We start from the raw sequence: 43,822 nt of genomic DNA, 5'->3' as shown, positions 1-43,822 counted from the left end.
CACCACCACAAATACCACTCCCCCCCGCCGCGGCGCTGTGGGCTGGATGGGCGGGCCCCGCGAACCGGGCCGGGCCGGGCGCGGCCCCGCCCCCCCCCCCCCACTGCCGTTTTTCGAGCCGGGTTAGGCGGCCGCGACGCCGCCGGTGGCAGCGGCGGCGTTGGACGCCGCCAGGGCCGCGGCCCTGGCCTGGCCCTCGGCCTGGGTCCGCCTGGAGAAGCGGAGGGTCCAGAAGATCAGCGAGACCAGGAAGCCGTAGATCAGGACCGGGCTGACCACGACCATCGTGTCCACGGACAGCACGTAGACCAGCACCACGCGCAGCGCGGCCTCCACCAGGTACGCGACGCCCCAGACGGTGGTCATCCGCCGCATCGCCTTGCGGAAGTCGGGGTACTGCCAGAGCCCGTTGAAGTACGCCACGCCCTCCTTCGTCCCGTCGGTGCCGAACTTCCGGCCGAAGTAGAACATCAGCGGGCGGGGAGCGAAGAGGGTGGCGATGCAGAGCGCGCCGAACAGTCCCGTCACCCCCGAGTCCTTGATGAGCAGGGCGCGGGCCGAGTGCGTGCCGACCAGCGTGACGAGCGCGGTGATCACCAGGAAGACCAGGGTGACCACGGCGAACTCGTCGATCTTGCGGCGCCAGACGAGGTGGACGATGGAGTCGACCACCGGCCAGGCACCGCTGACCAGCAGCGCGGCGAAATCGCTCCAGCCCCGGTCGGTCAGCATGTTGTACGTGAGGATCGGCGCGACCACATTGAACCCGATGGTCAGGATCCAGCCGATGGCGGCGGCGGCTCCGGACCGGGCCGGTGGGCCCGACTGCGTTGCCGGTACTTCCTGAGCGGACAAAGTTCCCCCTGGAACAGACCTGATGATGTGCGGTAAGGGGAACGTAAGAACGCTGCGGGGGGTCGGCAAGGGCCCCACGCCCAAAATGATGATCAAGCTGTCCGGAGCGGCCGATTCCAGACCGAGGCCGTTAGGCGCGCAGGCCCCGGATGATCAGGGCGGTGACCGCCTCGAACTCCGTGATGATGGTCGGCGAAAGCCAGTCCGCCGCGTACTGCGGATCGTGGAAGCGGCCCGTGGCGTCGAACACCGCGCGCGCGGCGGCCGGTACGTCGGGAGCGCTGAGCGATCCCTCCGCGACCCCCTCGCCGATGATCCGGGACAGCTGCTCGATCAGCTCGGTCAGATGCCGGTCGACCACACCGCTGTTCTCGGCGAGCAGCACGATGTACGTCGCGAACAGCTCCGGGTCGTCGCCCGCCTTGTGGCGCTTGGCCTCGAACAGCGCCTCCAGCCAGGACTCCAGCTTCGAGGGGGCCGGCTCGGCCGGCGCCGAGGCGATCTCCTCCAGCATGACCACGCTCTTGGCGAGCCAGCGGTCCGTGACGGCCTCGCGCAGCGCCGCCTTCGACGGGAAGTGCCGGTACACGCTGCCGTGGCTGACGCCCAGGGCTCGCGCCACGTCGACCACGGTCGCCTTGGTGGGACCGAAGCGGCGCAGCACCTCCTCGGTGGTTTCGAGGATGCGCTCGGGGTTGAGGGGCTCGGCAGCTGCGGGGGGCATGAGTACGACCGTACAGCCGGATCAGTGCTCGCTGTCCAGGTGGGCCATCTGCGCCGCCGGATACCGCTCCCCGGCCGCGGAGCCGACCGGAACCGCATCCTCGATGGCGGCGAGGTCGGCGGGGGTCAGCTCTATCTCCAGGGCGCCCAGTGCCTCGCCGAGCCGCTCGCGGCTGCGGGCACCCACCAGTGGCACGATGTCCTCGCCGCGCGAGAGCACCCAGGCGATGGCGGTCTGCGCGACGCTGACTCCCTTCTCGTCGGCGACCTTGCGCAGGGCGTCGACCAGGTCGAGGTTCCGGTCGAGGTTGTCGCCCTGGAAGCGCGGGCTCATCCCGCGGAAGTCGCCGGGGGCCAGCGTCCGCTCGCGGCTGAAGTGCCCGCTGATCAGGCCGCGGGACAGCACCCCGTACGCCGTGATGCCTATGCCGAGCTCGCGGGCGGTCGGCAGGATCTCCGCCTCGATCCCGCGCGAGATCAGGGAGTACTCGATCTGGAGGTCGGCGATCGGAGCCACGGCGGCGGCGCGGCGCAGGGTGTCCGCGCCGACCTCGGAGAGCCCGATGTGCCGGACGTGCCCGGCCTCGACGGCCTCGGCAATGGCGCCGATGGTCTCCTCGATCGGGACGGACGGGTCCACGCGCGCGATCCGGTAGATGTCGATGTGGTCCCGGCCGAGCCGCTGGAGCGAATAGGCCAGGAAGTTCTTGACGGCCTCCGGCCGCCCGTCGTACCCGGCGAAACCGCCCTCGACGGTGCGCAACGCGCCGAACTTCACGCTGGTCAGCGCCTTCTCGCGGGCCGCGGCGGGCGCGGTGCGCAGGGCTTCGTTGATGAGGAGCTCGTTGTGCCCCATCCCGTAGAAGTCGCCGGTGTCGAGGAGCGTGACGCCGGCATCCAGGGCAGCGTGGATGGTGGCGAGGGATTCGGCCCGGTCGGCCTCCCCGTAGAGGGCGGACATCCCCATGCAGCCCAGCCCCAGCGGGAAGACGGAGGGGCCGGTGGCGCCGAGGGTGCGGTGTGCGGTCTGGGTGCTCTCGTGTGCGGTCATGGAATGAGAATGACATGACGGGTGACAGATTTCAATATCTGTCACCCGTCATGTTGATGAACCGGGCGCCCGGCCCCGGAAGCCGGTCAGGCCTCGGGGTGGTCGGGACGGTCGGGGTGGGCCAGGCGGCTGAGGAGGGTCACGGCGTCCTCGCGCGGGACGGGCCGGAAGAACTCGGCGTCGACCTGCTCGACGGCGGCGATCGCCCGCGGGGCCAGTGCGGCCCCGGCCTCGGTGACCCGCAGCCGCTTGGCGCGGGTGTCCGCGGGGTCGACCTCGCGTGCCACGAGCCCCTTCTGCTCCAGGGTCCGCACCACCTGGGAGGTCATCTTCACGTCGGTGCCGGCCTGCTTCGCCAGGGTCTGCTGGTTGGGGTGCTCGCCCTGGCCGTTGAGCCACCAGGTGCAGGCGAGCAGGACGAACTGCACGTGGGTCAGGCCCAGGGGGGCCAGGGCCGCGGTGATGCCGCGCTGCCAGCGCAGCGTGGCGTGCCAGAGCAGGAATCCGGGGCTCTCGCCGGGGGTCAGGGCCATCGGCCGGTCAGCCCTGGGCGGTGCGGACCAGCGCGGCCATGGTGTCCGGCCAGTCGCCCGTGATGGCCGGGCCGATCTGCGGGCCGGCCTCGTCGGCGCCCTCGCCGGTGATCTCCATCCGGTACACCACCCGGCTGCGGTCGGCGCCGAGCGGGTCGATCCGGTGGGTGGTCCGCAGGACCAGTCCGGCGAAGCGCGCCTCGTCGACGAACATCTCGCCTTCGACCGCCTCGGCGACGAGCAGTTCCACGGGGTCCTGGCCGGCCGGGGTCATGGTGATCTCCGCACCCGCAGCGAAGGCGCCGCGGAGCTCGATCTTCTCGATGTCGGCGTTCCAGGTGCCCCAGTTCTCGACGTCGGCCCACAGGGCCCAGATCGCCCCGGGCGCGGCGCTGGTCTCGATGCTGTGCTCGTACTTCCACATGGCGGCCTCCTCGGCATTTGTTCTGTACGCAGACTATCTCTGCGCAGAACATCTGTCCAGGAAGCCGCGCCCGTGTCGTCCGGAGGGGGTCAGGCGGCCAGTCGTAGGGCCAGGGCGGCCGCCGCGGCCAGGGTGAGGACCGCCGCCGGGGCGAGCTCGTAGTCCTTCACGCGCAGGTGGGCGATGACGGCCCCGACGAAGTAGAGCGTCACGCCGATGGCGGCCGCGATGCCCAGCGGGGTCAGCCACAGGCCCGCGACCAGGCCGATCGCGCCCGCCGCCTTGAGGCCGGCCAGGCGCGGCAGCCAGGAGTCCGGGACCTCGACCTTCTGCATGCTCGCGAGGATCGCGGGGTTGCGCCGGAGCATGAAGGTGGAGGACGCGGTGAGGGTGAGGGCGAGCAGGACGCCGACGACGGCGTAGGCGATGAACATGATGAACTCCAACGATCGGCAATGTCAGATCATTGAATAGCATCAACGATCGACGAGGCGCAACCATTTCCGGGTTGTTACGATGTGGCCATGACGGCGCCTCAGGAGTCTCCGCACCCTCCGCAGCGGCTCGGCCTGCTCCTGGCCTGGCACGGATCGGTCACCCAGACCCGGATGAAGAAGGCGCTCAGCGCCGCCGGGCTCACCCCGCGCCACGCGATGACCCTGATGCACCTGGCCGACGGTCCCGTCGGCCAGCGGGCCCTCGCCGAACGGCTGGACGTGGACCCGAGCGTGCTCGTGGGGATCCTCAACGACCTGGAGGGCGACGGCCTCGCCGAGCGCCGCCGCGACCCGGCCGACCGCCGCCGTCACAACGTCGCCATCACCGATGCCGGGGCCGTGGTGCTCGCCAGGACCAACGCCGCCCTCGACGCGGTCGAGCTCGGCCTCTTCGCGGGCCTCTCGGACCAGGACCAGGACGTCCTGCGCGGCCTGCTGGCCCGGATCGACTCGCGCGCCGAGGACTTCGACTGCGCGGAGTAGCGCGAGGAGCGGTCCGGCGTACGGCCCGGCGTACGGCGGCCAGGCGTACGGTCAGACGCGCGGCGGAGCGCCGGTCCGGGCCGGGTCGGCCCCCGGCTCCAGCGCGAGGGCCGTTCGCAGGGCCGTCCCGCGCGCCCACCGGCCGCTGGTCAGGAGGCCGACGACCAGTACGAGCAGTCCGCAGACCGTGATGATCCACCAGGCCGGCTGCGCCGCCGCCAGGAAATCGCCGGCGGATCCGGGGCCGGAGACGGACGCGGACCCGGCCCCAGCCCCGGACCCGGCCCCGGAGCCCGCCAGCCCGGCGGCCAGGACCGCGCCCACGACCGCCACGCCCAGCGTTCCGCCGGTCTGCCTGCTGGTGGAGGCCACCGCCGCGGCCACGCCCGCCTGCGCGCGGGGCATCCCGGAGACCGCCGTGTTGGTGATCGGGGCGTTCACCATCCCGAATCCGAGCCCGAAGAGCACGTACCCGAAGAACAGCAGCGGCGTCGAGCTCTCGGCGGAGAACGCGGCGAACAGCAGCCCGCTCGCGGCCATGGTCACCCCGGCGACCACCAGCGGCAGCCGCGGCCCCCGACTGCCGACCAGCCGCCCCGACACGGGAGCGCAGAGGAAGGCGAGCGCCGCCATCGGCAGCATGTACAGCCCGGCGTGCAGGGCGTCGAGGCCCCGTACGTCCTGGAGGTACAGGGTGTTCAGGAACAGGAACCCGGACAGCGCGGCGAAGGCGCTGATCGCGATCACCGTGGCCCCGCTGAAGGGGGCGCTGCGGAAGAACCGCGGGTCGATCAGCGGCTCCGCCCGCCGGGGCTCGTAGATCAGCAGCCCGGCCAGCGAGCCCACGGCCAAGGCCGCGCAGCCCAGGATCAGCGGGGAGCGCCAGCCGGCGGCCGGGGCTTCGATGATCCCGTAGGTGACCGAGCCGAGCAGCCCCATGACCAGCAGCTGTCCGACCGGATCCGGGCGGCGGGGGTGCTCGGCCCGCGACTCGGGGACGTAGCGCAGGGTCAGGGCGAGGGCGAGGAGTCCGACGGGGAGGTTGACCCAGAAGATGGACCGCCAGCCCACGGTGTCCACGAGCAGACCGCCGATCAGCGGGCCCGCGGCCATGGAGATGCCGACGACGGCGCCCCAGACGCCGATGGCGCGGGCCCGCTCGCGAGGGTCGGTGAACGTGTTGGTGATGATCGACATGGCGACGGGGTTGAGCATCGAGCCGCCGACCGCCTGGAGCATCCGGAAGACGATCAGCCAGCCCAGGCTCGGCGCGAGCGAGCAGAGCACCGATCCGGCGGTGAAGAGCACCAGCCCGACGGTGAACACCCTGCGGCGCCCGATCCGGTCCGCTGTGGAACCGGCCAGCATCAGCAGCGAGGCCAGGACCAGCGTGTACGCGTCGATCGTCCACTGCATCCCGGAGACGGAGGCGCCCAGATCGCGGCGCATCGCGGGCAGGGCCACGTTCAGCACGGTGGTGTCCAGGCTGACGATGAGCAGGCTCATGCAGCAGACGGCGAGGACGAGCAGGCGCCCCCTGGGGCTCAAGTCGCGCATGATGCCGATAGTACGCCTAACTAAAGAAATGCGAAGAGCGGCGCGGCTGCGCGACAATGGGGGGATGACCACGCTCCCCCCGCCTCTCGCGATCGGCCCGCACACCGTGCAGCCCCCGGTGGTGCTCGCGCCGATGGCAGGCATCACCAACGCCCCGTTCCGTACCCTGTGCCGCGAGTTCTCGGGCGGCAAGGGGCTGTTCGTGAGCGAGATGATCACGACCCGGGCCCTGGTCGAGCGCAACGAGAAGACCATGCAGTTGATCCACTTCGACGAGACCGAGAAGCCTCGCTCGATCCAGCTGTACGGGGTCGACCCCGTGACGGTCGGCAAGGCGGTCCGCATGATCGTCGAAGAGGACCGCGCCGACCACATCGACCTCAACTTCGGCTGCCCGGTCCCCAAGGTCACCCGCAAGGGTGGCGGCTCGGCCCTCCCGTACAAGCGCAACCTGCTGCGCGCGATCCTGCGCGAGGCCGTCGCCGGCGCCGGCGACCTCCCCGTCACGATGAAGATGCGCAAGGGCATCAACGACGAGCACCTCACCTATCTCGACGCCGGCCGGATCGCCGTCGAGGAGGGCGTCACCGCCATAGCCCTGCACGGCCGCACCACCGCCCAGCACTACGGCGGCACCGCCGACTGGGAGGCCATCGCGCGGCTCAAGGAGCACGTGCCGGAGATCCCGGTGCTCGGCAACGGCGACATCTGGTGCGCCGAGGACGCGCTGCGCATGGTCCGCGAGACCGGCTGCGACGGCGTGGTCGTGGGGCGCGGCTGCCTGGGGCGGCCGTGGCTCTTCAACGACCTGGTGGCGGCCTTCGAGGGGCGGCCCGAGGACTTCTACAAGCCCACGCTGCGGGAGGTCGGGCAGACCATGCTCCGCCACGCCGAGCTGCTGGGGGAGTGGATCGGCGACGAGGCGCGCGGGGTGATCGACTTCCGTAAGCACGTGGCCTGGTACACCAAGGGCTTCTCGGTGGGCTCGGAGATGCGGCAGAAGCTCGCCGTCACCTCCTCCCTGGCCGAACTGGACGCTCATCTGAGCGAGCTCGATCTGGACCAGCCGTGGCCCGAGAGCGCGGACGGTCCGCGCGGCCGGACGTCCGGAAACAACCGGGTTGTCCTGCCCGAGGGCTGGTTGAAGGATCCCTACGACTGTGCGGGCGTGAGCGAGGAAGCCGAACTGGACACGTCCGGAGGCTGAGAAATGGCTGGCAAAACGTGCCAGTAGCGGCGTGACATACGCCACGCATGGGTGAGGTTTCGCTCAGATGAGCGGAATGGTCACGGGTAAGACTTTCAAAGGGTGGCACTGGGTGCCACCCTTTGTTCGTTCAAGTGTTGAACGCAAATGTATCGATGATCGCTCATCCGAGCGTGAACAGGCCGCTGTGAGCCCCTCACCCTTCGGGAGGTGAAGACTCTTCGTATGTTCTGGCTACTCGCCAGTTACATTCGATCTGCTGGCGGGTGGGTGGTTACGGCCACATGACGACCAAGTGGACGTACCCATAAGCCTTCGATCTGGGTATGTTCCTGGCCGTCAGGGCAGCCACCGAGCCTCGAGGAGTCGAGACCCGTGTCGGAAAACAAAGATCAGAAGTTCGTCTACGACTTCACCGAGGGCAACCGCGACCTCAAGGACCTTCTCGGTGGCAAGGGTGCCAACCTCGCCGAGATGACCAACCTGGGTCTGCCGGTCCCTCCCGGCTTCACCATCACCACCGAGGCCTGCAAGGTCTACCTCGAGAGCGGCGAGGCCCCGGCCGAGCTGCGCGACGAGGTCGGCGTGCACCTCGCCGCCCTTGAGGCGAAGATGGGCAAGAAGCTCGGCCAGTCGGACGACCCGCTGCTGGTCTCCGTACGCTCCGGTGCCAAGTTCTCGATGCCCGGCATGATGGACACCGTCCTCAACATCGGCCTCTCCGACGCGTCCGTGACCGGCCTCGCCACCCAGGCCGGTGACGCGCGCTTCGCGTGGGACTCGTACCGCCGCCTCATCCAGATGTTCGGCAAGACCGTCCTCGGCGTGGAGGGCGAGCTCTTCGAGGACGCCCTCGACGAGGCCAAGGCCGCCAAGAAGGTCACCGTCGACACCGACCTCGACGCCGCCGACCTCAAGAAGCTGGTCACGCGCTTCAAGAAGATCGTCGCGAAGGAGGCCGGCCGCGAGTTCCCGCAGGACGCCCGCGAGCAGATGGACCTCGCCGTCGAGGCGGTCTTCAACTCCTGGAACACCGACCGCGCCAAGCTCTACCGCCGCCAGGAGCGCATCCCGAGCGACCTGGGCACCGCGGTCAACATCTGCTCCATGGTCTTCGGCAACCTCGGTCCCGACTCGGGCACCGGCGTCGCCTTCACCCGCGACCCGGCCAGCGGCCACGCGGGCGTCTACGGCGACTACCTCCAGAACGCCCAGGGCGAGGACGTGGTCGCGGGCATCCGCAACACCGTGCCGCTCGCGGACCTGGAGGCCATCGACAAGGCCTCGTACGACCAGCTCATGACGATCATGACGAAGCTGGAGACCCACTACAAGGATCTCTGCGACATCGAGTTCACCATCGAGCGCGGCCAGCTGTGGATGCTCCAGACCCGTGTCGGCAAGCGCACCGCCGGCGCCGCCTTCCGCATCGCGACCCAGCTGGTGGACCAGGGCCTGATCACCGAGGCCGAGGCGCTCCAGCGCGTCAACGGCGCGCAGCTGGCCCAGCTGATGTTCCCGCGCTTCGACGAGGACTCCAAGACCCAGCTGCTCGGCCGTGGCATCGCCGCCTCCCCGGGCGCGGCCGTCGGCAAGGCCGTCTTCGACTCGTACACGGCCGTCAAGTGGTCCCGTTCCGGCGAGAAGGTCATCCTGATCCGCCGCGAGACCAACCCCGACGACCTGGACGGCATGATCGCCGCCGAGGGCATCCTGACCTCGCGCGGCGGCAAGACCTCGCACGCCGCCGTCGTCGCCCGCGGCATGGGCAAGACCTGCGTCTGCGGCGCCGAGGACCTCGAAGTGGACACCAAGCGCCGCCGCATGACGGTCGGCGGGCAGGTCATCGAAGAGGGCGACGTCGTCTCCGTCGACGGCTCCACCGGCAAGGTGTACCTCGGTGAGGTACCCGTCGTACCGTCCCCGGTCGTCGAGTACTTCGAGGGCCGCATGCACGCCGGAGCCGACGACGCCGACGAGCTCGTCGGCGCCGTGCACCGGATCATGGCGTACGCGGACCGCGTCCGCCGGCTGCGCGTGCGCGCCAACGCCGACAACGCCGAGGACGCGCTGCGCGCCCGCCGCTTCGGGGCCCAGGGCATCGGCCTGTGCCGCACCGAGCACATGTTCCTGGGCGAGCGCCGCGAGATGGTCGAGCGCCTGATCCTCGCGGACACCGACAAGGAGCGCGAGGAGGCACTGAGTGCCCTCCTGCCGCTCCAGAAGAAGGACTTCGTCGAGCTGTTCGAGGCGATGGACGGGCTGCCCGTCACCGTCCGCCTCCTCGACCCGCCGCTGCACGAGTTCCTGCCCGACATCACCGAGCTGTCGGTCCGCGTCGCCCTCGCCGAGTCCCGCAAGGACCACAACGAGAACGACCTGCGCCTGCTCCAGGCCGTGCACAAGCTGCACGAGCAGAACCCGATGCTGGGTCTGCGCGGTGTCCGCCTCGGTCTGGTCATCCCCGGCCTGTTCGCCATGCAGGTCCGGGCGATCGCCGAGGCCGCCGCCGAGCGCAAGAACGCCAAGGGCGACCCGCGCGCCGAGATCATGGTCCCGCTCGTGGGCACGGTCCAGGAGCTGGAGATCGTCCGCGAGGAGGCCGACCGGGTCATCGCCGAGGTGGAGGCCGCCACCGGCACCCACCTCAAGCTGACCATCGGCACGATGATCGAGCTGCCGCGCGCCGCGCTGACCGCCGGCCAGATCGCCGAGGCCGCGCAGTTCTTCTCCTTCGGTACGAACGACCTGACCCAGACGGTGTGGGGCTTCTCCCGCGACGACGTCGAGGCCAGCTTCTTCACCGCGTACCTGGAGAAGGGCATCTTCGGGGTCTCCCCCTTCGAGACCATCGACCGGGACGGCGTCGGCTCGCTGGTCCGCAGCGCGGTCGAGGCCGGCCGGGCCACCCGCCCCGACCTCAAGCTCGGCGTCTGCGGAGAGCACGGCGGCGACCCCGAGTCCGTCCACTTCTTCCACGAGGTCGGCCTGGACTACGTCTCCTGCTCGCCGTTCCGGATTCCGGTCGCGCGCCTGGAGGCCGGCCGCGCCGCCGCCGAGGCGAAGGGCAGCGACAGCCGCTGACCGCCCCCAGACCCTCTTGTGAGGGTCCTCTGGACTGCGCCTGCCCCCGGGATCCCTGACACCCGGCGGCAGGCGCGCCTATTTCCCGGCCGTTCCGGGCCGGGCCCGGCCGGTCAATATTGGTTCAATGTTGTTCCACATGCCTTTAACGGCAGCAGGCGGTGGACGGATCCCCACCCGTCCACCGCCTGCCGCCAATCCGCCGGACACGTCGGCGCTTCCCGGTGCGACCGACCGCCAGGCCCCGCAAAGCCCCCCACGGCCTTCGCGGAGCGTTTCGGTCGCGCCGGAGTGTGCCCGGCGGAGTACAGGATTTCGGTTGTCACGCCCCCGCCGAAAGGGGTTTCAACTGTGGCTGAAAGGCCATGGTGACCACGTGTGACGGCGTGCATACTCATGGGGCGGGGGGATTGCGGTTGCACAGGTGGGGGTTCGGTGCTGCGTATCCATTTCACTGGAGTGGACCTCGCTCGCGTAAGGATGGCAGGTCGTCCCGATGCGTTGTGGGAAACGATTCTGAGTTTTCACCGTTTAAGAGACCGGCGAGATACCCGGCTCTTCGGTGAATGGCGTACGGAAACCCGGAGCAGGTTGAATGGTGAAACACGACTGCTGGGCGCGCTGATACCGAGCCGCGGCTATTTCCCCGATTTCCTGACCCCCGTGGAGGGTCAGTACGGATGGGACGTGGGCCTCGACGCCCTGCGCGGGATACGCCCCGAGCGGATGCGCCGGGAGCTCGCCATCCTGGGCCGGGGCACGGGAGCGGGCTCCGGCATGGCCGCGGCCTTCGGCATGCCCGCGGCGGCGGGCCACGGCGCGCGCTCAGGGGCGGGCGCCGGGCCCGGCTGGGGCTCGGCCGCGGGTATGGGCGGTACGGGCGGTACGAGCGCGGGTGCGGACGCCGACGCCCCCGTCCCGCGCCGGCTGCGGGACTTCATGGAGGGTGCCACCGCGCACCTGCCCCGGCTGCTGGGCGAACTGCGCGGCTACCACCGGGCGGCCGTGGAGCCCTACTGGACCCACATCCAGGCCCAGATCGAAGCCGAGCGGGCCGCCCGCGGCCGGGCGCTGCTCGACGGCGGAGCGGACGAGCTGCTCGCCTCGCTGCCGTCCATGCTGCGCTGGCGGGCTCCGGTCCTGGAGTGCGACTACCCCGTGGACCGTGACGTACGGCTACGGGGGCGCGGGCTGCTGCTCCAGCCGTCCTTCTTCTGCCGGCGCACGGCGGTGACCCTGCACGACCCGGAGCTGCCGCCGGTGCTGGTCTACCCGGCCGCGGCCCAGCTGGCTTCGTCCCAGCCCGGCGGGGAGGCGGCCCGCCCGGCGGAGGAGCAGCGCCGCTACCGCCAGCTCACCCTGGGCAAGCTCGTCGGGCACACCCGCTCGGTGGTCCTCCAGGCCATCGGCGACGGAGCCACCACCAGCGAGCTGGCCCGCCGTGCCGGGGTCTCGCTGGCCTCCGCGAGCCAGCACGCCGGGGTGATGCGGGAGGCCGGCCTGGTGACCACCCTGCGCCGGGGCAACGCCGTCCTGCACACGGTCACGCCGCTCGGGGCGGCGCTCCTCAAGGGGGCGTGAGCGCCGCATAGGGCGAGTACTCCAGGGGAAGTACTCCAGGGCAAGTGATCGAACGCTCGCCCCGGCTATCGAATTCATGTGCGTTGAATTCCGAGCGCCGGGGCGTGCTTTTCGCCGCCGTCTGGCCTGATGTGACCTATCGCGGGACTTTCTCCCCTGGGGCGGCTTCGGCTTGGGGGAGGATGGTGGAGCAATGAACCACTTCGCCGCCGACTCCGACATCTCCGGCCGCGCCGACCTCGACGTCGTGCTGCGCCGGTTCTACACGGCCGCCTTCGCCGACCCGGGGATCGGGCCGTTCTTCACCGAGATCGCCGGCACCGACCTCGACGTGCACCTGCCCCGGATCACCGACTTCTGGGAGCGGGCCCTGTTCCGCAGCGCCGACTACCGGCGCAACGCCTTCGCCCCGCACGCCGGCCTCCACTCGGCCCGCGAGCTGACCGCCGCGGACTTCGGCCGCTGGGTGCAGCTGTGGCGCGCCACGATCGACGGACTGCACGACGGCCCGAACGCGGAGCGCGCCAAGGCGATGGGCGAGCGGATCGCGCTGACCATGCACAAGCGGCTGAACGGCGCCGAGGCCCCCCTGGAGAGCGCGGACGGGCTCGGCTTCGTCCCGCTGGCCGCCCTGGAGCTGGGTCTGACCCCCGCCTGACGGTCGCCCGGCACCCGAAGGCACCCACCCTGACCTGCGATTTCAGGGAATCTCAAAAAAGATTCGCGGGGAGCGATGAGTTTCCCCGAGGTCTCCGGTCTACCTCTCGAAAGCAACGGAAACACCCTGAGAGAAGAGAGACCGCGATGTCCTCCACCATGATCTTCGTCAACCTGCCGGTCAAGGACCTGGAGGCCACCAAGACCTTCTGGAGCAAGCTCGGTTACGGCTTCAACGCCCAGTTCACCGACGAGAACTGCGCCTCGATGCCCATCACCGACTCGATCGTGGCCATGTTCCTGACCGAGGCCCGGTACAAGGACTTCACCCACAAGGCCATCGTGGACGCGACCACGACCTCCGAGGTGCTGCTGTGTCTGAGCGCCGAGAGCCGCACCGCGGTCGACGAGCTGGTGGACGGCGCCCTGGGGGCCGGGGCCACCGAGCCCCGCCCGGCCCAGGACCACGGGGTCATGTACGGCCGGGCCTTCGACGACCTCGACGGTCACACCTGGGAGATCATGTGGATGGACCCGTCGATGATCCAGGCCTGAGCCCCACCGGCCCCACCAGCCCCACCAGTCTCACAAGCCTCACGCCGAGGTCGCGGCGGTCCGCACCGGGTAGGTCCGGACCGCCACCTCCTCGTCGTCCAGGCAGCGCCCCGACTCCAGGTCGAAGCGCTGCTTGAGCAGCGGGGAGGCCACGAAGGCCCGGCCGGCCGCCGAGCCGACCAGCCCGCGCGAGAGCACGTACGCCCCGGTGAAGGGGTCCCGGTTGCCGATCGCGTACGGGCGCCCCTTGCGGTCGACGAACACCGCGGCCTGGCTTCCGTCCGGCAGCAGGGCCGCGACCCCGCGCCCGGGGACCAGGGCGGACAGCTCGCACACCGTCAGCCAGCCCTCGTCCACCTGCAGTTCGACGGTCATCGGGTGCCTCCTACGGGCTCCAGGGTGAGGATCGCCAGGTCGGGCTTGACCTGGTCGCGCTCGGGGACGAACTTCACGGTCGGGTCGGGGGCGCCGGGCGCGTTGACGAAGGAGACGAACCGGCGCAGCCGCTCCGGGTCCTCCAGCGTCTCGGCCCACTCGTCGCGGTAGTGCGCCACGTGGTCCGCCATCAGCGACTCCAGCTCCGCGCACAGCCCCAGCGAGTCCTTCACGACCACGTCCCGCAGGTGGTCCAGGCCGCCCTCCAGCCGCTCCAGCCAGGTGGAGGTGCGCTCCAGCCGGTCGGCGGTGCGGATGTAGAACATCAGGAACCGGTCGATGAGCCGGACCAGTTCGGCGTCCGACAGGTCCTGGGCCAGCAGATCGGCGTGGCGCGGGGTGGCTCCGCCGTTGCCGCCGACGTAGAGGTTCCAGCCGTTCGCCGTGGCGATGACCCCGAAGTCCTTGCTCTGCGCCTCCGCGCACTCGCGGGCGCAGCCGGAGACCGCCGACTTCAGCTTGTGCGGGGCGCGCAGCCCCCGGTAGCGCAGCTCCAGGTCGATGGCCATGCGCACGGAGTCCTGGACCCCGTAGCGGCACCAGGTCTGGCCCACGCAGGACTTCACCGTCCGCAGGGCCTTCCCGTACGCGTGCCCGGATTCGAATCCGGCTTCGACGAGCCGGGCCCAGATGCGGGGGAGCTGGTCCACGCTGGCGCCGAAGAGGTCGATGCGCTGACCGCCGGTGATCTTCGTGTAGAGGCCGAAGTCGCGGGCCACCTCGCCGATCACGATGAGCTTGTCCGGGGTGATCTCGCCGCCGGGGATGCGCGGGACGACCGAGTACGAGCCGTTGCGCTGCATGTTCGCGAGGAAGTGGTCGTTGGTGTCCTGGAGGGCGGCCTGCCCCCGGTCCAGGACGTAGCCGCTGGCGCCCAGGGTGGGGGCGAGCGAGGCGATGATCGAGCCGAAGGCCGGCTTGCAGACCTCGCAGCCCTCGCCGCCGCGGGCGCCCTCGCGGCCGTGGCTGTCGAGGAGCTGCTCGTACGAGGTCACGCGCAGGGTCCGGACGATCTCGTAGAGCTCGGCACGGGTGAAGGGGAAGCAGCCGCACAGCCCCTTGTCGGCGGCGGCCGGCAGCAGCTGGCCGATCACCTTGAGGCAACTGCCGCAGCCGGTGCCCGCCTTGGTGCACTTCTTCACCTCGGGCAGGGTGGTGTACGCGGTGATGGCCTTCTTGGTGACGTTGTGGCAGGAGCAGATCACCGCGTGGTCGGGGAGCGAGGCCGGGCCGAGCGCCACGGGCGCGCCCGCCCCGGCGGGCAGCACCAACTGCTCGGGGGCCACGGGTGGCACGGAGCCGGTGAGCGGGCGCAGCAGGCCGTAGGAGTCGGCGTCGCCGACCAGGACCCCGCCGAGCAGGACGCCTTCGGCGGAGACGACCACCTTCTTGTAGACGCCGGAGCGGGAGTCGGAGTAGACGACGTCGAGGCTGCCCTCGGTCGCGCCGTGCGCGTCGCCGAAGGAGGCCACGTCCACGCCGAGCAGCTTGAGCTTGGTGGAGAGGTCGGCCCCGGTGAACTCCTTCTCCCGGCCCAGCAGGTCCTCGGCGGCCGTCTCGGCCATCTCGTAGCCGGGGGCGACCAGTCCGTAGACGCGGCCGTCGGCGGCCAGCGCGCACTCGCCGATGGCGTAGATCTGCGGGTCCGAGGTGCGGCAGTGGGCATCGACCGCGATGCCGCCGCGCTCGCCGACGCCCAGGCCCGCGTCGCGGGCGAGCTGGTCGCGGGGGCGGACGCCCGCGGAGAAGACGACCAGGTCGGTGGCGACCGTGGATCCGTCGGACAGCTTCATGCCGCTGACCGAGCCGTCCTCGCCCGTCACCACCTCCTGGGTGCCGACGCCCGTGTGGACGGTGAGTCCCATGTTCTCGATGGTGCGCAGCAGCGCCGCGCCGCCGCCCTCGTCGACCTGTACGGGCATCAGCCGGGGCGCGAACTCCACGACACGGGTGGCCAGTCCGAGCCCCTTGAGCGCGCCGGCGGCCTCCAGTCCGAGCAGGCCGCCGCCGACCACGGCGCCGGTGGTCCGGGTCTTGGCGTACTCCTCGATCGCGAGGAGGTCCTCGATCGTGCGGTACACGAAACAGCCCGGGGCGTCCTTGCCGGGGACGGGCGGCACGAAGGGGTAGCTGCCGGTCGCGAGCACGAGCACGTCGTACGGGAACACCCGCCCCGAGCGGGAGGTGACGGTGCGGGCGTCCCGGTCGATGGTCTCGGCGGGGTCGTCGAGGTGCAGGGCGATCCCGTGTTCCGCCATGAACCCGGCCGGGGTCATCGACAGCTCCTCCGGGGTGCTGCCGGAGAAGTACGAGGTCAGGTGCACCCGGTCGTAGGCGGGCCGGGGCTCCTCGCAGAGCACGGTGATCCGGTGCGTGGCGGTGGCGCCGCGCTCGGCGAGTGCCTCCAGGTAGCGCTGGCCGACCATGCCGTGGCCGATGAGCACGATGGCGGGGGTGGGCGTGGGCGTGGCTGCGGCCATGATCAGGAGCCTCCGTCGTCGGTGAGCAGGTGGAACAGGTCGGTCAAGGACTCGCTGTCCTCCCAGCTGCGGGCGAGGGCGCCCACGCTGGAGAGTTCGCCGAGCAGGACCCCGCCGACGAGGCGGTCGCCGCGGACGACGACCTTGCGGTAGGTGCGGCGGGTGGCGTCGGTGAGCCGGACCACGTCGTCGCCGGGGAGCGGGGTGGTCTCGCCGAAGGCGGCGAGATCGAGGGGGTGGTCGCCGCCGGCGGTGAGGGTGAGGCGGGTCAGCGCGCGGGTTCCGCCGTAGGCGGGTTGCGTGGTGATGCCCTGTCCGGTGCCGAGGAGCACGCCCGCGAGGGCGTCGGCCTGCTCCAGGGCGGGGCCGGCCAGGCCGTAGACGCGGCCCGCGTGCTCGGCGCAGTCGCCGATGGCGTGGATGCGGGCGTCGCTGGTGCGGAGCTCGTCGTCGACGAGGATGCCGGTGCCGACGTCGAGACCGGCGGCTTGGGCGAGGCCCGTGCGGGGGCGGACGCCGCAGGCGAGGACGACGAGGTCGGCGTCTAGGCGGTAGCCGTCGGCGAGCTCTACGCCGGTGACCCTGCGGGGGGTTCCGGGCTCTGCCCGGACCCTCCCCCAGCTACCGCCGGGGGTGCCCCCTGCCTCAAACGCCGGCGGGGCTGGATTTTGGCTGGTGTCAGCCGTCGACAGGCCACGCACTCGGCATTCCGTGTGGATCTCCACGCCCAGGCCGGTCAGGTGCGTCCGCAGCAGCGCGGACGCCTCCGCGTCGAGCTGGCGTTCCATCAGGCGCTCGCCCTGCTGGGCCAGGACCACCTGGGCGCCGCGTTCGGCCAGGGCGCGGGCCGCCGAGACGCCGAGGAGGCCGCCGCCGATCACCACCGCGCGCACGCCGGGACGTACGGCCGCGGACAGGGCCAGGCAGTCGTCCATGGTGCGGAACGCGTGGACCCCCTGGGGGAGTTCCCGCCCTTCCGGTTCGAACAGGCCGCGCAGGGCGGGGAGCACCGGGTTCGAGCCCGTGGCCAGGACCAGGGTGGAGTACGGCTCGACCGTTCCGTCGTCGCAGTGCACCACCTGCTCCGCCCGGTCGATCCGGACCGCCCGCACCCCTCGGCGCAGCGCCGGGCCGGGGGCCGGGAGCGCGATCACTTCCGGTGCGTACCGGCCCGCCAGGACCTCCGCCAGCAGCACCCGGTTGTAGGGGGAGTGACTTTCCTCCCCGAGGACGGTCACTCCCGCGCCGAGCCGCGCGGCGACCCGCAGGCCCGCGAGCCCGCCGCCGATCACCACCACACGCTGCTGTTCCGAGGTCATGACACGAGCGTGCGCGGCCGCTGTTTCCCCGCCGCATCGTCGTTGTTACCCGCACGGAACGCCGACCTCAGCGTCCGGGTTAAGGGCCCGTGAGGCGTTCCTCAAGGCCGCCTTAAGGATCACCGGGAGGGCCGGAGAGCCGCCCGGAGCGCCCTTAGCGTGGCCCGTATGCGAGATGCGGCGGCACGGGTCAAGGGCGGGATGCTCGGCGGGGCGGGGGCCGTGACCCTGCTGTGGGCCGCGCAGGTGCACCCCTCGGCCCGGCTCGACGCCCTGTTCGCGACCGCCGCCCACCTGTCCGGCCTGCTCGCCGGGTACGGGGTCCTCGTGCTGCTGTTCCTGATGGCCCGGGTCCCCGCCGTCGAGCACGGGGTCGGCGCCGACCGGCTCGCCCGCTGGCACGCGCTGGGCGGCCGCCACGTCCTCCTGCTCTGCTTCGGGCACGGGCTCCTCGCCCTGTGCGGGTACACCGTCCACGAGGGGATCGACGTCCTCTCCGCCGTCCGGGGCCTGCTCGGCTACCCGGCCCTGGCCGCCGCGGCTGCCGGGGCCGTCCTGCTGGCCGCCGTCGGCGTCACCTCCGCCCGCTCCGTACGCCGCCGCGTCCCGCACGAAACCTGGCGCGGGGTGCACCTGCTGGTCTACCTGGCCGCCGCCCTCGCCTTCGGGCACCAGCTCGCCGGGCCCGACCTGGCCCTCGTCGCCTGGTTCTGGGCCCTCGCCCACACCGTCGTCGCCGTCCTGCTCGTCTGGTACCGCGCGGTGGTCCCCGTACGCCAGGCCCTGCGGCACGCACTGCGCGTCGCCGAGGTCCGCGTCGAGGGGCCCGGGGTGGTCTCCGTCGTCGTCTACGGGGAGCACCTCGCGGAACTGCGCGCCGAGCCGGGGCAGTTCCTGCGCTGGCGGTTCCTCCAGCGGCGGCTGTGGCACACCGCGCTGCCGTTCTCGCTGTCGGCGCCGGTCCGCGGGGACACCCTGCGCATCACCGTGAAGGCCCTCGGCGGCCACTCCCGCCGGATCCGCCGGCTGCGCCCCGGCACCCGGGTCATCGCCACCGGCCCCTTCGGGGCGCTCACCGCCGCCCGGCGGACCCGGCCCAAGGTGCTGCTGATCGCCGGCGGGGTCGGGATCACCCCGATGCGGGCCCTGTTCGAGACGCTGCCCGGCGGGCCCGGGGACATCACCCTGCTCTACCGGGCCGGGGCCGAGGAGCAGCTCGTCCTGCGCTCCGAGCTGGAGGCCATCGCCGCCGACCGGCGGGCCGGGCTGCACTACCTGCTGGGGCGTTCGGACGAAGCCTACGATCCGCTGGCTCCGCGGGCGTTGCTCGCGCTGGTCCCGGATCTGGCGGAGCACGACGTGTACCTGTGCGGGCCGCCGGGGATGGCGGACGCCACCCAGGCCGCGTTGCTGCGGGCCGGGGTGCCGGCGGGGCGGATCCACTCCGAGTGCTTCAGCCTCTGAGCCGCCGCTTCAGATCCGGATCCCGCTTCCGATCCTGCTTCCGAGAGGTCGCCGCACCATGCGTCACCCGTTGCACGTCGCCCTGCCCGTGTCCGTTGCCGCTGCGCGGGGCTTGTCCCCTACCCGCCCTTCGCCCGTTCCCCGGGGCTCCGCCCCGGACCCCGGTCCTCAAACGCCGGACGGGCTGAAAGGGTCCCCGGGCTCCGCCCCGGACCCCGGTCCTCAATCGCCGGACGGGCTGAAAGCACGGCACCGTCGGCCCCGTAGTCCGCTGGCCTCCGTATCGCCCGCTCGGCGACTGGCGGCCGGGCTCGGGGTGGCCAGTGTGGTGGCCGCGAGCTTGCTGACGGTGGTGGTGGATCCGGCGGCTCCGGTTGCCCCGGACCGGGCGCCTGCCAGGCAAAGCTCAACCTTTGCGCAAGTTTCCGGGGATTGATGGCCAGTGCACCCAACGGCTCCATAGGGTCGGGGCCGTGCCTGACATATCGACAACCATGATCATCGTCCTGTGCGCGGCCGCCGCGGCGGCCGGCTGGATCGACGCGGTCGTGGGCGGTGGCGGCCTGCTGCTCCTGCCCGCCCTGCTGCTCGGTCTGCCGAGCGCCCACCCCGCCACCGTCCTCGGCACCAACAAGGCCGTGGCCATCGTCGGCACCTCGGGCGCGGCCGTCACCTATCTGCGCAGCACCAAAGTGGACGTGAAGCTCGCCGTCCGCATCGGGCTGGCCGCCCTCATGGGCTCGATGGGCGGAGCCGCCCTGGCCGGCGGGATCAGCAAGGACGCGCTGCGCCCGCTGATCATGGCCGTCCTGGTGGTGGTCGCGGGCTTCGTGGTCTTCCGCCCCGCCTTCGGCACCGCCCCCGGCGCCACCCCGGTCAGTCGTCAGCGCGTGCTGCTGGCCATCGCCCTGGCCGGTCTGGGCATCGGGTTCTACGACGGACTCATCGGCCCCGGCACCGGCACCTTCCTGGTGCTGGCCCTGACCGCGCTCCTCCACCTCGACCTGGTCACCGCCTCCGCCACCGCGAAGATCGTCAACGTGTGTACCAACGCCGGGGCGCTCGCGATGTTCGCCTATCAGGGCATGGTCCTGTGGCAGCTGGCCGCGCTGATGGCGGTGTTCAACCTCGCCGGTGCCATGGTCGGCGCCCGGATGGCGCTGAAGAACGGGAGCGGATTCGTCCGCGGGGTCCTGCTGACGGTGGTCGGGGCCCTGGTCGTCAAGTTGGGTCTCGAACAATGGGGCTGACCTGGGCGTAAGGCCGTAAGGTTCCGCTCGTGTCCCACCTTGAGATATCCGACCTGATCACCGTCACCGACCCGCTCAGCGGGGCACGGCTGCCGGTGCGCCGGGGCGACGTGGTCCGCCGGCTCCAGGAGGCGGGGGACCCGCGCGGGGCCCGGATCGCCGCCGGGCTGCCGGCCGGCCCCGACGACGTGCTCGACCCGCTCGCCGTCGACCGCCTGATGATCGGCGTCCACACGGAGATGCAGCGGCTCAGCGAGGAACTGCGCATCGGCGAACGGCTCGTCCAGGTGCTCGGGCCGTTGTTCGAGGCCATCCGCGAGGTCGCCGGCCGCCGCGGTCGGTTCCGGCTCGTCGACATCGGCTCCGGGCTCGGCTACCTCGTCCGCTGGCTCGCGGCCACCGGCGCCCTGGGGCCGAACGTCGAACTGATCGGCGTCGACCTCGACGCCGCGCTGGTCGCCGAGGCCGACCGGCTGGCCCGCGCCGAGGGGCTCGACTGCCGGTTCGTCCACGGCAACGCCTTCGACCTCCCGGAGGTGGCCACCGTCTACGTCTCCACCGGGGTGCTGCACCACTTCCGCGGCCCGGCGCTCGCGGACTTCTTCGAGGCGCAGGCCGACTCGCAGGCGCTCGCCTTCTGCCACTTCGACATCGCGGCCACCAAGCTGGCACCCGTCGGAGCCTGGATGTTCCACCGCGCCCGGATGCGCCATCCGCTCGGCCGCCACGACGGAGTCGTCTCCGCCCTGCGCGCCCACTCGGACGACACCCTGCTGCGCGCCGCGACCGTACCGGGCATCCGGCCGCTGCTCTACGAACCCCGGGGCCTGTCCAACCCCTTCTGCACCACCCTGCGCCCTGTCATCGGCATCCGGCCGTACCTGGAGGACCCGCTGCGGCAGGCCCTCGGCAGCGCCTCCCGCCGGCTCGTGGGCGCGGAGCGGCTGAGCCCGGTCGGGGCCGCGCGGTGAACCCGGTCCTGCCGCTCGTCGCCCTCGGCCTCGTCGACGCGGCGTTCAGCGGTTTCCGCGCTTTCGCCGGCCGCGACGCCCGGATCCGCAAGCACCGCGCCGTCGCCCGCGCGGCGCTGCGCGGCCTGGCGGTCGGCGCCGTCCTGCTGCTGGCCCCCGCGCTCACGGCCGGGGCCGTGCTGCTGGCCGCCGAGGATCCGGACCGGGCGTACGGGACCCTGGCCGACGGCGGTGCCGGCTTCCTCGTCCCGCTCGGGGTCTACGCGGCCGCCGTCGCGTTCTCGCTCTTCGCCTACTTGGCCCTGCCCTTCCGGGCCGGCACCCTCGCCGTGGTCGTCGGGCTCGGCCCGCTGACCCTGGCACGGCCGCTGTGCGTGGCCGTCGCCTGCGCCGGAGCGCTCGTCGCCGGGGGCGGCTGGAGCTCGCTCCTGGTGGGCGCCGTCGCGAGCGCGGCCGTCCTGTGCGTGGAGCCGCTCGTCCACCGCCGCTGGTACGCGCGGCCGTACGGGTACGACGCCTGACGCGGTACTAGTACGTGCCCGTGAGGTGGGCGAAGACGACCACGTTGCCCTGGTAGCCGGTGCGCGGGGAGAAGCCGCCGCCGCAGGTGATGACGCGGAGCTCGGCGCGCGGCGAAGGCCCGTACACGCGCGCGTCGGGAAAGGCCTTGGCGTCGTAGACCTCCACCGCGTGGACGGTGAACACGGCCGTACGCCCATCGGCGCGGGCCACCTCGATCAGGGCCCCGCGGCGCAGCGCGCCGAGGCGGTAGAAGACCGCCGGGCCGGCGGCGTCGTCCACGTGTCCCGCGACGACCGCGGTGCCCGTGGCCCCCGGGGTGGTCCCGTCGCGGTACCAGCCGGCCAGGTCCCGGCGGGCGGGCGGCGGCACTTCGAGGCTGCCGTCGGGCCGCAGGCCGAGCCCCGTGAGCGGGGCGTCCACCCGGATGGACGGGATCCGGATCCGGGTGGGCGGGGAACCGGGGAGCGCGGAGATGGACCCGGGGTACTGCGCCTGGGCGCTCAGCGCCTCGCCGGGGGAGGGCAGCGGGGGCCGGACCTGCTCGGCGGAGCCGCTGCCGACGAGCCAGGCGCCGATACAGGCGGCGAGCGCGAGGAGCCCGCCGCGGCGGGCTCGGCCTGCTTCCATACGGGCCCCTAGGTCGTCTCTTTCGCCGTCGGCGCCTCGGTGACTGTCCGTCGCCCGACCCCGCGAACGGGGGGGACCTCGCGGGGCGGGCGACGGGGGGCGGTACCGGTCGGACCGCGGCCGGAGCCGCGGTGGGCGTCCGTCAGCTCTGCGTGCCGCTCGCCCGGCGACGCAGGAGCCAGATACCGCCGACGGCGGTGGCGGCCAGCACTGCCGCTCCCGCCGTGATCTTGGCGGGGTCGGTGGTGGTGGTCGTGCCACCGCCCACCCCGGTACGGACGTGGCCCTGCGGGCCGCGGTCGTGTTCGGTGACGACCAGGTCGCCGGTGGCGAACTTGCCGTTCGCGCAGGTGGCGCCGATGCCGTAGGTGCCCGGGTGGACGGAGTGGCCGATCTGGAACTGCCCCGTGACCACCTCCTTGTGGGTCCCCGGGGTCAGCTTGAAGCGGCCGCCGCCGACGGTGGAGGCATCGCCCTCGGCGTGGCTGCCGGGGCCGCAGGCGCTGGTGTTCACCGTGATGGTGGTGCCGGGGGAAGCGGACTTGGGCCACACCTCCAGCGGGGCGAAGTCCCCGGGCGCGAAGGCCGCCATCCCCAGGTCCGCGGCGGCGACCGCGCCCGCCACCGGGCCGGCGAACGCGAGAGCGGTCAGCGCGGTGGCGGTGAGCACGTGGGCGGTGCGTCGGCGCATGGCGGGTCTCCTGTGGACACGGGGTCGTGTTCCCGAGGTAACCGTCGGTGGCGGCCGGGCGCCTGCTGATGCCTTGTCAGATTCGCCGCAGGCCGTCTTCCGGCGAGCCGTTTGCGCAGCTCAACGCCTGCGAGGCGGCCATCCGTGTACCTCCGCGCCATCCGTGTACCTCCGCGCCGTCCGGGTGACCGAGGTCTGCCCGGATCGCCCCCTCGGCGGAGTTCTACGCCGGGGGCAGGGTGACCGTGGCCGAGGCGCCCGTGGGGGTGGTGTTCGCGAGGGTGACCCGGGCTCCGATGACCTGGGCCTGGCCCAGGGCGATGGTCAGGCCGAGCCCCGTGCCCCGGCCGCGCTCGGCGGCGCCCGTCTGGAACCGCTGGGGCCCGTCGCGGAGCAGGTGCTCGGGGAAGCCCGGGCCCCGGTCGAGGACCGTCACCGTGTTCCCCGCCACCGTCACGGTGATCGAGGACCCGCCGTGCCGGTGGGCGTTGACCAGCAGGTTCGTCAGGATGCGTTCCAGCCGCCGGACGTCCGTGCGCACGTGGCTCCCGCCGTCCGCGCCCCGCACCACCGCCGCCACCCCCGAACGCCGGGTGATCGACTCCACCAGCGGCCCCAGCGGGTGGATGTCCAGCTGGGCCTCCTCCCGGTCCGCGTCCAGCCGGGCCACCTCCAGGAGGTCCTCCGTCAGCGTCCGCAGCGCCGCGACCCGGTCGCGCACCAGCTCCGTGGGCCGTCCCGGAGGCAGCAGTTCGGCGGCCGTGTGCAGTCCGGTCAGAGGGGTCCGCAGCTCGTGCGCCACGTCGGCGGTGAACTGCTGCTCCGCCACCAGCCGCCGCTGCAGGCTCGCCGCCATCGTGTCCACGGCCGAGGACAGCTCCGCCACCTCGTTGCGCGTCCCGGGCACCCCCGAGGGCCCGATCCGTGCGTCCAGTTCGCCCGCGCTGATCCGCCGGGCCGTCTCGGCCGCCGACCGCAGGTCCTTGCTGAGCCGGCTCGCGAGCAGCGATCCACCGAACGCCGCGAGGGTGACCACCGCGGCTCCGGAGGCCGCCAACTGCTGGTCGAGATCGCGCAGTTCCTGCTGGTCCGCGGCGAGTGACTGGCGTACGGAGAGCACTTGGTCGCCGCCGACCGGCCGGGCGGCCCATACGGCCGGGTGGGGTCCGTCCAGGTCGAGGTAGGTGGTGCGCTCCCCGGCGAGGGCCGCCCGGCGCAGTGGCTCGGGGAGCCCGGGGCAGTCGATCCGGGCGTCGGCCTCGCCGACCTTGTCGAAGTCCAGCTCGCCCGTGAGCTCGTAGACCTGCCGTACGCGCACCAGTTGTGCGGTGGCGCTCTGCCGGGCGGCCTCGGCGACCTGGCGGGCGCGGGCCTCGTGGATCAGGATGCCGATGGTGACGGCGACGAGCGCGCAGCCGACGGCGAGCAGCGCGGAGATCTTCCAGCGCAGGCCGAGGGCGAAGACGAGCCGGCGGCAGCGGATCAGGGCCGGCCTCACCGCGGGTCACTCCCCTTCCCGGTGCCGGAGGCGGGCGGCCGCTGCGTCGGGCACTCACCGGGGTCGGCGGTGGGGTTGCCGAAGCGCTTCTCGTCGCTGACCACGACCATCCGTACGCCGTCCCAGTGATAGCGGACGACGTGCGCGGAACCGTCGTCGTCCGTGGTGCGGACCAGCAGGTCGGTGCCCACGGTCTCGGGGCTCAGCCGGCGTCCGCTGGTGCGCAGGATCGGCAGGATCTTCCCGTCGACCTCGGTGTACACGGCGAGTATCGAGCGGCCGGTCTCGGTGTCCACGGCGACGATCAGCTCGGGCTTCCCGTTCCCGGTCAGGTCGTTGAACCGGGGCGGCCGGAGTCCGGGGCGGCCGGGGGTGGCGATGTCCTTCTTGTCGGCGAAGGACTTCATCGGCCGGTCCGCTTTCAGGACGGCCCGCACGTCGATCTTCTCGATCCCCTCCGGACCCACCGTGGGCGCGCCGTCGAGCGGCGTCGGCGGGGGTGCCTGGCTGGACACGGCCGCGCCGCCCGCCTTCGGGGATTCCCCGGTCCACATCGGCCACAGCGGCTTCGCCTGCGGCTGGGCCGAGACCGGCGGCGCGGGCTCGCCCCGGCCGAGGCCGCCCGGTGCGGCGCAGCCGCCGAGGCCGGCGCAGAGCAGGGCGGCGGCGAGGCTGCGGCGGGTCAGTCGAGACATGGGGGGCCAGAACCGTGAGGGGGAGGGGAGGGAGGAGACTGACGGTAGACGGCGCCGGTCACGGGCGCCGGGAGGTTGTGTAACAGCGGTGCGTACGGGGGCCTCCGGCGGGACAAGTCGGGACTTTCGGCCCGTCGGGCACGTGCCGGACTGTCCAGTGTGAGCCGAGGGAGGGCTGTATGGCATCGGTCGACCGGCCGGAGGACCAGGGCGAAAGGATGAGCCCGGAGGAGCTGCCCTTCTTCGTCTACGGGACCCTGCGGCCCGGCGAGGTCAACCACGACCTCTTCCTGCGCGGCCGCACGGCCGCCGAGGAGCCCGCCCGCCTCCCGGACGCGGCGCTGTACGAGGGCCCCGGCTACCCGTACGCCGTCGACCGCCCCGGCTCCGCCATAGCCGGGGAGCTGATCACCCCGGATCCGCGGGCGTACGGGGAACTCCTGGCCGCGCTGGACCTGCTGGAGGAGTACAAGGGCCCGGGGAGCCCCGGCAACGTCTACGACCGCTTCGCCCGCGAGGCCCTGCGCCCCGACGGCACCAGGGTCCGCGCCTGGGTCTACCTGGCGGCCCCGCCCCTGGCCCGCCGGCTGGCGGACTCCGGTACGGAGATCCCCGGCGGCGACTGGCTGCGCCGCCGCTAGGCCGTCTCTACAGGCCTTCCGCGCCCCGGTTGCGCAGCCGCTGGCCGTACTGCTGGAGGACCCACAGCTCCTCCTGGACCGCCGCCAGCTGCTCCGGCGAGCCCTGGTGGCCGAGGCGGGCCATCGTGCCCTGGATCTCGTGCACCCGGCGGTCCACGGCGCGCAGCCGGACCGTGACCAGCTGCTCGCCGGCGTAGATCTCGTCCACCGTCTTGCGCATGATGACCTCGACCGCGAGCTCGGTGACCATCGCGCGGACGGTGTCGTTCGGTGCGGCCTTGCGGACCAGGGCCAGGTAGTCGTCACCCGCCGACGAAGCGCCGCCGGCGTCCTGGATGGCCTGGCGGACCGCCGCGTACGGCGGGGCCGTGAACTCGTCGATCCCGTAGGCGTCGAAGGCCGGGGAGACCAGAGCCGGTCGCTGGAGTGCCAGCTTGAGCAGTTCCCGCTCGGTGCGGGCGGCCGGGCTGCGTAGGTTCAGCGCGGGGCCCGCAGGTGCGGCGGCGGGCGCGGGGATGTCCTCGTACGCGCGGCCGGACGGGCCGCCCCGGCCCTGCTGGGGCTGATTGCCGCGCTCCCGGGCCCAACGGTCGAGCTGGGCGATCCGCTTGACCACGAACTGCTCGTCCCGCATGCCCAGCATGCCCGCCAGCTGGACCGCCGACTCGTGCTGGATCCCGACGTTCTTGATCTTCTTGATGATCGGGGCGGCCTCGTCCAGCGCGGCCGACCGCCCCGCCGGGTTCTCCAGGTTGTGCCGGGCCACGATGTGCTTGAGCGCGAACTCGAACAGCGGGGTCCGGGCCTCGACCAGCGCGGCCACGGCCGCGTCGCCCTGCGCGAGGCGCAGGTCGCAGGGGTCCATGCCGCCCGGGGCGATGGTGATGGAGGTCTCGGCGGCGAACTTCTGGTCGTCCTCGAACGCGCGCAGCGCGGCCTTCTGCCCGGCGGCGTCCCCGTCGAAGGTGAAGATCACCTCGGCGGTCGCGTTGTCCATCAGCAGGCGGCGCAGGATCTTGATGTGGTCCCCGCCGAAGGCCGTGCCACAGGTGGCGATCGCGGTCGTGACCCCGGCCAGGTGGCAGGCCATCACGTCGGTGTAGCCCTCGACCACGACGGCCCGGGAGGTCTTCGCGATCTCCTTCTTGGCCAGGTCGATGCCGTAGAGCACCTGGGACTTCTTGTAGATCGAGGTCTCGGGCGTGTTCAGGTACTTGGGGCCGTTGTCGTCCTCGCGCAGCTTGCGCGCGCCGAAGCCGACCACCTCGCCGCTGATGTCGCGGATGGGCCACATCAGGCGCCCGCGGAAGCGGTCGATGGGCTTTCCGCTGCGGCTGTCCTGGGCCAGGCCGGAGGTGATCAGTTCCTTGTCGGTGAAGCCCTTGCCGCGCAGGAAGCGGGTCAGGTGGTCCCAGCCGGCGGGGCTGTAGCCCACGCTGAAGTGCGCGGCCGCGGCCTGGTCGAAGCCGCGCTCGGCCAGGAACTTGCGGCCGATCTCCGCCTCGGCGCTGCCCAGCTGCTCCATGTAGAAGAGGGCGGCGGCCTTGTGCGCCTCGACCAGCCGGATGCGCTCCCCGCGGCCGCTGGTGCCGGCGGTGTAGCCGCCCTCCTCGTACCGCAGGGTGATCCCGGCCAGGCCGGCCAGGCGCTCGACCGCTTCCGAGAAGGAGAGGTGGTCGATCTTCATGACGAAGTCGAGGGTGTCCCCGCCCGCCTGGCAGCCGAAGCAGTGGTAGAAGCCCTTGCTGGGGCTGACCTGGAAGGACGGGGACTTCTCGTCGTGGAACGGGCAGAGGCCCTTGAGGTTGCCGCCGCCGGCGTTGCGCAGCTGGAGGTACTCGGAGACCACGGCGTCGATGGGGACCGCGTCCCGTACCGCCTTCACGTCGTCGTCGTTGATCCGTCCTGCCACGCGGCAAGTCTACGGCCGGGAACCGGCAATCCCGTCAGGCCCCCTCCACCGGTACCAGGGAGGAAAGCGGAACCGTGGGGTCCGCCAGCCGCTCGCGGTCTACGGGCACCTTCGACCTGATCAGGGCCTGGATGTGCTCGGTGACGTCCCACACGTTCACGTTCATCCCGGCCAGGACCCGCCCGTCCGACAGCCAGAAGGCGATGAACTCCCGCTTGCCCACGTCCCCGCGGATCAGCACCTGGTCGTAGCCGCCCACCGGGGCGTACCCCGAGTACTCCAGGCCCACGTCGTACTGGTCCGAGAAGAAGTACGGGACCCGGTCGTAGCTGACCTCCTGCCCCAGCATCGCCCGCGCGGCGGCCGGACCCCCGTTCAGGGCGTTCGCCCAGTGCTCGACCCGCAGTCGGGTCCCCAGCATCGGATGGTGGGCCGCGGCCACGTCCCCGACGGCGAAGATGTCCGGGTCCGAGGTGCGCAGCGAGGCGTCCACGGCGATCCCGCCGCCGTGCTCCCGGTCCACCAGGGCCAGTCCCGAGGTCTCCGCGAGGGCCGTGCGCGGCGCGGCCCCGATCGCCGCCAGCACCGCGTGCGCCGGGTGCTCCTCCCCGTCGTCGGTGCGGGCCGCCAGCACCATCCCGTCGTGCCCGACGATCTCGGTCAGCCGGGCCCCGAAGTGGAACCGGACCCCGTGCGAGGCGTGCAGGTCGGCGAAGAGCCGGCCGATCTCCGGACCGAGCACCGCGTGCAGCGGGGTCGCCTCCGGCTCGATCACCGTGACCTCGGCCCCGTACCCGCGGGCCGCCGCGGCGACCTCCAGGCCGATCCAGCCGGCGCCCGCGATCAGCAGGTGCCCGTTGTCGCGGCCGAGCCCGGCCAGCGCCCCCCGCAGCCGTTCGGCGTGCGCGAGGCGGCGCAGGTGGTGCACCCCGACCAGCCCGGTGCCCGGGATGTCCAGCCGGCGCGGCTCGGCGCCGGTGGCCAGCAGGAGCTTGTCGTAGGGCAGCGCCGTGCCGTCGCCGAGGACCACCTTCTTGGCGTCCCGGTCGAGCTGGACCGCCGGCTGGCCGAGGTGCAGCTCGATGTCGGAGGCCGCGTACCAGGAGGGCTCGTGGACGAAGACGCTCTCGCGCTCCTCCTTGCCCGCCAGGTATCCCTTGGAGAGCGGTGGCCGCTCGTAGGGATGGTCGCGCTCGTCGCCGATGAGGATCACCCGCCCCGTGAACCCCTCGGACCTCAGCGTCTCGGCCGCCTTAGCTCCGGCAAGCCCTGCGCCGACGATGACGAATGTCCGGTGTGCGTCGACCACCTGATGCCTCCTCATAACCTCTACGCCACATGCGACCACATGCGAGCGTCCCGCACTGAGCCTGCCGCGTGAAGGGGCAGTGGCCCGATCGGCTCACCCTTCGGCGCGTCGCGTGCGGATCGTGAGCCGGGCGTGCAGGGAGCGCGCGGCCGCGTCCGTGAGCGCCGCGATCTGGTCGACGACCGCGCGTTTGCGGGCCCTGTCGTCCGGCGCCGCGTCGAAGAGGGCCCGGAACTGCGGGTCCAGGCCCTCCGGCGCGCGGGCGCTCAGCGCCTCCGCGAGCTCGGCCAGGACGATCCGCTGATCGGCGCGGATCCGCTCCTGCTCGTCGCGCTGCATGACGTACAGGTCGGCGACCGCCTTGAGGACGGCGCACTCGTTGCGCGCCTCGCGCGGGACCACCAGCTCCGCCCCGTACCGGGTCAGGCGACCGGTGCCGTACGCCTGCCGGGTGGCCCCCTCGGCGGCCAGGCAGAAGCGGCCGATCAGCTGGCTCGTGGCGTCCTTCAGCCGGGCCTGGGCCACGGCCGAGCCGTCGTACCCGTGCGGCCACCAGTCCTGCTCCATCAGCCGGTCCAGCGCCTCGCGCAGCTCCTCCGGCTCGGTGTCGGCCGGCACGTACCGGCCGATGGCAACCCGCCAGATCGCGGTGCGCTCGGGCTCGGCGAAGAGCAGGTTCGGGTCGAGGTGGCCGGCGTGCAGGCCGTCCTCGAAGTCGTGGACCGAGTACGCCACGTCGTCGGCCCAGTCCATGACCTGCGCCTCGAAGCACTTGCGGTCGGCGGGCGCGCCACGGCGCAGCCACGCGAAGACCGGCAGGTCGTCCTCGTACGCGCCGAACTTCACCGAACCGGGGTCGGTGGGGTGGTCCCCGCGCGCCCAGGGGTACTTGGTGGCGGCGTCCAGACAGGCCCGGGTGAGGTTCAGCCCGACGCTGACCAGCTCGCCGCTTTCCGGATCGGGGACGAACCGCTTGGGCTCCAGCCGGGTCAGAAGGCGCAGGGACTGGGCGTTGCCCTCGAAGCCGCCGCAGTCCTTGGCGAACTCGTTGAGGGCTTCCTCGCCGTTGTGGCCGAAAGGTGGGTGTCCCATGTCGTGCGAGAGGCAGGCGGCCTCGACCAGATCGGGATCGCAGCCGAGCGCGGCGCCGAGCTCACGGCCGACCTGGGCGCATTCCAGGGAATGCGTCAGGCGCGTACGGGGACTCGCGTCCCAGTCGTACGAGCGCGTACCGGGGGTGACCACCTGGGTCTTCCCGGCGAGCCGGCGCAGCGCGGCGGAGTGCAGCACGCGGGCGCGGTCGCGCTGGAAGGCGGTCCGGCCCGGCCGTTTGTCGGGCTCGGCGGCCCAGCGCTCGGTGTCGGCGGAATCGTAGGGCGGACGAGCGGACGCGGTGGTGCCTTCCAAGCCTTCCATGCTCCGACGGTAACCGGAGTCACCGACAAGAGGAGCAATCCGAGCAATCCGAACCAACACGCCCTTTACGCGGTGGCCAGTTCCAGCGGTCCGCTCCGCTCTCCGCACCGCTCCTCGTACCGCTCCTCGTGCCGCGCTACGAGGGCTTCGTCGTAGCGCTGGAGCACCAGGCGGGCCAGCGCCGGATGATCGCCCAGCGGGGCGGCGGCCGCTCCCGGCGCGGCGGCGGCGCTCGCCGAGGCGAACCGCCCGGGGGCGGTGAAGTACGAGGCCACAGCGGGCCGGTGGCAGCCCCGCGCGGCCAGGGCTCGTACCGCCTCGGCCACGGTGGGCGCGGCGGCCGAGGCGTAGGCCGCCACCACGGGCACCCCGCCGAGCCGTTCGGACAGCAGGGCGGCCGTGGCCCGCGTATCGGCCGCGGAATCGGGGTCGCGCGATCCGGCGGCGGCCAGCACCACCGCCGACCCGGCGGTCCAGCCGGCCTCCACGAGCCGCTCGAAGAGGGCTTCGACCAGCAGCGGATGAGGGCCGAGGGGGGCCGCCACCCGGGTCCGCAGGTGCCCGGCGCGGGCGGCCGCGGCCGGCAGGTCCCGCTTGACGTGGGTTCCGCGCCCCAGCAGCAGCGGCACGAGCACGGCCGCTCCGGTGGCCCGTTCGAGCGTGTGGTCGAGCAGTGGCCGGTTCAGCTCGATGTGCCCGAGCCGGACACGGAGGCGCGGGCGGAGCTCGCGGACCCGTTCGAGCAGTGCTTCGACGGCGGGGAGGGCGCGTGGGTCACGGCTGCCGTGGGCCACGGCGACGAGGGTGGGCTGCATGGGAGGACTCCGTGGTGTCGGGGGCGCAGGCCGCTGAGCTGCGTGCCGAGCTGGGCGGTGATCCGGGTCAGGAGCTCCGCCGTGGTGGCGGGCTGAAGCGGAAGGGACTCGGGAGGGTGCGCCGGCTCCGTCATGAACCGATCCTGCGCTCCGCACGTTGCCGGTGCGTTGCGCCGGGGTGACGGGTGTTTGCCGGCTGCTCACAGGGGAGGTGCCCGGCGGGTGTGGGCAACCGCCGGATCTTCCTCCGCGTCCTGAGCTGTGGAACGGGCACCGGGGAACCACGGGGGGACGGGCATGCGCGGGATCGGGACACGGCTGACGGGGCGGCTGCGGATGCGGCTGCGGCCGGGGCTGAGACCGGAGCTGCGGCCGGGGGCGCTGCTGCCCCGGACCGTACGGGCCCGGCGGCGGGCCGTGCGGCTGGTGATGGCCGGCTGCGTGCTGGCGCTGCTGCCCTCCGCGTGGACCCACGCCACCGCCGCGCCCCGGCTGCGGACCACCGCCGACGCGCCCGCCGCCGAGGTGGCGGTGGTCTTCGGGGCCGGGCTGTGGAAGGGCGGCCGCCCGACCCCGTACCTCGCGAACCGGCTCGACGCCGCCGTCGAGCTCTACCGCGCGGGGAAGGTCAAGGTGGTCCTCGTCACCGGGGACAACAGTCGCACCGAGTACGACGAGCCCGACGCGATGCGCACGTACCTGACCGGCCACGGCGTGCCCGACGGTCGGATCGTCAGCGATTTCGCGGGATTCGACACCTGGGACTCCTGCGTCCGGGCCAAGGAGATCTTCGGGGTCCACCGGGCGGTGCTCATCAGCCAGGGCTTCCACATCCGCCGGGCGGTCGCCCTGTGCGAGGCCGCGGGCGTGGACTCGTACGGGGTCGGCGTGGACGACGCGCACGACGTGACCTGGTACTACGGCGGCACCCGCGAGGTGTTCGCGGCGGGCAAGGCGGCGCTGGACGCGGTGTTCAAGCCGGATCCGAAGTTCCTGGGTCCGAAGGAGGAGGGGGTGTCGCGGGCCCTGGCCGCTCTGGCAGACTGACGCCACTGTCGGCATATGCCGATTAGTCATATGGCTGTTCGTCTCATGTGTCAGGGGTCGTGGATACCGTGGCTGTAGTGGATCTGAGTGACAAGGCCGTCGTCATCACCGGCGGGGCCCGCGGCCTCGGCGCGGCGGCCGCGCAGGCCGTCGTGGACGGCGGCGGCAAGGTGCTGATCACCGACGTCCTGGAGGCGGAGGGCGCCGAGACGGCGGCGAAGCTCGGCGACTCGGCGCGCTTCCTCAAGCATGACGTGACGAGCGAGTCCGACTGGCGGGCCGCGCTGGAGTACGCCGTCGCCGAGTTCGGCCGCATCGACGGCCTGGTCAACAACGCCGGCATCTCCACCGGCCAGTTCCTGGAGCACGAGAGCGTCGAGCACTTCCGCCGGGTCGTCGAGATCAACCTGGTCGGCGTCTTCATCGGCATCAAGGCCGCGATCCCGCTGATGCGCGCGAACGGCGGCGGCTCCATCGTCAACATCTCCTCCGCCGCCGGCCTCACCGGCCTCGCGCTGACCGCCGGGTACGGGGCCTCGAAGTGGGGCGTGCGCGGACTGTCGAAGATCGGCGCGGTCGAGCTCGCCGAGTCCCGGATCCGCGTCAACTCGGTCCACCCCGGCATGACGCTGACCCCGATGACGGCCCCGATCGGCATCGAGGCGGGCGAGGGCAACTACCCCGGCGCCCCGCTGGGCCGCGTCGGCCTCCCCGAGGAGATCGCCGCCGCCGTCGCCTTCCTCCTCTCGGACGCCGCGGGCTACATGACCGGCGCGGAGCTGGCCGTGGACGGCGGCTGGACGGCCGGCCTCACGGTCAAGTACCTCACCGGGCAGTGATGACCTCACCGGGTGGGATGACCTCACCGGGCAGCGGGGCCCGCGCTGAGGTGCCCGTACAGGAGGCGTAACCGGGCGCGGCGGCGGGCGTAACACCCACGTCGCATGGTGAGGCGCATGCACACCCCGGGAGCCGCACCGGCCGATACCGCCGTCACCGCCGTCACCGAAGGCGCCGAAGTCACCGCCGTCACCGCCACGCACTGCCCGTACTGCGCGCTGCAGTGCGGGATGAACCTCCGCCCCGATGCGGGCGGAGCGACAGTGACGGTGGAGGAGCGCGCGGACTTCCCCGTGAACCGGGGCGCGCTGTGCGGCAAGGGCCGCACCGCCCCCGCCGTGCTCTCCTCCCGGGTGCGCCTGACCGAGCCGCTCGTCCGCACCCACGCCGGGCGGCTGGAGCCGGCCACCTGGGAGGAGGCCCTCGACGCGGTCGCCGAGGGCCTGGCCCGTACGCGCAGGGCGTACGGGGCCGACGCGGTCGGGGTGTTCGGCGGAGGCGGGCTGACCAACGAGAAGGCCTACGCCCTCGGGAAGTTCGCCCGGGTCGCCCTGCGGACCTCGCAGATCGACTACAACGGCCGGTTCTGCATGTCCTCGGCCGCCGCCGCGCACCAGCGGGCCTTCGGACTCGACCGGGGGCTGCCCTTCCCGCTGGAGGACGTCCCCCGGACCGGCTGCGTCATCCTCGTCGGCTCCAACCCCGCCGAGACCATGCCGCCCGCCCTGCGGTTCTTCCGGGAACTCCGCGAGAACGGCGGAACGTTGATCGTGGTGGATCCGCGCCGCACGCGGACCGCCGAACAGGCCGACCTGCACCTGGCCCCGCGCCCCGGCACGGACCTGGCACTGGCCCTCGGCCTGCTCCACCTCGTCGTCGCGGGTGGCCACACGGACGAGGAGTTCATCTCCTCCCGCACCACCGGCTGGGAGGAGGCCCGCGCCGGCGCGATGGCGCACTGGCCGGAGCTGGTCGAGCGGATCACGGGCGTGCCCGTGCCCAAGCTCCGCGAAGCGGTGCGGATGTTCTGCGCCCCCGAATCCGCCATGGTCCTCACCGCCCGCGGCCCCGAGCAGCAGTCCAAGGGCACCGACACCGTCGGCGCCTGGATCAACCTCTGCCTCGCCACGGGCCGCGCGGGCCGCCCGCTCTCCGGCTACGGGTGCCTCACCGGGCAGGGCAACGGCCAGGGCGGCCGCGAACACGGCCAGAAGGCCGACCAACTCCCCGGCTACCGCAAACTCACCGACCCGGCGGCCCGCGCGCACGTGGCCGGGGTCTGGGGCATCGACCCCGCCGACCTCCCCGGCCCCGGCCGCAGCGCCTACGAACTCCTCGACGCCCTCGGCACGGACGTCAAGGCCCTGCTCCTCATGGGCTCCAACCCGGTGGTCTCCGCCCCCCGCGCCGCCCACATCGAGGACCGCATCCGCTCCCTGGACTTCCTGGCCGTCGCGGACGTGGTCCTGTCGGAGACCGCGGCCCTCGCGGACGTGGTCCTCCCCGTCACCCAGTGGGCCGAGGAGACCGGCACCACCACCAACCTGGAGGGCAGGGTCCTGCTCCGCCGCCGGGCCCTGACCCCGCCCCCGGGCGTCCGCTCCGACCTGGAGGTCCTGCACGGACTGGCCGCCCGGCTGGGCCTGCCGAAGGCCTTCCCGGTCTCCCCGGAGGAGGTCTTCGAGGAACTGCGCCGCGCCTCGGCGGGCGGCCCGGCCGACTATGCGGGCATCAGCTACGCCCGCATCGAAGCCGAACAGGGCGTCTTCTGGCCCTGCCCGGCCCCGGACCACCCGGGCACCGAGCGCCTCTTCCTCGACCGCTTCGCCACCGAGGACGGCCGGGCCCGCTTCGTCCCCGTCGTCCACCGCGACTCCGCCGAGGTCCCGGACGCCGAGTACCCCCTCCTCCTCACCACCGGCCGGGTGGTCTCCCAGTACCAGTCGGGCGCGCAGACCCGCCGGGTGGACGAGCTCAACGAAGCCGCCCCCGGCCCCTTCGTGGAACTCCACCCCCGCCTCGCGGCCCGCATCGGCGCGGTCGACGGAGCCCTCCTGGCGGTCACCTCCCGCCGCGGCCGCGCGGTGGCCCCGGCCCGCATCACCGACACCATCCGCGTGGACACGGTCTTCATGCCCTTCCACTGGCCGGGCGAGGGCCGCGCCAACACCCTGACCAACCCGGCCCTGGACCCCGTGTCCCGGATGCCGGAATTCAAGGTCTGCGCGGTCCGGGTGGAAGCCCTCGCCCCTCCTCAGGCCTCGGCGGACTGATCCCGGGGCTCCTCCTCGTACTCCTCGTACTCCTCGTCGTACTGCGCATCGAACTCCTCGAAGCCCTCGACGCTTTCGAGCCACTGCCTGACCCGTTCGCTCTGCCGGGTCCGGAAGGTCGGATAGATGGCCGCGAACAGCCGGTTGGTGTAGTCCGTGCTCTGGCCCGCGCCCGACAGGTGCGGGTACTCGGCGGCGAAGTGCCGCCACTCCCTGTCGACCCTCGGCCCGCGGACGACGTCCTGGAGGTCCGGCTCCCGGTCCACCGTGATCGGCCACGCCTCTGCCGCCCGGAACACCTCGATCAGCAGCTCGTACGGCAGCTCGTACCGCTCGGCGAGCAGCACCGCGTCGTACAGGTCCTTGCCCTGCGGGTTCTGGTCGGTGACGAGCCACAGCAGTTTCCAGGCCAGGGAGAGGGCGGGCGAGGCCGCCAGTACGGTCGCCCCGCAGGCGAGTTCGACCCGCTCCGGTGCGACGGCCAGTTTCTCGTTGAAGACGAAGTCCAGCTGTACCTGTCCGGCCGGCAGCCCCGGCACGGACCACGGCAGCACCATCCGCCGCCCGGGTACCCGGTCGTACGTCCAGATGTCCTCGATCACCGCTCCCGACGCATCGATCCCGGACCGCCCGTCGGCCGCCTCCGCGATGCCGTCCAGCATGCGCGCGCTGAACGGGCTCTCCATCGCCAGGGTCTGCGGCACCACCACGAAGTCCAGGTCGCCGGGCTCCCGCGCCTCCTCCCCGAACCAGTCGGTGAGCAGCACGCTGCCCCGCAGGACGAGCGAGTCCACCCACTCGGACTCGGAGACCGCCAGCAGTACGGAGTCCATGGCGGCCCGCCGGGCCCGCGTCCAGGCGGCGGTCCGCTCCGGGTCCTCGAAGACCGGATCGCCGGCGCGGTAGCCCCGCCGGAAGTGGCTCAGCGCGGGATCGAAGAGCGCCTGCTGGCGCAGGTCGTCCCCGGCCAGCGGCAGGAAGGTGCGGGGCAGTTCCTTCTCGGCCCGGGTGGCCTCGTCCAGTGGTTCCCGGGGCAGCTCGATGGGCTGCCAGCCGAACTCGCTCCATGTGGTCATCGCGGTCCCTCCCCGATCCATCCGTCGTCCACCGACATGTCGCTGTCGTACAGCACGAACTCCCGCTCCTCCGAGTGGATTTCGTACCCGGCACCCGCCAGGTCCGCGATCAGCGCGTCGCAGGCCCGGGCGGCTCCCGCCGGGCCCGCCGCGCCCGCGCACCGCTGCGTCACGAAGCGTTCGTGGCGCCCTCCGGCAAGGGGCCGGCGGGCGTTCCACGACACGTGCGCCCCGTGCGGGATCACGAGGGCCTCCAGGGCGGCGCGGTCGTAGCCGGTCGGGAGCAGGAGTTTGACGTGGTGCTCGAAGTAGCCGCCGCCCGGGCCCGGCCGGTCCGTGGTCCACGGGACGGTCTCCACCTTGACCCGGACCGGGTCGAAGCCGGCCGCCCGCAGGGCGGGGACGAGTTGCTCGTGGCCGTCGCGGTCCGGCAGCGTCAGCATCGGCTGCGAGACCATCCGGCCCCGGGCCAGCAGGATGTGGGTGACCTTCAACTCCCGCGCCCCGGACCACGCTTCGAGCCGGGCCAGTTCCGCCGGACCCGGGCAGCGCACCGTGACATGGGTTTCGTACACAGACATGGAAGTGATCTTCTCGGACATGCGTCCGATCCGCATCGGGGTTCTGGTCCGGGGGTAACCATCCGTTACGCGCTGGACCCAGAAAGTACTCGCACGCCCCTCGTGGCAGCGATGTGTCGTACGCCACACTGAGGTCCGGTGCCCCCGTCCTCGGAGCCCTGTGGAGGTCGCCCCCGTGCAGACCCAGAGCCTGACCGTCAGCGTGAGCCCGCCCGGAAACGCCGCCGCGGAAACCGAAGCCGCCGCCGGCGAAGAGCCCGAGGCGGACGCCGTGGACGAGGAGGAGCCCGAGGTCCGTGAGCTGGCCGAGCAGGTGCCCGCGCAGCGCAAGCGCACGGGTGAGGGCTCCGGCGGAGCGGGCCCGTCCGCGGACCTGTTCCGCCAGTACCTGCGCGAGATAGGCCGCATCCCGCTGCTGACCGCGGTCGAGGAGGTCGACCTCGCGCGGCGCGTCGAAGCGGGGCTGTTCGCGGAGGAGAAGCTCGGCAGCGGAGCGCGGCTCGACCTCCAGCTCACGCTCGACCTGGACAAACTCGTCGTCATGGGCCGCATGGCCAAGCGCCGCCTCATCGAGTCGAACCTGCGGCTCGTCGTCTCCGTGGCCAAGCGCTACGTGGGCCGCGGGCTCACCATGCTCGACCTGGTCCAGGAGGGGAACCTCGGACTGATCCGGGCCGTTGAGAAGTTCGACTACGCCCGCGGGTACAAGTTCTCCACCTACGCCACCTGGTGGATCCGACAGGCGATGTCCCGGGCCCTCGCCGACCAGGCCCGCACCATCCGCGTGCCGGTCCATGTGGTCGAGCTGATCAACCGCGTCGTCCGCGTCCAGCGCCGCATGCTCCAGGAGCGCGGGTACGAACCCACCGCCGAAGAGGTCGCCGCCCACCTGGAGCTGACCCCCGAGCGGGTCCTGGAGGTGCTGCGCCTCGCCCAGGAGCCGGTCTCGCTGCACGCGCCCGTGGGTGAGGAGGACGATGTCGCGCTCGGCGACCTCATCGAGGACGGCGACGCCGCCTCGCCCGTGGAATCGGCCGCGTTCTTCCTGCTCCGCGAGCACCTGGAAGCGGTCCTCTCCACCCTCGGCGAGCGGGAGCGCAAGGTCGTCCAGCTGCGCTACGGGCTCGCCGACGGCCGCCCGCGCACCCTGGAGGAGATCGGCCGGATCTTCGGCGTGACCCGCGAGCGGATCCGCCAGATCGAGTCCAAGACCCTCAACAAGCTCCGCGACCACGCCTTCGCCGACCAGCTCCGGGGATATCTGGACTGAAACGGGCCGGGGCGCAACGGGCAGGGGGCGCAACGGGAAAGGGGCGCCCCGAAGGACGCCCCCACCCCGAACCGGCCCCCGTCAGTCGACCTCGGCCACCGCCTGGGCGAACTGCGCGGCGTAGAGCCGTGCGTACGCGCCGCCCGAGCCCAGCAGCTCCTCGTGGGTGCCCTGTTCGACGATCGAGCCGCTCTCCATCACGAGGATGAGGTCCGCGTCGCGGATCGTGGACAGGCGGTGTGCGATCACGAAGGAGGTACGGCCGTCCGCGAGGCGGGCCATCGCCTTCTGGATCAGCACCTCGGTACGGGTGTCGACGGAGCTCGTCGCCTCGTCGAGCACCAGGATCACCGGATCGGACAGGAACGCCCGCGCGATGGTGATCAGCTGCTTCTCGCCCGCGCTGACGCCCGCGCCCTCGTCGTCCAGCACCGTGTCGTAGCCCTCGGGCAGGGTGCGGATGAACCGGTCCGCGTGCGCCGCCCGCGCGGCCTCCTCGATCTCGGCGCGCGTCACCTTGCGCGAGGCACCGTAGGCGATGTTCTCCGCGATGGTGCCGCCGAACAGCCAGGTGTCCTGGAGGACCATGCCGATACCGCTGCGCAGTTCCTCGCGGGTCATCTTCGCGATGTCCACGCCGTCGAGGGCGATCCGGCCGCCTGTGACCTCGTAGAACCGCATCAGGAGGTTGACCAGGGTGGTCTTGCCGGCGCCGGTCGGGCCGACGATCGCGACCGTGTGGCCCGGGTGGACGGTGAGCGAGAGGTCCTCGATCAGCGGCTTGTCCAGCTCGTAGCGGAAGGCGACCTTGTCGAAGGTGACCTGTCCGCGCAGGGTCTCCGGGCGCTCCGCGACCTCGGCGTCCGGCTCCTGCTCCTCCGCGTCCAGCAGCTCGTAGACCCGCTCCGCGGAGGCGATGCCGGACTGCACCAGGTTCGCCATCGAGGCGACCTGGCTCAGCGGCAGCGAGAACTGCCGCGAGTACTGGATGAAGGCCTGCACGTCACCGATCGACAGGGTGCCGGAAGCGACCCGCAGACCGCCGACCACCGCGACGAGCACGTAGTTGATGTTCGAGATGAACATCATCACGGGCTGCATGATCCCGGTGACCAGCTGCGCCTTGAACGAGGCCTTGTAGAGCGCCTCGTTCTGTTCGGCGAAGAGGGCCGCGGACTCCTGCTGCCGGCCGAAGACCTTGACCAGCGTGTGGCCCGAGTACATCTCCTCGACGTGCGCGTTCAGGGCGCCCGTGGACTTCCACTGCGCCACGAACTGCGGCTGCGACTTCTTCCCGATCTTCGCGGCCGCGTAGCCCGAGACCGGGATGGTCACCAGTGCGACCAGCGCCAGCACCGGGGAGATCCAGAACATCATCGCCAGCACGCCGACGATCGTCAGCAGCGAGTTCATCAGCTGCCCCATCGTCTGCTGGAGCGTCTGGCCGATGTTGTCGATGTCGTTCGTGGCCCGGCTGAGCACCTCGCCGCGCTTCTGCTTGTCGAAGTAGGACAGCGGCAGCCGCGACAGCTTCGCCTGCAGCTCCTCGCGCATCCGGTACACGGTGCCGTTCTGGATGTGGTTCGACAGCCGTGTCGCGACCAGCATCAGCAGGCCGGCGAGCGTGAAGACGGCCAGCGCCCACAGCGCGACCGCCCCGACCGCACCGAAGTCCACGCCCTTGCCCGGGGTGAAGTCGGTGCCGGACAGCATGTCCGCCGTGCCGCCGTTGCCCTTGGCCCGTATCCCCGCCAGGGCCTGCTCCTTGGTGAGCCGGGGATCCATGTTCTTGCCGATGATCCCCGCGAAGACCAGGTCGGTGGCCTTGCCGAGGATCTTCGGACCGGTCACCGAAGCGGCGACGGAGCCGACGACCGCGATGACCATGCCCCACAGCTTGGCCCGGTCACGTGCCAGCTCGCGCAGCAGCCGCTTGCCCGAGCCCTTGAAGTCCATGGACCGCGTCGTCGGCGGTCCCATCATCATTCGTCCTCCGGGCCCGCTCATGCGGCCTCCGCCTCCGTCAGCTGGGAGAGCACGATCTCCCGGTAGGTCTCATTGCCGGCCATCAGCTCGTGATGGCGTCCCTCGCCCACGACCTGCCCCTCGTCGAGGACGATGATCCGGTCGGCGTCGCGGATCGTGGAGACCCGCTGGGCGACGATGACCACGGTCGCGTCCTCGGTCTCGCGGGCGAGCGCGGAGCGCAGCGCCGCGTCCGTCGCGTAGTCCAGGGCCGAGAAGGAATCGTCGAAGAGGTAGATCTCCGGGCGCTGTACGAGCGTGCGCGCGATCGCGAGCCGCTGGCGCTGACCACCGGAGACATTGGTTCCGCCCTGGGCGATGGGCGCGTCCAGCCCGCCCTCCAGCTCGGACACGAAGCCCTTGGCCTGGGCCACCTCCAGCGCGTGCCACAGCTCTTCGTCGGTGGCGTCGGGGCGCCCGTAGCGCAGGTTGGTGGCGACCGTTCCGGAGAACAGGTACGGCTTCTGCGGCACCATGCCGACCGTCTTCGCCAGCAGCACCGGGTCGAGGCGGCGTACGTCCTCGCCGTCCACGAGGACTTCGCCGCCGGTCGCGTCGAACAGCCGGGGGACCAGTCCCAGCAGCGTGGACTTGCCGCTGCCCGTGGAGCCGATCACGGCGGTGGTCTCGCCGGGCCTGGCCACCAGGTCGACCCCGCGCAGGACGGCGGACTCGGCGCCCGGGTAGCGGAAGTCGGCGCCGCGCAGCTCCAGGCGGCCGTGGCTCAGCAGCTTGCGGACGGGGTCGGTGGGCGGGACCACGCTGGAGTCGGTGTCCAGGACCTCCTGGACGCGCTCGGCGCAGACCTCGGCGCGCGGCACCATCATGAACATGAAGGTGGCCATCATCACGGACATGACGATCTGCATCAGGTAGGAGAGGAAGGCCGTCAGCTGGCCGATCTGCATGCCGCCGCTGTCGATGCGCATCGCGCCGAACCAGATGACGGCGACGCTGGAGATGTTCACGACCAGGATGACGGTCGGGAACATCAGCGCGAGCAGCTTGCCGGCCGCCAGCGAGACGCCGGTGAGGTCGGCGTTGGCCTCGCGGAAGCGGTCCTTCTCGTAGTCGTCGCGGATGAAGGCACGGATCACCCGGTTGCCGGTGATCTGCTCGCGCAGGACCCGGTTCACGGTGTCCAGGCGCGTCTGCATCTTCCGGAACAGCGGCCGCGTCTTCAGCACGATCGCGCCGACCGACAGGCCGAGGACGGGGACGACGGCGAGCAGGACGCCCGACAGCTTCACGTCGAGCGAGAGCGCCATGAAGATGCCGCCGACGCACATGATCGGAGCCGAGACCATCAGGGTGAAGGTCATCAGTACGAGCATCTGGATCTGCTGCACGTCGTTCGTCGTACGGGTGATCAGCGACGGGGCGCCGAAGTGGCCGAGCTCGCGCGCGGAGAAGCTCTGCACGCGGTCGAAGACGCCGGCCCTGAGGTCGCGGCCGAAGGCGGCGGCGGTGCGGGCGCCGAAGTAGACGGCGCTGGCGTTGCAGACGAGCTGCACGAGCGAGACACCGAGCATCAGGGCGCCGAAGCGCAGGATGTAGCCGGTGTCGCCGTGGACGACACCGTTGTCAATGATGTCGGCGTTCAGTGTGGGCAGGTAGAGGCTCGCGCTGGTCTGCAGCAGTTGCAGCAGGACCAGCGCGGCGATCGGTTTCCGGTACGGACCGAGGTGGGTCCGCAGAAGTCGTATGAGCACGCGCAGGCTCCGGTCGGCATATCGAGGGGGTTCACCCCATCTTCGGCCAACCGGGTGCCCGATCCCCACCTGTTTTCGCAAAGCCAGGCCAAAAGGAGTAGACCGGGCCCCCGCAGGACCTAGGCCGGGGTGGGAGGGATCCGGGGCTAGAAGGCGCCCGGGTGGATCTGCTCCCGCGTCGCGATGTACTGCTGGCGAGCGCCCTGCCAGGCGGGGTACTCCTCGTCCGGTTCGAAGACCTGCGCGGCCGGCGCGGGCCACACGGGCGGGGTGTGCGGGGCCAGCGTGCCGCGTGCGACGCCCAGCGCCCACGCCGCCTGACGGGCCGCGCCCAGGGCCGCGTAGTCCGCCGGCGCGGGTACGACGATCTGCGTGCCGAACAGCCCCGGCGCGAAGGCCTGGACGGCCGGCAGCCCGGCCGCCGCGCCCAGTAGGAACACCCGGCGGATCTCCACCCCGCGGCTGCGCAGCACGTCGAGCGCGTCCACCAGTCCGCACAGCATGCCCTCGAAGGAGGCCCGCGCCAGGTGCTCGGGCTTCATGGAGTCCCGGCGCAGCCCCGACAGGGTCCCGGCGGACTGCGGCAGGTTCGGCGTCCGCTCGCCCTCCAGGTACGGCAGGAGTACGAGTCCGTGGGCGCCCGGGGTCGACTTCAGCGCGAGCTCGCTCAGCCCGTCCAGATCGGTGCCCAGCAGCTCGGCGGTGCCGCGCAGGGCCCGTACCGCGTTGGAGACGTTCACCACGGGCAGGTGCATCCCGGTGGCGTCCGCGAGCGAGGTGATCAGCCCGCCCGGCTCCGACAGCGCCTCGTGGTGCACCGCCATCACCGACCCGGACGCGCCCAGCGAGACCACCGCGTCGCCGGGGCCCATGCCGAGCCCGAGCGCGGCGGCCATGGTCTCGCCGGTCCCGGCGGAGATCAGCAGCCCCTCGGGCGTGGTCCCGGCGGCTTCGCAGGGGCCGAGCACCTCGGGCAGCAGCGCCCGGTGTCCGAGCGCCAGCTCGACGAGGTCGGGGCGCCAGGAGCCGGTGGCCGCCGACCAGTACCCGGTGCCGGAAGCGCCGCCCCGGTCGGTGGTCCGCCGGGCCGGGCGGCCCAGCAGCTGCCACACCAGCCAGTCGTGGGGGGACATCACCACGGCGACCCGGCGGGCGGCCTCGGGCTCGGTACGGGCCAGCCAGGCGAGCTTCGCGAGCGGCTGCGCCGCATGGGGGACGGAGCCGACGGCTTCGGCCCAGGCCTGGCGTCCGCCGAGCGAGTCGATGAGATCGGCGGCGGCGACCTGGCCGCGCTTGTCGTTGCCCACCAGGGCGGAGCGGACGAGGCCGCCCTGCGCGTCCAGCGGCAGCACGGCGTGCTGCTGGGCGGAGACCCCGATGGCCTCCACGCCTTCGAGGAGCCCGCCGCCGGCGGCCTCACCGAGCGAGAGCAGCCAGGCCTGCGGGTCCGTCTCGTGCGGTACGGCTTCGCCGGTGGGCTGCGGATGGGGGGCGTACCCCTGGCGCAGCACGGCGCCCGTCTCGGTGTCACAGACGACGATGCGAGTGAAGGCGGAAGAACTGTCCAGCCCGGCGACTATCCCCATGCGGAGAATTCTGCCGCACGTACGGGCGAACTCCGCCGCCCCGAACCCCGGGGGGGGGCGCGCGCGGGCCCGGCGGGGGGGGGGCGGGGGGGTGGGGGCGCTGTGGGGGTGGGGGGCGTGGAGGGACGCTGCTCGGCGGCGCAGGCGCCCCGCCCACGGG

Annotated in this window: 38 protein-coding genes; 15 read left to right on the top strand and 23 right to left on the bottom strand. The window is 72.3% G+C overall.

What is annotated here, in order from left to right; translation table 11 throughout:
* Positions 1–123 precede the first annotated feature (123 nt).
* From ACFXDJ_RS22815 to ACFXDJ_RS22790, 6 genes are all read right to left on the bottom strand, one after another.
* On the bottom strand, positions 124–855 hold the full coding sequence (locus ACFXDJ_RS22815) for a VC0807 family protein (protein WP_384850137.1): 732 nt from the start codon (positions 853–855) through the stop codon (positions 124–126).
* A gap of 130 nt (positions 856–985) precedes the next feature.
* A complete protein-coding gene (locus ACFXDJ_RS22810) occupies positions 986–1,579 on the bottom strand; it encodes a TetR family transcriptional regulator (protein WP_384660955.1) in 594 nt (197 codons plus the stop codon).
* Positions 1,580–1,600: 21 nt separating this feature from the next.
* Positions 1,601–2,629 (bottom strand): aldo/keto reductase, encoded by a 1,029-nt coding sequence (locus ACFXDJ_RS22805; protein WP_384660957.1) that lies wholly within the window; start codon positions 2,627–2,629, stop codon positions 1,601–1,603.
* Between the two features lie 86 nt (positions 2,630–2,715).
* Positions 2,716–3,162 carry a MarR family winged helix-turn-helix transcriptional regulator gene (locus ACFXDJ_RS22800; RefSeq protein ID WP_384850134.1) on the bottom strand — a complete coding sequence of 149 codons (447 nt, stop codon included), beginning with the start codon at positions 3,160–3,162 and terminating at the stop codon, positions 2,716–2,718.
* Between the two features lie 7 nt (positions 3,163–3,169).
* A complete protein-coding gene (locus ACFXDJ_RS22795; protein ID WP_384660961.1) occupies positions 3,170–3,586 on the bottom strand; it encodes an SRPBCC family protein in 417 nt (138 codons plus the stop codon).
* An 89-nt stretch (positions 3,587–3,675) separates the two neighbouring features.
* A complete protein-coding gene (locus ACFXDJ_RS22790; protein WP_384660964.1) occupies positions 3,676–4,020 on the bottom strand; it encodes a DoxX family protein in 345 nt (114 codons plus the stop codon).
* Positions 4,021–4,110: 90 nt separating this feature from the next.
* Between ACFXDJ_RS22790 and ACFXDJ_RS22785 the strand changes: the two genes are divergently transcribed.
* Entirely contained in the window at positions 4,111–4,566 is a 456-nt protein-coding gene (locus tag ACFXDJ_RS22785) for a MarR family winged helix-turn-helix transcriptional regulator (protein WP_384660967.1), read from the top strand.
* A 51-nt stretch (positions 4,567–4,617) separates the two neighbouring features.
* Here ACFXDJ_RS22785 and ACFXDJ_RS22780 read toward each other — a convergent pair whose 3' ends face one another.
* Positions 4,618–6,123, bottom strand: a complete 1,506-nt coding sequence (locus ACFXDJ_RS22780) for a DHA2 family efflux MFS transporter permease subunit (RefSeq protein WP_384660969.1) — start codon at positions 6,121–6,123, stop codon at positions 4,618–4,620.
* 64 nt (positions 6,124–6,187) lie between these two features.
* On the opposite strand from ACFXDJ_RS22780, the gene dusB reads away from it, so the two are divergent.
* From dusB to ACFXDJ_RS22755, 5 genes are all read left to right on the top strand, one after another.
* Entirely contained in the window at positions 6,188–7,330 is a 1,143-nt protein-coding gene (gene dusB / locus ACFXDJ_RS22775; protein WP_384850130.1) for a tRNA dihydrouridine synthase DusB, read from the top strand.
* A gap of 375 nt (positions 7,331–7,705) precedes the next feature.
* Positions 7,706–10,414, top strand: a complete 2,709-nt coding sequence (gene ppdK, locus ACFXDJ_RS22770) for a pyruvate, phosphate dikinase (RefSeq protein WP_384850127.1) — start codon at positions 7,706–7,708, stop codon at positions 10,412–10,414.
* 435 nt (positions 10,415–10,849) lie between these two features.
* The gene (locus ACFXDJ_RS22765; protein WP_384850124.1) at positions 10,850–11,995 is read left to right on the top strand and encodes a helix-turn-helix domain-containing protein; all 1,146 of its coding nucleotides are present in this window, start codon (positions 10,850–10,852) and stop codon (positions 11,993–11,995) included.
* A 193-nt stretch (positions 11,996–12,188) separates the two neighbouring features.
* Positions 12,189–12,653 carry a group III truncated hemoglobin gene (locus tag ACFXDJ_RS22760; RefSeq protein ID WP_384663243.1) on the top strand — a complete coding sequence of 155 codons (465 nt, stop codon included), beginning with the start codon at positions 12,189–12,191 and terminating at the stop codon, positions 12,651–12,653.
* Positions 12,654–12,799: 146 nt separating this feature from the next.
* A complete protein-coding gene (locus tag ACFXDJ_RS22755) occupies positions 12,800–13,207 on the top strand; it encodes a VOC family protein (protein WP_384663241.1) in 408 nt (135 codons plus the stop codon).
* A gap of 39 nt (positions 13,208–13,246) precedes the next feature.
* On the opposite strand, the gene nirD is transcribed toward ACFXDJ_RS22755, so the two are convergent.
* Genes nirD through ACFXDJ_RS22740 form a run of 3 tightly spaced genes read right to left on the bottom strand, consistent with a single transcriptional unit; the run spans position 13,247 to position 17,441 of the window.
* Positions 13,247–13,582, bottom strand: a complete 336-nt coding sequence (nirD, locus tag ACFXDJ_RS22750) for a nitrite reductase small subunit NirD (RefSeq protein WP_384663239.1) — start codon at positions 13,580–13,582, stop codon at positions 13,247–13,249.
* Entirely contained in the window at positions 13,579–16,122 is a 2,544-nt protein-coding gene (gene nirB, locus ACFXDJ_RS22745; RefSeq protein ID WP_384850121.1) for a nitrite reductase large subunit NirB, read from the bottom strand. Before nirB ends, nirD begins: the two co-directional genes overlap by 4 nt.
* Before the next feature lie 2 nt (positions 16,123–16,124).
* Positions 16,125–17,441, bottom strand: a complete 1,317-nt coding sequence (locus ACFXDJ_RS22740) for an NAD(P)/FAD-dependent oxidoreductase (RefSeq protein WP_384850118.1) — start codon at positions 17,439–17,441, stop codon at positions 16,125–16,127.
* Between the two features lie 168 nt (positions 17,442–17,609).
* On the opposite strand from ACFXDJ_RS22740, the gene ACFXDJ_RS22735 reads away from it, so the two are divergent.
* From ACFXDJ_RS22735 to ACFXDJ_RS22720, 4 genes are all read left to right on the top strand, one after another.
* Positions 17,610–18,905 (top strand): ferric reductase-like transmembrane domain-containing protein, encoded by a 1,296-nt coding sequence (locus ACFXDJ_RS22735; RefSeq protein WP_384658444.1) that lies wholly within the window; start codon positions 17,610–17,612, stop codon positions 18,903–18,905.
* 473 nt (positions 18,906–19,378) lie between these two features.
* Complete coding sequence (locus ACFXDJ_RS22730) at positions 19,379–20,155, top strand: sulfite exporter TauE/SafE family protein (protein WP_384658446.1); 777 nt, start codon at positions 19,379–19,381, stop codon at positions 20,153–20,155.
* A gap of 29 nt (positions 20,156–20,184) precedes the next feature.
* The gene (locus ACFXDJ_RS22725) at positions 20,185–21,126 is read left to right on the top strand and encodes a class I SAM-dependent methyltransferase (protein WP_384658448.1); all 942 of its coding nucleotides are present in this window, start codon (positions 20,185–20,187) and stop codon (positions 21,124–21,126) included.
* Entirely contained in the window at positions 21,123–21,647 is a 525-nt protein-coding gene (locus ACFXDJ_RS22720) for a hypothetical protein (RefSeq protein WP_384850115.1), read from the top strand. Before ACFXDJ_RS22725 ends, ACFXDJ_RS22720 begins: the two co-directional genes overlap by 4 nt.
* A 7-nt stretch (positions 21,648–21,654) precedes the next feature.
* Here the strand turns inward: ACFXDJ_RS22720 and ACFXDJ_RS22715 are convergent, their stop codons facing one another.
* The 4 genes from ACFXDJ_RS22715 to ACFXDJ_RS22700 form a co-directional block, all read right to left on the bottom strand.
* A complete protein-coding gene (locus tag ACFXDJ_RS22715) occupies positions 21,655–22,275 on the bottom strand; it encodes a class F sortase (RefSeq protein ID WP_384850112.1) in 621 nt (206 codons plus the stop codon).
* 142 nt (positions 22,276–22,417) lie between these two features.
* Complete coding sequence (locus ACFXDJ_RS22710) at positions 22,418–22,966, bottom strand: hypothetical protein (RefSeq protein WP_384656090.1); 549 nt, start codon at positions 22,964–22,966, stop codon at positions 22,418–22,420.
* A gap of 223 nt (positions 22,967–23,189) precedes the next feature.
* On the bottom strand, positions 23,190–24,464 hold the full coding sequence (locus tag ACFXDJ_RS22705) for an ATP-binding protein (protein WP_384656093.1): 1,275 nt from the start codon (positions 24,462–24,464) through the stop codon (positions 23,190–23,192).
* Positions 24,461–25,159, bottom strand: coding sequence for a hypothetical protein (locus ACFXDJ_RS22700; protein WP_384850109.1), 699 nt, complete (start codon positions 25,157–25,159; stop codon positions 24,461–24,463). The genes ACFXDJ_RS22705 and ACFXDJ_RS22700 overlap by 4 nt, the downstream gene beginning before the upstream one ends.
* A 179-nt stretch (positions 25,160–25,338) precedes the next feature.
* On the opposite strand from ACFXDJ_RS22700, the gene ACFXDJ_RS22695 reads away from it, so the two are divergent.
* Complete coding sequence (locus ACFXDJ_RS22695; RefSeq protein WP_384850106.1) at positions 25,339–25,800, top strand: gamma-glutamylcyclotransferase family protein; 462 nt, start codon at positions 25,339–25,341, stop codon at positions 25,798–25,800.
* 7 nt (positions 25,801–25,807) lie between these two features.
* On the opposite strand, the gene dnaG is transcribed toward ACFXDJ_RS22695, so the two are convergent.
* The 4 genes from dnaG to ACFXDJ_RS22675 form a co-directional block, all read right to left on the bottom strand.
* The gene (gene dnaG, locus ACFXDJ_RS22690) at positions 25,808–27,712 is read right to left on the bottom strand and encodes a DNA primase (protein ID WP_384656101.1); all 1,905 of its coding nucleotides are present in this window, start codon (positions 27,710–27,712) and stop codon (positions 25,808–25,810) included.
* A 34-nt stretch (positions 27,713–27,746) separates the two neighbouring features.
* Positions 27,747–29,021, bottom strand: a complete 1,275-nt coding sequence (locus ACFXDJ_RS22685) for an NAD(P)/FAD-dependent oxidoreductase (RefSeq protein ID WP_384656104.1) — start codon at positions 29,019–29,021, stop codon at positions 27,747–27,749.
* Between the two features lie 93 nt (positions 29,022–29,114).
* Entirely contained in the window at positions 29,115–30,437 is a 1,323-nt protein-coding gene (locus ACFXDJ_RS22680; protein ID WP_384850102.1) for a deoxyguanosinetriphosphate triphosphohydrolase, read from the bottom strand.
* Positions 30,438–30,502: 65 nt separating this feature from the next.
* A complete protein-coding gene (locus ACFXDJ_RS22675; protein ID WP_384850099.1) occupies positions 30,503–31,252 on the bottom strand; it encodes a sirohydrochlorin chelatase in 750 nt (249 codons plus the stop codon).
* A 336-nt stretch (positions 31,253–31,588) separates the two neighbouring features.
* On the opposite strand from ACFXDJ_RS22675, the gene ACFXDJ_RS22670 reads away from it, so the two are divergent.
* The 3 genes from ACFXDJ_RS22670 to ACFXDJ_RS22660 all read left to right on the top strand — a co-directional run bounded on the left by ACFXDJ_RS22670 (position 31,589) and on the right by ACFXDJ_RS22660 (position 35,412).
* Positions 31,589–32,299 carry a vancomycin high temperature exclusion protein gene (locus ACFXDJ_RS22670; protein WP_384850166.1) on the top strand — a complete coding sequence of 237 codons (711 nt, stop codon included), beginning with the start codon at positions 31,589–31,591 and terminating at the stop codon, positions 32,297–32,299.
* A gap of 77 nt (positions 32,300–32,376) precedes the next feature.
* Complete coding sequence (locus ACFXDJ_RS22665; RefSeq protein ID WP_384656110.1) at positions 32,377–33,138, top strand: glucose 1-dehydrogenase; 762 nt, start codon at positions 32,377–32,379, stop codon at positions 33,136–33,138.
* 231 nt (positions 33,139–33,369) lie between these two features.
* Entirely contained in the window at positions 33,370–35,412 is a 2,043-nt protein-coding gene (locus ACFXDJ_RS22660; RefSeq protein WP_384850163.1) for a molybdopterin oxidoreductase family protein, read from the top strand.
* On the opposite strand, the gene ACFXDJ_RS22655 is transcribed toward ACFXDJ_RS22660, so the two are convergent.
* Positions 35,394–36,488 carry a nucleotidyl transferase AbiEii/AbiGii toxin family protein gene (locus tag ACFXDJ_RS22655; protein ID WP_384850096.1) on the bottom strand — a complete coding sequence of 365 codons (1,095 nt, stop codon included), beginning with the start codon at positions 36,486–36,488 and terminating at the stop codon, positions 35,394–35,396. The genes ACFXDJ_RS22660 and ACFXDJ_RS22655 overlap by 19 nt on opposite strands.
* Positions 36,485–37,069, bottom strand: a complete 585-nt coding sequence (locus ACFXDJ_RS22650) for a hypothetical protein (protein WP_384850094.1) — start codon at positions 37,067–37,069, stop codon at positions 36,485–36,487. The genes ACFXDJ_RS22655 and ACFXDJ_RS22650 overlap by 4 nt, the downstream gene beginning before the upstream one ends.
* Positions 37,070–37,244: 175 nt before the next feature.
* Here ACFXDJ_RS22650 and ACFXDJ_RS22645 point away from each other — a divergent pair, with 175 nt between their 5' ends.
* Positions 37,245–38,339 carry an RNA polymerase sigma factor gene (locus ACFXDJ_RS22645; RefSeq protein WP_384850091.1) on the top strand — a complete coding sequence of 365 codons (1,095 nt, stop codon included), beginning with the start codon at positions 37,245–37,247 and terminating at the stop codon, positions 38,337–38,339.
* Positions 38,340–38,420: 81 nt separating this feature from the next.
* On the opposite strand, the gene ACFXDJ_RS22640 is transcribed toward ACFXDJ_RS22645, so the two are convergent.
* The 3 genes from ACFXDJ_RS22640 to ACFXDJ_RS22630 form a co-directional block, all read right to left on the bottom strand.
* Positions 38,421–40,346 carry an ABC transporter ATP-binding protein gene (locus ACFXDJ_RS22640; RefSeq protein ID WP_384656120.1) on the bottom strand — a complete coding sequence of 642 codons (1,926 nt, stop codon included), beginning with the start codon at positions 40,344–40,346 and terminating at the stop codon, positions 38,421–38,423.
* Entirely contained in the window at positions 40,343–42,076 is a 1,734-nt protein-coding gene (locus ACFXDJ_RS22635) for an ABC transporter ATP-binding protein (RefSeq protein ID WP_384850088.1), read from the bottom strand. The genes ACFXDJ_RS22640 and ACFXDJ_RS22635 overlap by 4 nt, the downstream gene beginning before the upstream one ends.
* Before the next feature lie 146 nt (positions 42,077–42,222).
* A complete protein-coding gene (locus ACFXDJ_RS22630) occupies positions 42,223–43,662 on the bottom strand; it encodes an FGGY family carbohydrate kinase (protein ID WP_384664184.1) in 1,440 nt (479 codons plus the stop codon).
* Between the last annotated feature and the right edge of the window lie 160 nt (positions 43,663–43,822).

It is taken from the genome of Streptomyces sp. NPDC059443 (assembly GCF_042750105.1).
GTDB lineage: Bacteria > Actinomycetota > Actinomycetes > Streptomycetales > Streptomycetaceae > Streptomyces.
This window is presented reverse-complemented; position numbering and strand designations above follow the sequence as displayed.

What these genes read in the sequence shown, in the direction of transcription:
- ACFXDJ_RS22710 (WP_384656090.1), bottom strand. Translation starts at nt 22,966, where the DNA reads ATGCGCCGACGCACCGCCCACGTGCTCACCGCCACCGCGCTGACCGCT.
- ACFXDJ_RS22795 (WP_384660961.1), bottom strand. Translation starts at nt 3,586, where the DNA reads ATGTGGAAGTACGAGCACAGCATCGAGACCAGCGCCGCGCCCGGGGCG.
- ACFXDJ_RS22655 (WP_384850096.1), bottom strand. Translation starts at nt 36,488, where the DNA reads ATGACCACATGGAGCGAGTTCGGCTGGCAGCCCATCGAGCTGCCCCGG.
- ACFXDJ_RS22680 (WP_384850102.1), bottom strand. Translation starts at nt 30,437, where the DNA reads ATGGAAGGCTTGGAAGGCACCACCGCGTCCGCTCGTCCGCCCTACGAT.
- ACFXDJ_RS22785 (WP_384660967.1), top strand. Translation starts at nt 4,111, where the DNA reads ATGACGGCGCCTCAGGAGTCTCCGCACCCTCCGCAGCGGCTCGGCCTG.
- ACFXDJ_RS22630 (WP_384664184.1), bottom strand. Translation starts at nt 43,662, where the DNA reads ATGGGGATAGTCGCCGGGCTGGACAGTTCTTCCGCCTTCACTCGCATC.
- ACFXDJ_RS22715 (WP_384850112.1), bottom strand. Translation starts at nt 22,275, where the DNA reads ATGGAAGCAGGCCGAGCCCGCCGCGGCGGGCTCCTCGCGCTCGCCGCC.
- ACFXDJ_RS22650 (WP_384850094.1), bottom strand. Translation starts at nt 37,069, where the DNA reads ATGTCTGTGTACGAAACCCATGTCACGGTGCGCTGCCCGGGTCCGGCG.
- ACFXDJ_RS22760 (WP_384663243.1), top strand. Translation starts at nt 12,189, where the DNA reads ATGAACCACTTCGCCGCCGACTCCGACATCTCCGGCCGCGCCGACCTC.
- nirD (WP_384663239.1), bottom strand. Translation starts at nt 13,582, where the DNA reads ATGACCGTCGAACTGCAGGTGGACGAGGGCTGGCTGACGGTGTGCGAG.
- ACFXDJ_RS22740 (WP_384850118.1), bottom strand. Translation starts at nt 17,441, where the DNA reads ATGACCTCGGAACAGCAGCGTGTGGTGGTGATCGGCGGCGGGCTCGCG.
- ACFXDJ_RS22805 (WP_384660957.1), bottom strand. Translation starts at nt 2,629, where the DNA reads ATGACCGCACACGAGAGCACCCAGACCGCACACCGCACCCTCGGCGCC.
- ACFXDJ_RS22640 (WP_384656120.1), bottom strand. Translation starts at nt 40,346, where the DNA reads ATGAGCGGGCCCGGAGGACGAATGATGATGGGACCGCCGACGACGCGG.
- dusB (WP_384850130.1), top strand. Translation starts at nt 6,188, where the DNA reads ATGACCACGCTCCCCCCGCCTCTCGCGATCGGCCCGCACACCGTGCAG.
- ACFXDJ_RS22790 (WP_384660964.1), bottom strand. Translation starts at nt 4,020, where the DNA reads ATGTTCATCGCCTACGCCGTCGTCGGCGTCCTGCTCGCCCTCACCCTC.
- ACFXDJ_RS22660 (WP_384850163.1), top strand. Translation starts at nt 33,370, where the DNA reads ATGAACCTCCGCCCCGATGCGGGCGGAGCGACAGTGACGGTGGAGGAG.
- ACFXDJ_RS22800 (WP_384850134.1), bottom strand. Translation starts at nt 3,162, where the DNA reads ATGGCCCTGACCCCCGGCGAGAGCCCCGGATTCCTGCTCTGGCACGCC.
- ACFXDJ_RS22810 (WP_384660955.1), bottom strand. Translation starts at nt 1,579, where the DNA reads ATGCCCCCCGCAGCTGCCGAGCCCCTCAACCCCGAGCGCATCCTCGAA.
- ACFXDJ_RS22670 (WP_384850166.1), top strand. Translation starts at nt 31,589, where the DNA reads ATGCGGCTGCGGCCGGGGCTGAGACCGGAGCTGCGGCCGGGGGCGCTG.
- ACFXDJ_RS22675 (WP_384850099.1), bottom strand. Translation starts at nt 31,252, where the DNA reads ATGCAGCCCACCCTCGTCGCCGTGGCCCACGGCAGCCGTGACCCACGC.
- ACFXDJ_RS22735 (WP_384658444.1), top strand. Translation starts at nt 17,610, where the DNA reads ATGCGAGATGCGGCGGCACGGGTCAAGGGCGGGATGCTCGGCGGGGCG.
- ACFXDJ_RS22780 (WP_384660969.1), bottom strand. Translation starts at nt 6,123, where the DNA reads ATGCGCGACTTGAGCCCCAGGGGGCGCCTGCTCGTCCTCGCCGTCTGC.
- ACFXDJ_RS22700 (WP_384850109.1), bottom strand. Translation starts at nt 25,159, where the DNA reads ATGTCTCGACTGACCCGCCGCAGCCTCGCCGCCGCCCTGCTCTGCGCC.
- nirB (WP_384850121.1), bottom strand. Translation starts at nt 16,122, where the DNA reads ATGGCCGCAGCCACGCCCACGCCCACCCCCGCCATCGTGCTCATCGGC.
- ACFXDJ_RS22755 (WP_384663241.1), top strand. Translation starts at nt 12,800, where the DNA reads ATGTCCTCCACCATGATCTTCGTCAACCTGCCGGTCAAGGACCTGGAG.
- ACFXDJ_RS22695 (WP_384850106.1), top strand. Translation starts at nt 25,339, where the DNA reads ATGGCATCGGTCGACCGGCCGGAGGACCAGGGCGAAAGGATGAGCCCG.